The sequence below is a fragment of the Halomonas kalidii genome (assembly GCF_030010475.1).
GTDB lineage: Bacteria > Pseudomonadota > Gammaproteobacteria > Pseudomonadales > Halomonadaceae > Halomonas > Halomonas heilongjiangensis.
In genome coordinates this window covers 55898-112203 of record NZ_JASCQN010000054.1, presented here as the reverse complement: position 1 = coordinate 112203, position 56306 = coordinate 55898, and the positions used below count along the sequence as shown (strand labels likewise).

At 68.1% G+C, this 56306-nt stretch carries 53 protein-coding genes (2 of these 53 running past the window's edge); 31 read left to right on the top strand and 22 right to left on the bottom strand.

Features of this window, described 5'->3' with window-relative positions; all coding sequences use genetic code 11:
• The 18 genes from motA to QLQ85_RS20950 form a co-directional block, all read left to right on the top strand.
• On the top strand, nt 1-809 hold the 3' portion of the coding sequence (gene motA, locus QLQ85_RS21035; RefSeq protein ID WP_282740792.1) for a flagellar motor stator protein MotA. Its footprint begins 64 nt before the window's first position; only the last 809 of its 873 coding nucleotides appear in the window; its start codon lies off the left edge, out of view; it ends in the stop codon at nt 807-809.
• Entirely contained in the window at nt 806-1768 is a 963-nt protein-coding gene (gene motB / locus QLQ85_RS21030) for a flagellar motor protein MotB (RefSeq protein WP_282740791.1), read from the top strand. The genes motA and motB overlap by 4 nt, the downstream gene beginning before the upstream one ends.
• Nucleotides 1769-1803: 35 nt before the next feature.
• Nucleotides 1804-3870, top strand: a complete 2067-nt coding sequence (gene cheA / locus QLQ85_RS21025) for a chemotaxis protein CheA (RefSeq protein WP_282740790.1) — start codon at nt 1804-1806, stop codon at nt 3868-3870.
• The gene (locus QLQ85_RS21020) at nt 3867-4361 is read left to right on the top strand and encodes a chemotaxis protein CheW (RefSeq protein ID WP_282722632.1); all 495 of its coding nucleotides are present in this window, start codon (nt 3867-3869) and stop codon (nt 4359-4361) included. The genes cheA and QLQ85_RS21020 overlap by 4 nt, the downstream gene beginning before the upstream one ends.
• 148 nt (nt 4362-4509) lie before the next feature.
• Nucleotides 4510-6129, top strand: coding sequence for a methyl-accepting chemotaxis protein (locus QLQ85_RS21015; RefSeq protein WP_282740789.1), 1620 nt, complete (start codon nt 4510-4512; stop codon nt 6127-6129).
• A gap of 120 nt (nt 6130-6249) precedes the next feature.
• Nucleotides 6250-7620, top strand: coding sequence for a methyl-accepting chemotaxis protein (locus QLQ85_RS21010; RefSeq protein ID WP_407650429.1), 1371 nt, complete (start codon nt 6250-6252; stop codon nt 7618-7620).
• Nucleotides 7613-9802 carry a methyl-accepting chemotaxis protein gene (locus QLQ85_RS21005; RefSeq protein ID WP_282740788.1) on the top strand — a complete coding sequence of 730 codons (2190 nt, stop codon included), beginning with the start codon at nt 7613-7615 and terminating at the stop codon, nt 9800-9802. Before QLQ85_RS21010 ends, QLQ85_RS21005 begins: the two co-directional genes overlap by 8 nt.
• Nucleotides 9799-10677, top strand: a complete 879-nt coding sequence (locus QLQ85_RS21000) for a CheR family methyltransferase (protein ID WP_282740787.1) — start codon at nt 9799-9801, stop codon at nt 10675-10677. The genes QLQ85_RS21005 and QLQ85_RS21000 overlap by 4 nt, the downstream gene beginning before the upstream one ends.
• A 117-nt stretch (nt 10678-10794) precedes the next feature.
• Nucleotides 10795-11856 carry a protein-glutamate methylesterase/protein-glutamine glutaminase gene (locus QLQ85_RS20995; protein ID WP_282740786.1) on the top strand — a complete coding sequence of 354 codons (1062 nt, stop codon included), beginning with the start codon at nt 10795-10797 and terminating at the stop codon, nt 11854-11856.
• Nucleotides 11857-11967: 111 nt separating this feature from the next.
• Nucleotides 11968-13671, top strand: coding sequence for a methyl-accepting chemotaxis protein (locus QLQ85_RS20990; RefSeq protein ID WP_282740785.1), 1704 nt, complete (start codon nt 11968-11970; stop codon nt 13669-13671).
• Between the two features lie 76 nt (nt 13672-13747).
• Entirely contained in the window at nt 13748-14137 is a 390-nt protein-coding gene (gene cheY / locus QLQ85_RS20985) for a chemotaxis response regulator CheY (RefSeq protein WP_282722637.1), read from the top strand.
• 36 nt (nt 14138-14173) lie between these two features.
• Nucleotides 14174-14863 carry a protein phosphatase CheZ gene (cheZ, locus tag QLQ85_RS20980; protein WP_282740784.1) on the top strand — a complete coding sequence of 230 codons (690 nt, stop codon included), beginning with the start codon at nt 14174-14176 and terminating at the stop codon, nt 14861-14863.
• 125 nt (nt 14864-14988) lie between these two features.
• Complete coding sequence (gene flhB, locus QLQ85_RS20975) at nt 14989-16146, top strand: flagellar biosynthesis protein FlhB (RefSeq protein ID WP_282740783.1); 1158 nt, start codon at nt 14989-14991, stop codon at nt 16144-16146.
• Complete coding sequence (flhA, locus tag QLQ85_RS20970) at nt 16143-18224, top strand: flagellar biosynthesis protein FlhA (RefSeq protein ID WP_282740782.1); 2082 nt, start codon at nt 16143-16145, stop codon at nt 18222-18224. The genes flhB and flhA overlap by 4 nt, the downstream gene beginning before the upstream one ends.
• A gap of 22 nt (nt 18225-18246) precedes the next feature.
• Nucleotides 18247-20400 (top strand): flagellar biosynthesis protein FlhF, encoded by a 2154-nt coding sequence (gene flhF, locus QLQ85_RS20965; RefSeq protein WP_282740781.1) that lies wholly within the window; start codon nt 18247-18249, stop codon nt 20398-20400.
• Nucleotides 20400-20927 carry a hypothetical protein gene (locus tag QLQ85_RS20960; RefSeq protein ID WP_282740780.1) on the top strand — a complete coding sequence of 176 codons (528 nt, stop codon included), beginning with the start codon at nt 20400-20402 and terminating at the stop codon, nt 20925-20927. The genes flhF and QLQ85_RS20960 overlap by 1 nt, the downstream gene beginning before the upstream one ends.
• Nucleotides 20924-21334, top strand: a complete 411-nt coding sequence (locus QLQ85_RS20955) for a flagellar protein FlhE (RefSeq protein ID WP_282740779.1) — start codon at nt 20924-20926, stop codon at nt 21332-21334. Before QLQ85_RS20960 ends, QLQ85_RS20955 begins: the two co-directional genes overlap by 4 nt.
• A 57-nt stretch (nt 21335-21391) precedes the next feature.
• Nucleotides 21392-22093, top strand: a complete 702-nt coding sequence (locus tag QLQ85_RS20950; RefSeq protein ID WP_282740778.1) for an RNA polymerase sigma factor FliA — start codon at nt 21392-21394, stop codon at nt 22091-22093.
• Between the two features lie 11 nt (nt 22094-22104).
• On the opposite strand, the gene QLQ85_RS20945 is transcribed toward QLQ85_RS20950, so the two are convergent.
• Nucleotides 22105-23304, bottom strand: coding sequence for an EAL and HDOD domain-containing protein (locus QLQ85_RS20945; protein ID WP_282740777.1), 1200 nt, complete (start codon nt 23302-23304; stop codon nt 22105-22107).
• Nucleotides 23305-23485: 181 nt separating this feature from the next.
• Between QLQ85_RS20945 and QLQ85_RS20940 the strand changes: the two genes are divergently transcribed.
• Nucleotides 23486-24301 carry a motility protein A gene (locus QLQ85_RS20940; protein WP_282722646.1) on the top strand — a complete coding sequence of 272 codons (816 nt, stop codon included), beginning with the start codon at nt 23486-23488 and terminating at the stop codon, nt 24299-24301.
• Nucleotides 24294-24998: an OmpA/MotB family protein gene (locus QLQ85_RS20935; RefSeq protein WP_282740776.1), complete on the top strand. Its 705-nt coding sequence runs from the start codon at nt 24294-24296 to the stop codon at nt 24996-24998. Before QLQ85_RS20940 ends, QLQ85_RS20935 begins: the two co-directional genes overlap by 8 nt.
• Nucleotides 24999-25057: 59 nt before the next feature.
• Here the strand turns inward: QLQ85_RS20935 and QLQ85_RS20930 are convergent, their stop codons facing one another.
• The gene (locus tag QLQ85_RS20930; protein ID WP_282740775.1) at nt 25058-25423 is read right to left on the bottom strand and encodes a DUF6164 family protein; all 366 of its coding nucleotides are present in this window, start codon (nt 25421-25423) and stop codon (nt 25058-25060) included.
• A 37-nt stretch (nt 25424-25460) separates the two neighbouring features.
• Nucleotides 25461-26066: a histidine phosphatase family protein gene (locus QLQ85_RS20925; RefSeq protein WP_282740774.1), complete on the bottom strand. Its 606-nt coding sequence runs from the start codon at nt 26064-26066 to the stop codon at nt 25461-25463.
• 126 nt (nt 26067-26192) lie between these two features.
• Between QLQ85_RS20925 and phnD the strand changes: the two genes are divergently transcribed.
• The 5 genes from phnD (at nt 26193) to QLQ85_RS20900 (ending at nt 31751) form a co-directional block, all read left to right on the top strand.
• Nucleotides 26193-27206 (top strand): phosphate/phosphite/phosphonate ABC transporter substrate-binding protein, encoded by a 1014-nt coding sequence (phnD, locus tag QLQ85_RS20920; RefSeq protein WP_282740773.1) that lies wholly within the window; start codon nt 26193-26195, stop codon nt 27204-27206.
• Nucleotides 27207-27269: 63 nt separating this feature from the next.
• Entirely contained in the window at nt 27270-28088 is an 819-nt protein-coding gene (gene phnC, locus QLQ85_RS20915; protein ID WP_282740772.1) for a phosphonate ABC transporter ATP-binding protein, read from the top strand.
• The gene (gene phnE, locus QLQ85_RS20910; protein WP_282740771.1) at nt 28075-28887 is read left to right on the top strand and encodes a phosphonate ABC transporter, permease protein PhnE; all 813 of its coding nucleotides are present in this window, start codon (nt 28075-28077) and stop codon (nt 28885-28887) included. The genes phnC and phnE (QLQ85_RS20910) overlap by 14 nt, the downstream gene beginning before the upstream one ends.
• Complete coding sequence (phnE, locus tag QLQ85_RS20905) at nt 28881-29690, top strand: phosphonate ABC transporter, permease protein PhnE (protein WP_282740770.1); 810 nt, start codon at nt 28881-28883, stop codon at nt 29688-29690. The genes phnE (QLQ85_RS20910) and phnE (QLQ85_RS20905) overlap by 7 nt, the downstream gene beginning before the upstream one ends.
• A 258-nt stretch (nt 29691-29948) precedes the next feature.
• Nucleotides 29949-31751: a putative bifunctional diguanylate cyclase/phosphodiesterase gene (locus QLQ85_RS20900; RefSeq protein ID WP_282740769.1), complete on the top strand. Its 1803-nt coding sequence runs from the start codon at nt 29949-29951 to the stop codon at nt 31749-31751.
• Nucleotides 31752-31792: 41 nt separating this feature from the next.
• Here QLQ85_RS20900 and QLQ85_RS20895 read toward each other — a convergent pair whose 3' ends face one another.
• From QLQ85_RS20895 to QLQ85_RS20850, 10 genes are all read right to left on the bottom strand, one after another.
• A complete protein-coding gene (locus QLQ85_RS20895; RefSeq protein ID WP_282740768.1) occupies nt 31793-32374 on the bottom strand; it encodes a hypothetical protein in 582 nt (193 codons plus the stop codon).
• A 94-nt stretch (nt 32375-32468) separates the two neighbouring features.
• The gene (locus QLQ85_RS20890; protein ID WP_282740767.1) at nt 32469-33008 is read right to left on the bottom strand and encodes a nitrous oxide reductase accessory protein NosL; all 540 of its coding nucleotides are present in this window, start codon (nt 33006-33008) and stop codon (nt 32469-32471) included.
• Between the two features lie 32 nt (nt 33009-33040).
• The gene (locus QLQ85_RS20885) at nt 33041-33865 is read right to left on the bottom strand and encodes an ABC transporter permease (RefSeq protein WP_282740766.1); all 825 of its coding nucleotides are present in this window, start codon (nt 33863-33865) and stop codon (nt 33041-33043) included.
• Complete coding sequence (locus QLQ85_RS20880; RefSeq protein ID WP_282740765.1) at nt 33862-34809, bottom strand: ABC transporter ATP-binding protein; 948 nt, start codon at nt 34807-34809, stop codon at nt 33862-33864. The genes QLQ85_RS20885 and QLQ85_RS20880 overlap by 4 nt, the downstream gene beginning before the upstream one ends.
• Nucleotides 34806-36119: a nitrous oxide reductase family maturation protein NosD gene (locus QLQ85_RS20875; protein ID WP_282740764.1), complete on the bottom strand. Its 1314-nt coding sequence runs from the start codon at nt 36117-36119 to the stop codon at nt 34806-34808. Before QLQ85_RS20875 ends, QLQ85_RS20880 begins: the two co-directional genes overlap by 4 nt.
• A gap of 173 nt (nt 36120-36292) precedes the next feature.
• Nucleotides 36293-38170: a TAT-dependent nitrous-oxide reductase gene (gene nosZ / locus QLQ85_RS20870; RefSeq protein WP_282740763.1), complete on the bottom strand. Its 1878-nt coding sequence runs from the start codon at nt 38168-38170 to the stop codon at nt 36293-36295.
• Between the two features lie 3 nt (nt 38171-38173).
• Nucleotides 38174-40318, bottom strand: a complete 2145-nt coding sequence (gene nosR, locus QLQ85_RS20865; RefSeq protein WP_282740762.1) for a transcriptional regulator NosR — start codon at nt 40316-40318, stop codon at nt 38174-38176.
• A gap of 333 nt (nt 40319-40651) precedes the next feature.
• On the bottom strand, nt 40652-40963 hold the full coding sequence (locus tag QLQ85_RS20860; RefSeq protein WP_282740761.1) for a c-type cytochrome: 312 nt from the start codon (nt 40961-40963) through the stop codon (nt 40652-40654).
• 136 nt (nt 40964-41099) lie between these two features.
• On the bottom strand, nt 41100-41543 hold the full coding sequence (locus QLQ85_RS20855; protein ID WP_282722663.1) for an Rrf2 family transcriptional regulator: 444 nt from the start codon (nt 41541-41543) through the stop codon (nt 41100-41102).
• Nucleotides 41544-41602: 59 nt separating this feature from the next.
• Nucleotides 41603-42016, bottom strand: a complete 414-nt coding sequence (locus QLQ85_RS20850) for a YbaN family protein (RefSeq protein ID WP_282740760.1) — start codon at nt 42014-42016, stop codon at nt 41603-41605.
• 223 nt (nt 42017-42239) lie between these two features.
• On the opposite strand from QLQ85_RS20850, the gene hemN reads away from it, so the two are divergent.
• From hemN to QLQ85_RS20830, 4 genes are all read left to right on the top strand, one after another.
• The gene (gene hemN / locus QLQ85_RS20845; RefSeq protein ID WP_282740759.1) at nt 42240-43625 is read left to right on the top strand and encodes an oxygen-independent coproporphyrinogen III oxidase; all 1386 of its coding nucleotides are present in this window, start codon (nt 42240-42242) and stop codon (nt 43623-43625) included.
• Between the two features lie 247 nt (nt 43626-43872).
• Nucleotides 43873-44337 carry a ubiquinone anaerobic biosynthesis accessory factor UbiT gene (gene ubiT / locus QLQ85_RS20840; protein ID WP_282740758.1) on the top strand — a complete coding sequence of 155 codons (465 nt, stop codon included), beginning with the start codon at nt 43873-43875 and terminating at the stop codon, nt 44335-44337.
• Between the two features lie 34 nt (nt 44338-44371).
• A complete protein-coding gene (locus QLQ85_RS20835) occupies nt 44372-46483 on the top strand; it encodes an adenosylcobalamin-dependent ribonucleoside-diphosphate reductase (protein WP_282740757.1) in 2112 nt (703 codons plus the stop codon).
• A 51-nt stretch (nt 46484-46534) separates the two neighbouring features.
• On the top strand, nt 46535-47278 hold the full coding sequence (locus QLQ85_RS20830; RefSeq protein ID WP_282740756.1) for a ribonucleoside-diphosphate reductase: 744 nt from the start codon (nt 46535-46537) through the stop codon (nt 47276-47278).
• A gap of 21 nt (nt 47279-47299) precedes the next feature.
• Here QLQ85_RS20830 and QLQ85_RS20825 read toward each other — a convergent pair whose 3' ends face one another.
• Both QLQ85_RS20825 and QLQ85_RS20820 read right to left on the bottom strand, forming a co-directional pair.
• The gene (locus QLQ85_RS20825) at nt 47300-48055 is read right to left on the bottom strand and encodes a glutathione S-transferase family protein (protein WP_282740755.1); all 756 of its coding nucleotides are present in this window, start codon (nt 48053-48055) and stop codon (nt 47300-47302) included.
• Nucleotides 48056-48264: 209 nt separating this feature from the next.
• Complete coding sequence (locus QLQ85_RS20820; protein ID WP_282740754.1) at nt 48265-48555, bottom strand: DUF1330 domain-containing protein; 291 nt, start codon at nt 48553-48555, stop codon at nt 48265-48267.
• A 105-nt stretch (nt 48556-48660) separates the two neighbouring features.
• On the opposite strand from QLQ85_RS20820, the gene ribBA reads away from it, so the two are divergent.
• Complete coding sequence (gene ribBA / locus QLQ85_RS20815) at nt 48661-49761, top strand: bifunctional 3,4-dihydroxy-2-butanone-4-phosphate synthase/GTP cyclohydrolase II (protein WP_282740753.1); 1101 nt, start codon at nt 48661-48663, stop codon at nt 49759-49761.
• An 8-nt stretch (nt 49762-49769) separates the two neighbouring features.
• On the opposite strand, the gene QLQ85_RS20810 is transcribed toward ribBA, so the two are convergent.
• The 7 genes from QLQ85_RS20810 to QLQ85_RS20780 are packed head-to-tail and all read right to left on the bottom strand — an operon-like array spanning nt 49770 to nt 55014.
• Nucleotides 49770-50327 (bottom strand): NUDIX hydrolase, encoded by a 558-nt coding sequence (locus QLQ85_RS20810; protein WP_282740752.1) that lies wholly within the window; start codon nt 50325-50327, stop codon nt 49770-49772.
• Between the two features lie 9 nt (nt 50328-50336).
• Complete coding sequence (locus QLQ85_RS20805) at nt 50337-51074, bottom strand: GntR family transcriptional regulator (RefSeq protein ID WP_282740751.1); 738 nt, start codon at nt 51072-51074, stop codon at nt 50337-50339.
• Nucleotides 51075-51120: 46 nt separating this feature from the next.
• On the bottom strand, nt 51121-51513 hold the full coding sequence (gene pcaC / locus QLQ85_RS20800; RefSeq protein WP_282740750.1) for a 4-carboxymuconolactone decarboxylase: 393 nt from the start codon (nt 51511-51513) through the stop codon (nt 51121-51123).
• Between the two features lie 26 nt (nt 51514-51539).
• The gene (locus QLQ85_RS20795; RefSeq protein WP_282740749.1) at nt 51540-52046 is read right to left on the bottom strand and encodes a flavin reductase family protein; all 507 of its coding nucleotides are present in this window, start codon (nt 52044-52046) and stop codon (nt 51540-51542) included.
• Nucleotides 52047-52060: 14 nt separating this feature from the next.
• The gene (locus QLQ85_RS20790; RefSeq protein ID WP_282740748.1) at nt 52061-53539 is read right to left on the bottom strand and encodes an aldehyde dehydrogenase; all 1479 of its coding nucleotides are present in this window, start codon (nt 53537-53539) and stop codon (nt 52061-52063) included.
• Nucleotides 53536-54366 (bottom strand): alpha/beta fold hydrolase, encoded by an 831-nt coding sequence (locus QLQ85_RS20785; protein ID WP_282740747.1) that lies wholly within the window; start codon nt 54364-54366, stop codon nt 53536-53538. The genes QLQ85_RS20790 and QLQ85_RS20785 overlap by 4 nt, the downstream gene beginning before the upstream one ends.
• Nucleotides 54367-54411: 45 nt before the next feature.
• Complete coding sequence (locus QLQ85_RS20780; protein ID WP_282740746.1) at nt 54412-55014, bottom strand: amino acid synthesis family protein; 603 nt, start codon at nt 55012-55014, stop codon at nt 54412-54414.
• 429 nt (nt 55015-55443) lie between these two features.
• On the opposite strand from QLQ85_RS20780, the gene QLQ85_RS20775 reads away from it, so the two are divergent.
• On the top strand, nt 55444-56306 hold the 5' portion of the coding sequence (locus tag QLQ85_RS20775) for a BCCT family transporter (protein ID WP_282740744.1). It continues 658 nt past the right edge of the window; only the first 863 of its 1521 coding nucleotides appear in the window; its start codon is at nt 55444-55446; the stop codon falls past the right edge of the window.

The window sequence follows — 56306 nt, the reverse complement described above, 5'->3', positions numbered from 1 at the left end:
GCGGCAACCTGGGCCCTCTCTACCAGCCCACCGAGTTCCTGATGATCGGCGGGGCCGGCGTCGGCGCCTTCATCGCCGCCAACAACGGCAAGGCGATCAAGGCCTCCTTCCGTATCCTCCCGCGGCTGCGCCGCTCCAGGAAGTACGACAAGGCGCTCTACATGGAGCTGATGGCGCTGCAGTTCAAGCTGCTCTCGAAGGTGCGCCGCGAGGGGATGATGGGGATCGAGCGCGACATCGACACCCCCCAGGAGAGCGCGCTGTTCAACGAGCATCCCCAGGTGCTCGCCGATCCCATGATCATGAACTTCCTCACCGACTACCTGCGCCTGATGGTCAGCGGCAGCATGGACCCCATGGAGATCGACGAGCTGATGCTCCACGAGATCGAGGCCTTCGAGCAGGAGGCGCACATCCCCGCCGATGCCATCGCCAAGGTCGGCGACGCCATGCCCGCCTTCGGCATCGTGGCGGCGGTGATGGGGGTGGTGAAGGCACTCAGTACCGCCGATGCCGCTCCCGACGAGATGGGCGAGATGATCGCCCACGCCCTGGTCGGCACCTTCCTGGGCATCCTCCTGGGCTACGGCTTCATCAATCCGGTGGCGAGTCGCATCGAGCGCCAGGCCAAGGAGGCGGAGAAGATGCTGCAGTGCATCCGCGTGACCCTGCTGGCCAGCCTGCACGGCTATGCCCCGCAACTGGCGGTGGAGTTCGGTCGCAAGGCCCTGCATACCGCCGAGCGTCCCGGCTTCAGCGAACTCGAGGAGTACGTGCGCAACGCCAGGTCGGGTGCGGGTAGCGCATGAGTGCGGCGGGGGAACGGCGGCCGATCATCATCCGCCGCAAGAAGGTGATCCACCGTCACCATGGCGGCAGCTGGAAGATCGCCCTGGCCGACTTCATGACGGCGTTGATGGCGCTGTTCCTGGTGATGTGGATCCTCTCCGCGGCAAGCCCGGAGCAGCGCGAGGGGGTCGCCGACTATTTCAGCACCCCGCTGGTGGGGGCGATCACCACCGGCGGCCAGCAGGCCACCGGCAGCACCAGCCCGATTCCCGGCGGCGGGCCGGATCCGGCGCACACCGACGGCGAGCGGGCACGCATCGACATGCGCACCCAGACCCGCCCCAGCGACGAGCAGCGGCGCTTCTTCAGGGACCTGCAGCGGCGCATCGAGGCGGTGATCGAGGCCGACCCCGAGCTGCGCCAGCTGAGGCAGCAGCTGCGCTTCGACCTGACCCAGGAGGGGTTGCGGATCCAACTGCTGGATACCGAGCAGCGCCCGATGTTCGATCTCGGCAGCGACCGGGTGGCGCCCTACATGCGCGACCTGCTGCGCCTCATCGCCCCGCTGCTCAACGAGCTGCCCAACGACCTGAGCCTCAGCGGCCACACCGACAGCCTGGCCTATCTCAACGGTTACCGGGGCTACAGCAACTGGGAGCTCGCCAGCGGTCGGGCCAACGCCTCGCGCCGCGAGCTGGTGAGCGGGGGGCTGGAGCCGGACAAGCTGCTGCGGGTGTCGGGCCTCGCCGACCGGGTGCCGATGCCGGACACCGCTCCGGCCGACCCGATGAATCGGCGCATCGAGCTGCTGGTGCTCTTCCCACAGGTGAGCGAGCGGATCCGTTCGCCCAGCCTGCTGGACGGTCCCGGCATGCCGTCACTGCTGAGGCAGCGAGATACCGGCCCCGTCGACCCGGCGCCGGTGGAGCGGTTCACCGACAGCCTGCGCCAGGCCCTCGGTGGCGATCAGGGGCCCTGAGGCCCGTCAACACTACTCCAGGGTGGAAGACGCGGATGGATATCACCGATTTCTACGACACCTTCTTCGAGGAAGCCGAGGAGCTGCTCGCCGACATGGAGCGCTATCTCCTCGAGCTGGATGTCGAGGAGCCGGATGCCGAACAGCTCAATGCGATCTTCCGGGCCGCGCATTCGATCAAGGGCGGTGCCGGGACCTTCGGTTTCGACGTGCTGCAGAAGACGACCCACCTGTTCGAGAACCTGCTCGACCATGCCCGGCGCGGTGAGCTCGCCCTGCGCCGCGACATCGTCGACACCTTTCTGGAAACCAAGGACATGCTTCACGATCAGCTGGATGCCTATCGCAACGGCAACGAGCCGGATCAGGAGGCCTTCGAGCGCATCTGCACGACCCTGCAGCAGCTGGCGCTGGAGGAGATCGGCCAGGACCTCGACGGTGGCGGCCCTGCCGCGGCAGCGGCCGTCGCGACGCCGGCGCCCGAGCCGGCCCCGGAGACGCCACCCGCCGATCAGACACCGCCCGGCGGTGACGCCGGCCAGCTGGTGGTGGCCCTGCTGGGGGTGAGCGACGAGAACCGCCGGCTGCTGGTGGAAGAGCTCGCCCAGCTCGGCGAGGTGCGCGGTCAGTCCGGCGACCAGGCCCGCTACGAAGTGACACTCGAGACCACGGCCAGCGCCGACGACATCGAGGCGGTGATGTGCTTCATCATCGAGCCCGAGCAGATCGAGGTACGCGCGCCGGCCGCCACCGCCGATGCCCCTGCCGAGCCGCCCGTTGCGCCGGCCGCTGCCGAGCCGGTGGTGGCCGCGAAGGCGACGCCACCGGCCAAGCCCAGGCCCGCGGCCAAGGGGGCCGGGGAGTCGACCTCGATCCGTGTCGCGGTGGACAAGGTGGACCAGATCATCAACCTGGTGGGCGAGTTGATCATCACCCAGTCGATGCTCGACCAGACCGTCAGCGAACTCGACGGCGTGCCCAACGGCTCGCTGGTCAACGGCATGAACCTGCTGCAGCGCAACGCCCGGGACCTGCAGGAAGCGGTGATGTCGATCCGCATGATCCCCATGGATTTCGTGTTCAGTCGCTTTCCGCGCGTGGTGCGCGAGACCTCGGGCAAGCTCGGCAAGCAGATCGAACTGGTCACCGAGGGCGAGTCCACCGAGCTCGACAAGAGCCTCACCGAACGCATCATCGACCCCCTCACCCACCTGGTGCGCAACAGCCTCGACCATGGCATCGAACCGCCCGAGGCGCGCGAGGCGGCGGGCAAGCCGCGCACCGGCAAGCTGGTCCTGTCGGCCAAGCACCAGGGCGGCAACATCCTCATCGAGGTGATCGACGACGGTGCCGGCCTCGATCGCGACAGGCTGCTGGCCAAGGCCCGCGAGAACGGCCTGAACGTCTCGGACGCCATGAGCGACGACGAGGTGTGGCAGCTGATCTTCGCCCCCGGCTTCTCCACCGCCAGGGAGGTCACCGACGTCTCCGGCCGTGGCGTCGGCATGGACGTGGTCAAGCGCAACATCCAGGGCATGGGCGGGCATGTGCAGATCATGTCGACGCCGGGCGAGGGGACGACGATCCGCATCGTGCTGCCGCTGACCCTGGCGATCCTCGACGGCATGTCGATCAAGGTGGGCGGCGAGATGTTCATCCTGCCGCTGTCGGCGGTGCTCGAGTCGTTGCAGCCGGCCCGGGAGGATCTCTATGCCATGGCCGGCGACGACGTGGTGCTCAAGGTCCGCGACGAGTACCTGCCGGTGGTGGCGGTACACGAGGCCCTGGACGTGCCCGACGCCAGGACCGAGCTCACCGAGACCATCGCGGTGATCGTGCAGGGCGAGGGACGCCGCTATGCCCTGCTGGTGGACGACCTGGTCGGCCAGCAGCAGGTGGTGGTGAAGAACCTGGAAACCAACTATCGCAAGGTGCCGGGGGTGTCGGCGGCGACCATCCTCGGGGACGGCAGCGTGGCCCTGATCCTGGATATCACCGGCCTGCATCGCCTCAGCCGTAGCAAGAAGGAGGCGCGCCGGCCCGTGCGTGCCGCCCACTCTCTCGAAGCCTTATCCGACAACCCGCTGGAGACCTCATCATGAACCAGACGACCGACGCGGCCCTGACGGCGGCCGAAGCCCACCACCGGGAGTTCCTGGTGTTCTCGCTGGGCGAGGAGGAGTACGCCGTCGATATCCTCAAGGTGCAGGAGATCCGCGGTTACGAGAACGTCACGCGGATCGCCAACGCCCCCGACTTCATCAAGGGCGTCACCAACCTGCGCGGGGTGATCGTGCCGATCGTCGACCTGCGCATCAAGTTCCACCTCGACAGGGTCGAGTACGGCGGCCAGACGGTGGTGATCGTGGTCAACGTCGAGGACCGGATCGTCGGCATCGTGGTCGACGGCGTCTCCGACGTGATGACCCTGTCGCCCGACCAGATCAAGCCGGCACCGGAGTTCGGCGTGACCCTGTCGTCGGACTTCCTCAGCGGCCTGGGCAGCCTCGATGACCGCATGCTGGTGCTGGTGGACATCGACAAGCTGCTGACCAGCGACGAGATGGCGCTGGTCGAGCGCGTCAGCGAGTGAACGGCGCCTCCTTTCGGCCTCAAGCGCCGGCGACACGGGCCGATATCCAGCCACGAGTGCCGGTGCGGGGCAGGATGCACCGAGACCACCACACCACCAGATGAGGACGACCGAGGACGCCATGCGGGGACTGTCGACGACGAAAAGATTGTGGGGACTGTTGGGCATCATCTGGCTGGCCATGCTGCTGCTGGTCGGCTGGGGCGCCTGGGAAAACCGCCAGACCATGCTCAGCGAGCGCAAGGCAGCGCTCGGGGACACCATCGACATGGCGATGAACGCCATCGCCGGCCAGGCCGAGCGGGTCGCCGACGGCGAACTCGAGGAGGCCGAGGCCAGGGCCCTGGCGGCGGCCATGGTGCGCGACATGACCTATGACCAGGGCCGCGGCTATATCTATGTCTTCAACGAGGACTACGAGCTGCTGGCCCACCCGCGCCTGCCCGTGGGCACCTCCGTCGGTGACTTCCAGAACGAGGAGGGACGCTACCTGTTCCGGGAGTTCGTCGAGTCCGTGCACCACGACGACGGCTTCGTCGACTATCTCTGGGCCCACGAGGAGCAGGGCGGCCTGGCGGAGAAGTCCTCGTTCCACGCCTACTACGCCCCCTGGGGCTGGGTCGTGGGTACCGGGGTCTACATCGACGACATCGACGCCGCCTTCCTCGCCTCGCTGGTCGGCAACCTGCTCGCGCTGCTGGCGGTGGGTCTGCCGCTGACGGGGTTGATGGGCCTGACGATCCGCGACATCTCCCGGCGTCTCGGCGGCGACCCGCGCTATGCCGCGGAGGTGGTGAGCCATATCGCCGATGGCGACCTGACCCGTGACGTTCGCCTCGCCGCGGGCGACCGGCAGAGCCTGCTCTACGACATCGACCGCATGCGCACCTCGCTGGCCTCGACCATCGGCGAGATCCACCACGGCGCCGACGAGCTCAACCACGCCGTGGCCGAGCTCGGCGCGGGCAACGACGAGCTGGCCACCCGCACCGAGCAGCAGGCGGCGTCGCTGGCCGAGACCGCCTCGAGCATGGAGCAGCTGACCGCCACCGTGAAGCAGAACGCCGAGCACGGCGAGCAGGCCCGTGAACTGGCCGGCAGCACGGCGCAGAATGCCGAGCGGGGCCGCCAGGCCATGACCAGCGTGATCGACTCCATGTCGGCAATCAACGCGAGCGCCGGCCAGATGACCACCATCGTCGAGACCATCGACGCCATCGCCTTCCAGACCAACATCCTGGCGCTGAATGCGTCCGTCGAGGCCGCCAGGGCCGGCGAGCATGGCCGCGGCTTCGCCGTGGTCGCCGAGGAGGTGCGCAAGCTGGCCAGCCGCAGTGCCGAGGCCGCCCAGGAGATCAAGGGGTTGATCGAGACCTCGGACGGCCAGGTCGCCGAGGGCACCCGTCAGGTGGAGGCGACCGGCAAGATCATCGCCGGCATCGCCCGGGAGATCACCCAGCTCAGCACCCTGGTCGACGAGATCTCCGCCGCCTCCCGGGAGCAGAGCCACGGTATCGAGCAGGTCAACGAGGCGGTCTCCCAGATGGATCGCATGACCCAGCAGAACGCCGGCCTGGTCGAGGAGCACACCGTCGCCTCGCAGCGCCTGGCCGACCAGGGGCAGCGCCTGCGCGAGCACGTGGCGCGCTTCCGAGTCGCTGCCGGCCAGCGGGCGACAGCAGGCTCGGGTGAGGCCCGGCGCCCCGCCCTGGCGGCCCCCGAGACGCCCCGTGCGTCGGCGGCGAGCAAGGCACTGGCCGAGGCCTGAGGGCGCCCCGGCATGACGCTCCCTGGCGTCGGGGGAGGCGAGCCGGCCGCAGAGCCGGCCCCTCCCGAAACCCGCAGGGCGGCCGGCATCCGGCCGCGGCAGACATGAAAGGTAGGCAGCGTGAAACGATGGGTGAAGCGGGTCCTCGACAACATGACGGTGCGGCTCAGCTGGTTCCTGGTGCTGGGCACCTTCTTCGTCCTGATCCTGGTGCTCAGCAGCCTGGGTCTCTACGTGCTGGAGCAGGGCCGCCAGGCGGTCGCCGAGATGGCCCCCCATGCCGGCGAGGCCGGTGTGCTGGGTCAACGCGCCTTCGCCGAGGCGGTAGCGACCCTGCGGCTGGCCATCGTCGCCGTGCTGCTGCTCGCGGTGTTGACCACGGTGGCCGTGGTCTGGGGCGTCACCGCCAACGTGATTCGGCCACTCTCGCGGGTGGTATCGCACTTCGACACCATGGCCGGCGGCGACCTCTCGGTGCCGATCGAGCATCTCGGCGACAACGAGATCGGCCGGCTCTACGCCTCGGTGGAGAAGATGCAGCAGAGCCTGTCGCAGACCGTGGGCACGGTGCGCGGCAGCAGCGACACCATCTACCGCGGCTCGCAGCACATCGCCAACGGCAACAACGACCTCTCCGCACGCACCGAGCAGCAGGCCGCCTCCCTTGAGGAGGCCGCCTCGAGCATGGAAGAGTTTTCCTCGACGGTGAAGCAGAACGCCGACAACGCTCGCCACGCCAGCCAACTGGCCGGGGAGGCCTCGCGTACCGCTGGGGCGGGCGGTGAGGTGGTGGGTGAGGTGGTCGCCACCATGCACGAGATCAGCCAGAGCTCGCAGCAGATCACCGAGATCATCAAGGTGATCGACTCGATCGCCTTCCAGACCAATATCCTGGCGCTCAACGCCTCGGTCGAGGCGGCGCGTGCCGGCGAGCAGGGGCGCGGCTTCGCCGTGGTGGCCGGCGAGGTGCGCAACCTGGCCGGGCGCTCGGCCGATGCCGCCCGGGAGATCCGTGGCTTGATCGAGGCCTCGGCCGCCCGGGTCGACGCCGGTACCGCGCGGGCCGACAGGGCCGGCCAGACCATGGGCGAGATCGTCGCCGCGGTGCAGAAGGTCAGCGACATCATGGACGAGATCGCCTCCGCCTCCCAGGAGCAGAGCAGCGGCATCGACCAGGTCAACCTGGCCGTGACGCAGATGGACCGGGTGACCCAGCAGAACGCCGAGCTGGTGCAGCAGGCCGCCGCCGCGGCCCACCAGGTGGAGGCCGAGGCGGAGCGACTCAAGGGCGCCGTGGCCGGCTTCCGCCTGGCTGGGGGCGGTAGCGACAAGACCGGCGACCTGGCCCGCTGGATGCCGGCGCTGATGCCGTCACGGCAGGACGGGGCATGCCAGGAGTCCGCCGGGCGCCTCGGCCACGGTCATCCTAACGACAACCCATCGACAAGCGCGGTGCCGACAGTCGCCACCAGGGGAAACGACGATGCGTAACAACCAGCCTGTCACCCGGCAGGAGTATCAGCTCGAGGACGATCACTTCCTGATCTCCCGCACCGACCTCAAGGGGCGGATCACCTATGCCAACCCGGCCTTCGCCGAGGTCAGCGGCTTCCGCCACGACGAGTTGATCGGGGCGCCGCACAACCTGGTACGCCACCCGGACATGCCGCCGGAGGCCTTCGCCGACCTCTGGGAGACCCTCGCCGCCGGCGAGAGCTGGCGCGGACTGGTCAAGAACCGGCGCAAGGACGGCGACCACTACTGGGTCGACGCCAACGTCACCCCCATCGTCGAGGATGACCGGGTGGCGGGCTACGCCTCGGTGCGGATCAAGGCGACCCGCGAGGCAATCGAGCGGGCCGAGGTCGCCTACGCGCAGATGCGGGCCGGCAAGGGCAAGCACCTGCGCCTCGACCGTGGCCGCCTGCGCCGCCGCGGCCTGCGCGGCGCCCTGGCGCGTCTCAACCTCGGCTCCATGCGTGCGCGAATCACCTTGATGGTTGGCGTGGCGGCGCTGCTGCTGCTGGCCAGCGGCGGCATGGGGCTGTTCGGCCTCCAGGCCTCCGGCGAGCGCCTGGCGGAACTCAACCGTGACGGCCTCGAGGATGTGGTGCGGCTCCAGCAGATCGGTCAGCTGGTGGCCGAGGCGCCCCAGAGCCTCTCGGGCCAGGACCGCATGTCGGTGATGAACGTGCGCGAGGAGCGCGCCGCCGACCTGCAGCTGGCCGTCGAGCGGCTCGAGGCGATCTGGGCCGACTTCATGGCCCGCGAGGTCAACCATGCACCCGAGACCCGCGCCTTCGGCGAGGCACTGGATGCCTTCATGCAGGACGGCCTGCTGCCGATGGCCGCCTCGCTCACCGGCGAGCCCTTCGATGCGCTGATGGCGCTCAACAATCGGCTGGCGCCGCTGCTGGAGTCGTCGGGCGAGCTGGTGGGGTCGGTCAACGAGCTCATCGAGCGTGAGCGCCAGGCCGCCGAGGCGATGGCCGCCGCCGCCGAGGCCGCTCAGCGGCAGATGCTGCTGGCCCAGGCCGGGGTACTGGCCGTCGGCCTGCTGCTGCTGGTGCTGCTGGGCGTCATGACCCTCAGGGCGGTGATCAGGCCGCTGCGCGACGCCCTGGCCTTCACCCTGCAGATCGCCGCCGGCAACCTGGCGGCTCGGGTGCCGGCTCGTCGTCGCGACGAGGTCGGTGAACTGCTGGGTGGCCTGGATACCATGCGCAAGAGCCTGGGCAGCATCGTCGGCGACGTCCACGGCGGCATCGCGGTGGTGACCCCGGCGGCCCGCGACATCGCGGCGGGCAACGACGACCTCTCCTCGCGCACCGAGCAGCAGGCGGCGTCGCTGCAGCAGACCGCCTCGAGCATGGAGGAGATGACCACCACGGTGCAGCAGAACACTGACAACGCCCGCCAGGCCAGCGGCCTGGCCACCGAGAACGCCGGCCGGGTCCGCGAGACCGGCGAGCTGATGCACGAGGTGGTGGCGACCATGGGGCGCATCACCGAGAGCTCGCGCAAGATGGCGGAGATCATCGACGTCATCGACTCGATCGCCTTCCAGACCAATATCCTGGCGCTGAATGCCTCCGTCGAGGCGGCCCGGGCCGGCGAGCAGGGCCGCGGCTTCGCCGTGGTGGCCGGCGAGGTGCGCAACCTGGCCGGACGCTCGGCCTCCGCCGCCAAGGAGATCCGCACGCTCATCGACGGCTCCTCCCGGGAGATCGGCACCGGCGCCGAGGTGGTGAATCGGGCGGAGGGCGCCATCGCGGAGGTGGTGTCGGCGACCACCCGCGTCAACGACATCATGGGCGAAATCACCGCGGCCTCCGAGGAGCAGAGCGGCGGCATCGGCCAGATCAACCAGGCCATCGCCGAGATGGACCAGGTCACCCAGCAGAACGCCGCGCGGGTCCAGGCCAGCGCCCGGGCCTCGGCCGAGCTCGAGCACCAGGCGCAACGGCTGTCGATCGCCGTCGCGGCCTTCCGCCTGCGCGGGGCCGGCATGGAGACGGCGCCGAGCCTCGAGGAGCGACGCGCCCAAGCCGCCGGAGAGGGAGGCGAGGGTGCTGAGCGGTCGACGCGGGCCTTGCCGGCCTCCGCCCAGGCCGGCACGCGGCAGCCGGTGCGCCGCCAGGCCACCGACGTCGAGGAGTGGGAGGAGTTTTGATCGAACCACGGGAACCACTGGTCTGCATCACCGGCGGCTGGGCGTCCGCCAGCGGCCTGGAGCGGGACCTGGAACTGACCGATGCCGACTTCGCACGGATTCGCGAGCTGATCTACCGGCGCGCCGGCATCGTGCTCGCCGAGCACAAGCGCGAGATGGTCTACAGCCGGCTCGCCAAGCGCCTGCGCCATCACGGTCTGACCCGCTTCGGCGACTATCTGGCGCGGCTCGAGCGCCAGCCCGAGGCCCGCGAGTGGGAGGCCTTCACCAACGCCCTGACCACCAACCTCACGGCCTTCTTCCGCGAGGCGCACCACTTCCCGCTACTGGCCGAGCACCTGCGCGGCCGGACGGGACCGGTGCGGATCTGGAGCGCGGCGGCATCCACCGGTGAGGAGCCCTACTCCATCGCCATGACCCTGGCCGAGACCCTGGGCCCGCGGGCCCAGCCGGCCCGGGTGATCGGTACCGACATCGACACCGACGCCCTGGCCCGGGCGCGGGCCGGCGTCTATCCCCTCGAGCAGGTGCACAAGCTGGAGGAGGCGAGGGTCAAGCGCTTCTTCCAGAAGGGCACGGGGCGGCAGGCGGGGCTGGCCCGGGTACGGCCCGACATCCGGGCGATGGTGGAGTTCGAGTCGCTCAACCTGCTCGCCCCGGGCTGGGCCCTCAAGGGGCCCTTCGATGCGATCTTCTGCCGCAACGTGATGATCTACTTCGACAAGGAGACCCAGGCACGGATCCTCGAGCGCTTCGCCCCGCTGCTCAAGCCCGATGGCCTGCTGTTCGCCGGTCATTCCGAGAACTTCTCCTATATCACCAGGGCGTTCCGTCTCCGTGGGCAGACGGTCTACACGCTGGCCTCAAGGACGTGAACGACCGGGCACGGGCCGCCTAAAGTCCCGCGGCGACCCGCCGATACACGTAACAGAATCCAGAACTCGAGGCGGTGCCGTCCAGCGCCGTCGCGCCGAAGGGAGAGGAGGCCTGCCTTGAGTGCAGCCAGGATAAGGGTGCTCTGCGTCGATGACTCGGCACTGATTCGCGATCTGCTCAGCGAGATCATCAACAGCCAGCCCGACATGGAAGTGGTGGCCGTGGCACCGGACCCGATCGCCGCCAGGGACCTGATCAAGCGGCACGATCCCGATGTGCTGACCCTGGACGTGGAGATGCCGCGGATGGACGGCCTCGACTTCCTCGAGCGCCTGATGCGGCTGCGCCCGATGCCGGTACTGATGGTCTCCTCGCTGACCCAGGCCGGCTCCGAGGTGACCCTGCGGGCCCTGGAGCTGGGTGCCCTGGACTTCGTCGCCAAGCCCTCGCTGGGCATCCGCCACGGCATGCTGGAGTACGCCGAGGAGATCGCCGAGAAGATCCGCGCCGCCTCGCGCTCACGGCCGCGCCAGGCGACCCGCTGCGATGCCCCGCCACCGGTGCGGCTCGAGGCGCCGCTGGTCTCCAGCGAGAAGCTGGTCATCATCGGCGCCTCCACCGGCGGTACCGAGGCGATTCGTCGGGTGCTGGAGCCGCTGCCGGCCAACAGTCCGGCGCTCCTGATCACCCAGCACATGCCGGGGGGCTTCACCCGCTCCTTCGCCGAGCGGCTCGACCGGCTGTGCCAGATCAGCGTCAAGGAGGCCGAGGACGGCGAGCGGGTGCTTCCGGGCCACGCCTACATCGCCCCGGGGGATGCCCACCTGAAGCTGGCGCGCAGCGGTGCCAACTACGTGGCTCGGCTGGACGACGGGCCGCCGGTCAACCGGCACCGCCCCTCGGTCGACGTGCTCTTCCACTCGGCGGCGACCCAGGCCGGGCGCAACGCCATCGGCGTGCTGCTCACCGGCATGGGCAAGGATGGGGCGGCGGGGCTGGTCGAGATGCGCCAGGCCGGCGCTCCGACCCTCGCCCAGGACGAGGCCAGTTGCGTGGTCTTCGGCATGCCGCGGGAGGCCATCGCCCTGGGCGGGGCCGGCGAGGTGGTGGCGCTCGACGACATCGCGCCGCGGCTGATGGCGCTGGTGGCGGCCTCCGGCCGTGCCCAGCGGGTGTGAGGCCGCCGAGCGAGTGGCGGGGCCGCAGCCGTCACAGGGACGATCCGAAGGGGCAGGGAGCCGAGCAGAACCGATGACACTCATGATTTCCATAATGAAGGAAGCGCCGGCATGACACGATTACTGCGCACTATCAGCATCCATGCGGCGATGGTCGTCGTCCTGACCTGCTTCGTGGCGTTCATCGCGGTGATCGCTACCCTGGGGGTGGTGGCGGAGCGTAACGGCGACCGCGCGCTGACCTCCCTCAACCAGGTCAGCGTCGGCCAGCTCACCGAGATCAACCGCGCCGACGCCCTGCTCAACGAGGCTCGGGTCAGTCTCGAGGTCGCCTCCAACCTGATCATGATCGGCCGCATGGGCGAGGCCAACGAGGGGATCGCGGCGGCGGCGGATCAGATCGAGCGTGCCGAGCAGCACTTCGCGAGCTTTGCCGGCGTGCCCAAGTCCGAGCAGGGCCAGGCCCTGGCCGAGCCCCTCGGCGACGACTTCGATGCGGTGCTCTCCCTGGTCCACCAGCAGCACGAGATGCTCGACCAGCTCGACACCCCCGGATTCAACCGGCTGCGCGAGGCGCTCGCGGCGCCCTCGGCGGCACTGGCGGAGAGCATGACGGCCTTCGTCAGGCACGGGGTCGAGAACTCCGAGGCCATGGTGGCCGATTTCCACGACCAGGCCCAACGCTTCGAATGGATCGGGCTGGGGGTGCTGGTGCTGATCGGCCTGCTGGTGGCGTTGATCTACCTGGGGCTGCGCACCATCGTCATTCGTCCGCTCGACGAGGCGGTGGTGGCCCTGGAGGCCATCGCCAAGGCGGATCTCTCCTGCGAGGTCAAGGTCCTGGGCCGCAACGAGATCAGCAAGCTGTTCGCCGCCATGCGCGACATGCAGCAGAGCCTGACGCGGATCGTCAGCGACGTGCGCGGCAGCAGCGGTTCGATCCATGTCGGCAGTCGCGAGATCGCCAGCGGCAACGCCGACCTCTCCTCGCGCACCGAGCAGCAGGCCGCCTCCCTCGAGGAGACCGCGGCGAGCATGGAGCAGCTCACCGCGACCGTGAAGCAGAATGCCGACAACGCCCGCCAGGCCAGCGGCCTGGCGCTGGACGCCTCCTCCACCGCCGAGCGCGGCGGCGAAGTGGTGGAGCGCGTGGTCAAGACCATGCACGGCATCTCTACCAGCTCGCAGAAGATCGCCGACATCACCGGGGTGATCGACTCGATCGCCTTCCAGACCAATATCCTGGCGTTGAACGCCTCCGTGGAAGCGGCCCGGGCCGGCGAGCAGGGCCGCGGCTTCGCGGTGGTGGCCGGTGAGGTGCGCAACCTGGCCAGCCGCAGCGCCGATGCCGCCAGGGAGATCAAGGGGCTGATCGAGGGCTCGGTGGCCCAGGTGCAGGAGGGCTCGACGCTGGTCGAGCAGGCCGGCGCGACCATGGACGAGGTGGTCACCGCGGTACGCCGGGTCACCGACATCATGGACGAGATATCCGCCGCCTCCCAGGAGCAGAGCGACGGCATCGAGCAGGTCAGCCAGGCGGTGGGGCAGATGGACCAGGTGACCCAGCAGAACGCGGCGCTGGTGCAGCAGGCGTCCGCCGCCGCGGCCTCGCTGGAGGAGCAGGCGAGCCGCCTGGAGCAGGCCGTGGCGGTGTTCCGCCTGGCCGGAATGGCGAGCCAGCCCTCGCTGCCGCAGGCCGACCGCTCCCCCGCCACGCTGCCGCAGGCCAGCCAGCCGCCTGCCGGCCGGCAGGCGCCGGCCCCTCGTCCGGCACGCCGCGAGGCGGTCACCGAGGACGAGTGGGAAGAGTTCTGACGCGATAGCTACCGAACCCGACCGGCGGCCCGGCCGCCGGTCGTCCCGAATGCCGTGAACCGATAGAGGAATCCCGATGGCAGACAAGAACATGAGCATCCTGGTGGTGGACGACTTCCCGACCATGCGCCGCATCGTGCGCAGCCTGCTCAAGGAGCTCGGCTTCACCAACGTGGAGGAGGCCGAAGACGGCCAGGACGCCCTGGCCAAGCTCAAGGCCGGCGGCTTCGAGTTCGTGGTCTCCGACTGGAACATGCCCAACCTCGATGGCCTGGAGATGCTCAAGCAGATCCGCGCCGATGACGGCCTCAAGCACCTGCCGGTGCTGATGGTGACCGCCGAGGCCAAGAAGGAGAACATCATCGCCGCGGCCCAGGCCGGTGCCAGCGGCTATGTGGTCAAGCCCTTCACCGCCGCCACCCTGGAAGAGAAACTCAACAAGATCTTCGAAAAACTGGGCATGTGAGGCCGCCGGGGCGACCCGGGGCGAGGAGACCGAACCATGAGCACGAACGAGCAGCCCGAGATCGCCAAGGCGGCGGCCAGCGACGACCTGGTGCAGCGCATCGGGCACCTGACCCGCATGCTCCGCGAGAGCATGCGCGAGCTGGGGCTCGACAAGGAGATCGAGCGGGCCGCCGAGGCCATTCCCGATGCCCGGGACCGACTCAACTACGTGGGCGCGATGACCGAGCAGGCCGCCGAGCGGGCACTCAATGCCATCGACCGGGCCCAGCCGCTGCAGGACCGTCTCAGCGAGCGGGCCGAGGCTCTGGACCGGCGCTGGGCCGAGTGGTTCGCCGAGCCCAAGGAACTGGACGAGGCCCGGGAGCTGGTCACGGCGACCCGCTCGTACCTGGCCGAGGTGCCCGAGACGACCCAGGCGACCAGCAAGGAGCTGCTGGAGATCATGATGGCCCAGGACTTCCAGGACCTGACCGGCCAGGTAATCAAGAAGATGATGGACGTGATCCACGAGATCGAGAGCCAGCTGGTGCAGGTGCTGATCGACAGCGTGCCCGAGGGCGAGAAGCGCGACGACATGCAGCGCCGGGCCGACGGCCAGCGTCAGACCGGCGCCCGCCAGCGCGAGGAGGGCCTGCTCAATGGCCCCCAGGTCAAGCCGGAGGCCGCCGACGTGGTGAGCAGCCAGGATCAGGTTGACGACCTGCTCGACCAGTTGGGTTTCTGACCGACCCCTCCCCTGCCGTCGATAGTCGTGAACAGGACACGATTATCGGCGCTTTTTGGCGTATCGCCCCTTCCCCTTCCTCCCCACAATGGCCAGGGTCCGCACGACTGTCCCGATGAGTGGCCATGGCCGACGAGAGCAGCGATCAGGAAAAGACCGAAGAGGCCACGCCGCGACGCCTGGAGAAGGCCCGCGAGGAGGGCCAGGTCGCCCGTTCCCGCGAGTTGACCACCTTCATGCTGCTGCTCGGCGGCGTGGGGGGGCTGTGGGCCATGGGCGCGATGCTCTACGACCAGTTGGGCCTGGTGATGGAACAGGCCTTCCTGTTCGAGCGGCGCCATGCGCTGGAAACCACGCCGATGCTCAGCCACGCCCTGGACCTCGGGGAGCGCACCCTGCTGGCGATGCTGCCGCTGTTCCTGCTGCTGACCGTGGTGGCACTGGCGGCACCGGCGCTGCTCGGCGGTTGGCTGATCTCGGCCAAGTCAATGAAGCCGCAGCTCTCCAAGCTCAACCCGCTGAAGGGGCTCAAGCGCATCTTCGGTGTCCAGGCGCTGGTGGAGCTGGCCAAGGCGATCGCCAAGTCGCTGCTGGTGGGTGGCATCGCGATGGCCTTCCTGTGGAGCAACCGCGGCACCTTCATGAGCCTGATGGACCAGCCGATCCAGCAGGCCCTGGCCAGTGCCCTGGAGCTGGCGGCCCTGGCCTGCGGGCTGATGGTGCTGACCCTGCTGGTGGTGATCCTGATCGACGTGCCCTACCAGCTCTGGAGCCATGCCAGGAAGCTGCGCATGAGCAAGGAGGAGGTCAAGCGCGAGCACAAGGAGTCGGAGGGCGACCCCCACGTGAAGGCGCGGATTCGCCAGCAGCAGCAGGCCATTGCCCGGGGGCGGATGATGAGCCAGGTGCCCGAGGCGGACGTGATCATCACCAACCCGACCCACTACGCCGTGGCGCTGAAGTACGAGGAGACCGGCATGGCCGCCCCCCGGGTGGTGGCCAAGGGCGCCGACCAGGTCGCCGCGCGGATCCGCGAACTGGGCGAGGCGCACGCGGTGCCGCGGCTCGAGGCACCGCCGCTGGCCCGCGCGCTCTATCACCATGTGGACCTCGATGCCGAGGTTCCCGAAGCACTCTATACCGCCGTGGCGGAGGTCCTGGCCTGGGCCTTCCGGCTGCGGCGGGTATCACAGGAGGGGGGCGAGGTGCCACCGACACCCGAGGACCTGCCGGTCCCGGAATCCCTGGAGGTTCCGGGCCGCCACGGCGAGGCTGAGACATGAAGGCCTGGAGCGACTACCTGGGGCGCCGCGACTGGATGGGCGACGTGCGCATGAAGCTGCTGGCCGGGCCGCTGCTGATCCTGCTGGTCATGTCGATGCTGATCCTGCCGCTGCCGCCCTTCGCACTGGATCTGTTCTTCACCTTCAACATCGCGCTGGCGGTGATGGTGCTGCTGGTCAGCATGTTCACCCAGAAGCCGCTGGATTTCGCCGCCTTCCCGGCGGTGCTGCTGTTCACCACGCTGCTGCGGCTGTCGCTCAACGTGGCCTCGACCCGGGTCATCCTGATGGAAGGCCACCAGGGCGGCGATGCCGCCGGCAGGGTGATCGAGGCCTTCGGCCAGTTCCTGGTGGGTGGCAACTTCGCCGTGGGCCTGGTGGTGTTCCTGATCCTGATCGTCATCAACTTCATGGTCATCACCAAGGGCGCGGGGCGCATCGCCGAGGTGGGCGCGCGCTTCATGCTCGACGCCATGCCCGGCAAGCAGATGGCCATCGACGCCGACCTCAACGCCGGGCTGATCGGCGAGGACGACGCCCGGCAGCGCCGCGCCGAGGTCGCCCAGGAGGCCGACTTCTACGGCTCCATGGACGGTGCCAGCAAGTTCGTGCGCGGCGACGCCATGGCCGGCCTCGTCATCATGGTGGTCAACATCATCGGCGGGCTGCTGATCGGCATGCTGCAGCACGACATGGATTTCGGCAGCGCCGCGCGCACCTACACCCTGATGACCATCGGCGACGGCCTGGTGGCGCAGATCCCGGCGCTGGTGATCTCCACCGCCGCCGGCGTCACCGTCTCCCGGGTCAACACCGACCAGGACGTCGGCCAGCAGATGATCAGCCAGCTGTTCGTCAACCCCCAGGTGATGATCCTGGCGGCGGCGGTCATGGGGTTGCTGGGGCTGGTGCCGGGTATGCCCAACGTCGTGTTCCTGATCTTCACCGTGCTGCTCGGCGGCCTGGCCTGGTGGCTGATCCGCCAGAAGGAGCAGCGCCAGGTCCAGGAGGAGCTCTCCGCCGACCCCTTGCCGGCGCCGGAGGCCCCCGAGGCGAGCTGGGACGACGTCCAACTGGTCGATACCCTGGGCCTCGAGGTGGGGCACCGGCTGATCCCGCTGGTCGACCAGCGTCAGGAGGGCGAGCTGCTCGGCCGCATCAAGAGCGTGCGCAAGAAGTTCGCCCAGGAGGTGGGCTTCCTGCCGCCGGTGGTGCATATCCGCGACAACCTGGAGCTCGGCCCCAACAGCTATGTGATCACCCTCAAGGGCGCCGAGATCGGCCGTGCCGAGGCCCACCCCGGCAAGTGGCTGGCGATCGATCCGGGCCAGGTGTCGGGCGAGCTCCAGGGCACCCGGACCCGGGATCCGGCCTTCGGCCTGCCGGCGGTGTGGATCGACGCCGGTCAGCGCGAACACGCCCAGGTCTACGGCTACACCGTGGTCGACGCCAGCACCGTGGTGGCCACCCACCTCAACCACCTGCTGCATCAGCATGCCGCCGAGATGCTGGGGCGTGTGGAGGTGCAGAAACTGCTCGACAAGCTCGGCGAGGAGAACAAGTCGCTGGTCGAGGAGGTGGTGCCCAAGGCGATCTCGCTCACCGTGTTCCAGCGCATCCTGCAGAACCTGCTCGACGAGGAGGTCTCGATCCGCGACCTGCGCTCCATCCTCGACACCCTGGCCGAACACGCCGGCCAGCAGCAGGATGCCGGCGAGCTGACCGCCCTGGTGCGGATCGCCCTGGGCCGCAGCATCGTCCAGCAGTGGTTCCCCGGCGACGACGAGCTGAAGGTGATCGGGTTGGAGGCCCAGCTCGAGCAGGTGCTGATGCAGGCGATGAATGGCAGCGGTGCCCTGGAGCCGGGCCTGGCCGAGACCCTGATGAGCCAGGCCGAGCAGGCGCTGGCGCGCCAGGAGGCCAGCGGCGAGCCCCCGGTGCTGGTGGTACAGCACACCCTGCGCGCGGTGCTGGCGCGCTTCCTGCGCCGACGGCTGCGCCACCTGGTGGTGATGTCCCAGGCCGAGATTCCCGACGATCGGACCCTGCGGGTCACCCAACTGGTGGGCGGACGATGACGGACGCCAGGAGAACGAACCGATGAGTGTGATGCGATTCACCGGGGCCAACGGTCGCGAGGCGATGCGCCAGGTGCGCGCCGCCCTGGGCGATGATGCCCTGATCCTGGCCAACCGGCACACCGAGGCCGGGGTCGAGATTCTCGCCCAGGCCGATCAGGCCGCCCCGCCTCGCCGTGCGCCGGCGGTGGCACCCGTCCCGGAGCGACCGATCCCGTCCCCGGCGGTACCGGCCGGCGAGGGCGATGCCTTCCAGGCCATGAGCGCCCAGCTGCTCAAGGAGATGCAGGACATGCGGGCCCTGCTGTCCCGGGCCCGGGCGGCGCCGTCGCCAGCGGATGACTGCCGCCAGCGACTGGCCCGGTGGCTGGCCGAGGCCGGCTTCGGCGAGGCGATCGCCGAGGAGCTGCTCGCCGGCCTGCCCGAGGAGCTCGAGGCGGCCGACGACGAGTCCCGGCAGGCCTGGCTGGTGCGTCAGTTGGCGGCCCGCCTGGCGGTGCTCGACGACGAGCAGGCGTTGCTCGAGCAGGGCGGCATCCTGGCCCTGGTGGGGCCGACCGGAGTCGGCAAGACCACCACCACCGCCAAGCTGGCGGCCCGCTACGTGATGCGCCATGGCCCCGGTCAGGTGGCGCTGGTCACCACCGACGGCTTCCGTATCGGCGCCCACGAGCAGCTGCGCATCTATGCCGAGCTGCTGGACATACCCATGTATGCCCTGGATGCCGAGCAGCCGCTGGACGCACTGTTGTCGAGGCTGGCCGACAAGCGCTTCGTGATCATCGATACCGTGGGCATGAGCCAGCGCGACCGCGGCATCATCACCCAGGTGGCGCGACTGCAGGGCGGCCCGGTGCCGGTGCGCCTGGCGCTGTTGCTCAACGCCGCCAGCCAGCCGGAGACCCTGGAGGAGGTGATCACCAACTACCGTCAGGCGGCCCACGCGTCGGGGGCCTCGCTGGACGACTGCGTGATCAGCAAGCACGACGAGGCGGGGCGCACGGGGCCGCTGCTTGATGCCCTGATGCGCCACGGCCTGCGACTGCTGTTCGTGGCCCATGGCCAGCGGGTGCCCGAGGACCTGATGGTGGCCGACGCCGCCGACCTGGTCCACCAGGCGCTGGCGACCCGCCGCGCTACCCCGGCGCCGGTGCTGGTAGCGTCGAGCGGTGCTCGGGGGCTGCTCGGCGAGGGGCGGCGGGTGTCGGTGATACTCGACGAGCTGCGTCGCCGCCTCACCGGCTTCACCGCCCTGGAGGCCGCCTGGGCGCTCTCGACACTGCCGCCGAGTCTGCAGGGCGAGCGTCTCGACGCCCTGCTCGACCGGGCGCATGACGAGGCCGCCGGCATGCTCTGGATGCCCCGCGCCCGGGTGCGCGGCCACGACTGGTCGTCGCCCGACGTGCTGCTCGACGACCGGGGCGACTGGGCGGTCATGCCGCAGCTCCAGCATCGCCAGCCCGCCGGCCAGGTGGCGCGGTTCGACTGGGCCGAGCGGACGCTTGGTGCCGCCGTCCACCTGCTGCCGACGCTGCCCGACGGCGAGGCGCGGGAATGGCTGGCGGCCCGTGACGGCGCCTGGGTCGCGCAGGCCCGGGCCACCCAGCGGGTGGCCCACGCGGGCGAGCGTCGCTCGCTCCGGGACCTGGTGGCCCTGGCCACCCCCCAGGGCGGGCCGATCCGCCGATCGAAGGGGCGCGAGGTGTGCGTTCGCCTGGCGCGGCTGTCGCTGCGCGACGGCGACAGGAGCCCGTCCCCGCTGTGCGCCTGGTTCGGTGAGCTGGAGGATCGCGAGAGCGGCCGCCGGCTGGGACGGCGCTACTGGCTGGCGCCGGAGTGGCTGGGGGATGACGCCGTGTCCCTGCTGCTCGGCCAGCTCGACGCCGAGGCGCTGCCGCGGCTGACCCGCCGCGCGCTTCGGTGGCTCGAGGAGACCCAGCCGTCGGCGACGCCCGAGCTGAGGCTGTCGATCGCCGCCGGCCTGGCCACGGTGGCCGGCCAGCTGGAGCGCAGCGAGGCCCAGTGGGCCATGGACCTGCGTGCCGGGCTGCTGGGGCTGCTCGGCGGGCGCCGTCGGCGCAACGCCGAGGCGCTGCTGGAGGCGCTGCTCTACCTCGGCATGGCCCGTGATGCCATTCGCCAGTTGGGGGCGGCGGGCCGCGAGGGGCTCGGCTGATGGGGGCCGATCAAGCCGCCGGCCTGCGCCAGTGGGCGTCCGGTGCACCACCGAGCGGGGAGGGCTGTCCGCGGCATGTGGCCGAGATGCTGCGGGAGCTGGCCGTGGCCGGGCCGTCGGCGCCGGCCGTCTCGTGCGTGGCAGCGGCGGTCACCCTGATGGTGCTGGGGCTACCCGATGGCTCGCCTCGCCAGGCCCGGCGGGTCGGCGCCCTGCTGGACCACTGGGCCGGCCAGGGGCGGCGCTGGGTGGGCGACCCGTCTGCCTGGAAGGTGGTGCCGATCGAGGCGACGAGCGCGCATCTGCCGCTGCTGGCGTCGCAGCAGTCGCGCTGGGCGCTGTGGGTGGAGGGCGATGCCGAGGCCTTCCGCCGCGCCTGGCGCGTGCTGATGCGGCTCGCTGAGCGCCCCGGCCCGCGGCGCCTGCTGGCGATGCACCCACCCGGCATCTCCCGCCAAGGGTTGCTCGACAACCTGCAGCAGGCCGCCATGGCCTACCTGGGCATCGAGCTGGTGGTGCTGGCGTGAGTGGCACTCGGCTGAAGGCGGGCCTGCCCGCCGCGTTGTGGCTGGTCATGGTCGTGGTGGCCGCGCCGGTACTGGCCGCCGGCAGCTGGGTGGCCTCGGTGCCGGGGGTGCGGGTGGCGCTGGCCGAGCGCGAGGTGGCTTCCCGGCCGATGGTGCCGCCGGAGGCGGCGGCGGACGGGACGATCGACAGCGTCGGCTGGCGGTTCCGGCTGCCGCCCGGAGAGGCGGTGGGGGCCCGGCTCTGCCACGCCGGGGGGTGTGTCACGCTGGGGGCCGGGCAGGGCAGCAGCCGTGCCCTGGCGGGGCTGCCGGCGGATACGCCGCTGCACTTCCGCTTCGCCCTGGCACCGGGCCAGCGACGGGCGGTGGCGGTGCAGGGGCTGCAGGTGATCGTCAACTATCGCTAAGCACTATCGCCAAGAACTATCGCTGAGAGAAGGTCCTGACAGAGGCCGTCGAACGGGATGTATACAGCAAAAGGCAAGATCGACCAGAACGAGCTGTTGACGCAGTACCTGCCGCAGGTGCGGCGCCAGGCGCTGGCGCTGCAGGTCAGGCTGCCGGCGAGTGTCGAGCTGGATGACCTGATCCAGGCCGGCACCATGGGGCTGCTGGAGGCCATGGGGCGCTTCGACGCCGGCCAGGGGGCGAGCTTCGCCACCTTCGCCAGCCAGCGGATACGGGGTGCCATGCTCGACGAACTGCGCAGTCGCGACTGGTTGCCGCGCAGCGTGCGGCGCAACGCCCGGGCCGTGGACGAGGCGGTGCGCCGCCTGGAGCAGCGCATGGGGCGGTCGGCCGAGGAGCACGAGATCGCCGCCGAGCTGGAGATGGACCTGGCCGACTATCGCCAGCTCCTCAGCGATACCAACAATGGCCATCTGCTGCCCTTCGAGGAGCTGATGGCGGAGGGGGCGGAACCGGGCAGCGGCGAGTCGGCAATGGCCACGCCCTTCGCCGCCCTGGTCGACGGGGAGCAGCGTAGCCGGCTGGTGGCGGCGATCGAGGCGCTGCCCGAGCGCGAAAAGCTGCTGATGGCGCTCTACTACCAGGAGGAGCTCAACCTCAAGGAGATCGGTGCCGTGCTGGGGGTGACCGAGTCGCGGGTCTGCCAGCTCCACGGTCAGGCGGTGAGCCGGCTGCGGGCCCGGCTGCGCGACGACTGAGCGGAAGGGGGCTAGAGGCGGCTCATCAGCGCATCGGTCTGGTCCAGGGCATCGAGGTAGCACTGCTGCAGTTGGTCGGCGCTGGCCGTGGTGCCGCCGTCGGCGACCTGGCGCTCGTGCTCCTCGCAGAGCGTCAGCAGGGCGCCGAGGTGGCCCTCCCGGCCGCTCAGGGCCCGGGCCACGGCGGCAGTCAGCGGCAGCTCCTCGAGCAGGGCATCCTGGGCCTCGTCGAGCAGCGGCCCCATCATCGAGAAGAGCCCGGTGGTGAAGGCGTCCTCGGGGTCGATGTTGCTGAAGGGCGTGGCCAGGTTGCGGCACATGAAGGCGCGGATCAGCGCCATGCGCACCTTGAGTTTCGACGACGGCATCTCACTGGCCAGCGACAGCGTCATCACCAGCCGGCGCAGCTCGTTCAGCCCGATGACCTGCATGGCACGCTTGAGGTCGGTCTGCCGCGAGTCCTGGCCGAACAGGCTGGAGGTGGCACGGCGCAGGATCGCCACATGGAGGTGAGGCATCTGGATCAGCAGCTCGAAGAGGCGCTGCAGGTCGGCATCCTCGCGGTAGAGCTCGTTGACCAGGCGCAGCTGGGCGGCACGGTTGCCGTGGCGACCCCGGGGGCGGGCGGCGTAGAAGGTCGGCTCGGCCAGGTAGCGGCCGTCGAAGTAGTGGCAGTCGAGGTTGCGGAAGCGGTCGAGCCGCGCGGCGTCGCGGATGTCGTCGGCCAGCAGCCGGGCGCCGCGCTGGCGGTGGGCATCCAGTTGACCGGCGTCGAGTTCGTCGGGATGGCGCAAGCGGATCAGGTCGGCCAGCGGCGCGAACCCCTGGCCGTCGCCCCGCAGGCAGGAGGCGGATACCAGCAGCCGATAGCCCCGCTCGCGGAGCTGCGCGAGGGTCGTCATGAGCTCGGGCGTCGGCGGCAGGTCGCGCGGCAGGCCGATGATCACCTGTCGTGCCGGCGAGGGCAGCAGGTCGGTGCGTTCCAGCCACTCGGCGGGCAGGTCGATGACCAGCTCCCGGGTGCCGAGCCGCTTGCCCTCGTCGAGCTCGTAGATGGCGGTGGCCAGGGCCCGGGCGGTGGCGGCGACCGGGTCCTCGAGGGCCTCGCCGTGATGGCGATAGAGCAGCCGGTCGGCGACATGCCGATCGGCGGCATCGTGGATGGGCTGCAGCGCGATGGCGAAGGCGTCGGTTTCCCTCTGTGCTGACATGGTGTGACTCCCTGGATGCCTGCCGTTTGTCGTGATCGTGGCGGGGCCGGCCCGGTGGCTGGCAGGCGATGTAACAAAGAGTATCATTCTGTCAGGCGGCTTGTCCGCGATGTGACGTAAAGCTTGTCGCGTCGCGGCCGATATCCCCATCACGCCATTCTCTTCCGGCAAGGAGCCGTGCATGAACCCGTCGACGCTCATCGGTATCTTCGCCAGTAGCGTGCTGCTGGCCAGCGTCCTGCTCTTCACCGCCGAGTCCCCCCAGAGTTTCCTCAACCTGCCGGGGCTGGCCATCGTGCTGGCCGGCACCATGGCCGCCACCTTCATCAGCTACCCGCTCAAGGAGGTGGTGCGGGTGGTCCGGCTGGTGGGGCTGGTGTTTCGCCGCGAGAACACCTATACCCGCGACGACATCAAGGAGCTGGTGGACATGTCGCGGCTGTGGTTCAAGGGCGACGTGCGCGCCGTGGAGGAGGCCCTGGAGCACACCCGCAACCCCTTCCTGCGTACCGGCATCCAGCTGGTGATCGCCAATACCCGGGAGCAGGAGATCTTCGACCTGCTGCGCTGGCGCATCGCCCGGCTCAAGGCCCGCGAGCTGGCCGAGGCGCAGATCTTCCGCACCATGGCCACCTATGCCCCGGCGTTCGGCATGATCGGCACCCTGGTGGGGCTGGTGAACATGCTCGAGGTGATGGAGACCGGCGACCTGCACGTGATCGGCCCGCGCATGGCGGTGGCCCTGCTGACCACCTTCTACGGCATCCTGCTGGCCAATCTGGTGTTCAAGCCCATCGCGGTCAAGCTGGAACGGCGCACCGAGGAGCGGCTGATCGCCATGAACATGGTGCTCGAGGGCATCTCGCTGATCACCAAGCGTCGCCTGCCGTCGTTCATCGAGGAGACCCTCAACTCCTTCGTGGCCAACTACCATGACGAGATCCGCGAGCCCGGCAAGCCCCGGCCCGGCGGTGTCGAGGCCGGCCAGCATGCTTGACCGGCACGCCAGGGAGTCGTTGCTGCCCGACGCGCCGGCCGGCGACGATGGCGAAGGCTGGTTGATGAGCTACCTCGATGTGCTCACCCTGCTGATCACGCTGTTCGTGCTGCTGCTGTCGCTGGCCGGCAATGGCCTGAGGGTCATCGGCAGCGAGCACGGGGGCGAGGCGACGCGCCAGGTGTCGCCGCTGGCCGAGTCGGCCGCCCAGGCGGTGGCCGGCGGCCCGGGGGCGATGGCGGGGCCGACGGCACCGGGGCTCAAGCCGCGACAGGATGGCCTGCAGCCGCGTTTCCGGGGGCTCGAGATCGAGGGGGTCAGCGTCGCCGAGGGGGAGCGGGGCGTCACCCTGCGGATCGACGACAACCTGCTGTTCGCCAGCGGCCAGGCGGAGCTCACCACCGGCGGCCGCGAGATCCTGCGCGGCCTGGTCGCCACCCTGGCCGACTTCGATGGCCAGGTCTCGGTGGAGGGGCACACCGACGATATGCCCATCGCCACCGTCCGCTTTCCGTCGAACTGGGAGCTCTCCACCGGGCGCGCCATCGCCGTGCTGCGCTACCTTGCCGAGCAGGGCGTGCCGACGACCCGGCTGCGCGCGATCGGCTATGCCGACACCCGCCCCCTCGAGAGCAACGCGAGTGCCGAGGGGCGGGCCGCCAACCGACGGGTCGAGTTGCTGCTCACCCAGGGCTGAGACAGCAACGGCGAGGCCGCCGCATGAGCCCGCTCTGGCCGGGGCGAGGACAGGTCGGGTCAGTCGATCAGCCCCAGGAAGGGCAGGACGGAGAGGGCCAGGATGCCCAGCGCCGCGGCGGTGAGCAGCAGCACCCGGAAGGGGTGGTGGTGCAGGCGGCGCCACAGGGTGGGGGCCAGGCCGCGGGCGTCGAGCGCGTGCCGCTCGCGCCTGACCCGCTCGCCCAGCGCCTGTTGATAGTGGTCGATCACTTCGCGGGCCGCCTCCCGCTGAGCCTCGTCGCGCAGCCAGATCGCCGCGACGCCCAGTCCCCAGAAGCCGGCACGGGTCTCGTAGGTGTCGAAGCCGTGCTCGTCGAGCAGCCGGCGTACCTCCTCGGCCTCCTCGTCGGGGACCTGGTGCAGCCGAAACAGCAGTACCGTCACGATCGTCCTCCCGGCGGCGATGCAAGCTGGGTTGCCATTATGCCACGGGGGCGTCGCCCAGCGGGGTGATGCTCGCCGGCAGCAGCGGTGGTCGGTCGCGATGCCGCTGCAACGGCCGGTTCTCCAGGGCGGTGAGCAGGATCTGCAGAGGGTCGCCGTGGCTTACCACGAGGATTGTCTCGTCGGCGTAGGCCCGCTCCAGCTCCTCGATCACCGCCCGCATCCGCTCGGCCACCGCGATCACCGGCTCGACGCCATGGAGCCGGTGGCTCGGGTCCCGCTCGTCCAGCGTCCAGACCTCGAGGTAGCGGTCCGCGGAACGGGCCTCGAAGTCGCCGAAGTGGCGTTCGCGCAGGCGCGGTTCGGGGCGGGGCGAGAGGCCGAAATGCTTGGCCACCCGGGCCGCGGTCTGGGTGGTGCGCAGGAAGTCCGAGTGGTGGAGGCGGGTGGGCACCGGCCAGGCCCACCCGTCGACGAGCCGGGCGAGCTGTGCCTCGCCCTCGGCGGAGAGGCCGTAGTCGGTCAGGCCTGCGCGCGGGTCGCTGATGATGAGGTTCTGCTCGTTGGCCCGGCTATGCCCGTGGCGCATCAGCAGGTAGCGGTTGCGCCAGGCCCCGGGAACGTTGAGGAAATCGGTTGACATGCTATCGTCACAGCTCCTAGATTGAGAAAGTGATGTTCGGAATCGATCATATGATCAATATGTTGTTCGTTTTCGATCAATATTTCTCAGTTTTCATAATAAATACAAGCCAAAGCGAGACACGCCATGAATACGCTCCATGTCGCCGGGAAGCCCATCGTCTCCGGCAAATGCCTGACCGCGGCCCTGGCCAGTGCATCGCTGGCCCTGCTGGCCTTCTCCACCCCCACCTTCGCCGACTGCCCTCGAGGCGATCTCGACAGTCTCTACTGCGACGAGGATGGCGACATGGTCGCCGACCGGCCGGCGGACGAGTCGGAGTGGGCGAACCCCGATACCCTCATCTTCGCCTATACCCCGGTGGAAGACCCGGCCATCTACTCCGATATCTGGCAGCCGTTCATCGATCACCTCGAGGAGGTGACCGGACGGGACGTGCGCTTCTTCGCCGTGCAGTCCAACTCGGCCCAGGTCGAGGCGATGCGCAGCGGGCGCCTGCACATCGCCGGGTTCTCCACCGGGCCGACGCCCTTCGCGGTCAACCTGGCCGGTGCCGTGCCCTTCGCACTGATGGGCTCCGACGACGGCCAGTTCGGCTACACCCTGCAGCTCTACACCCATGTCGATTCGGGCATCGACAGCATGGAGGACCTCAAGGGCAAGCGGGTCGCCCACACCTCGCCGACCTCCAACTCCGGCAACCAGGCGCCTCGCGCCCTGTTCCCCGAAGAGGGGCTCGTGCCCGACGAGGACTACGAGGTGATCTACTCCGGCAGCCACGACCAGTCGATGCTCGGCGTGGTGGCCCGCGACTACGACGCCGCCCCGGTGGCCTCCGAGGTGGTCGAGCGCATGGCCGCCCGAGGCCTCTACGACGAGGAGGACGTCAAGATCCTCTACGAGTCCGACCGCTTCCCCACCACCTCCTACAACTATGCCCATAACCTGCATCCCGACCTGGTCGAGAAGATCGAGGAGGCCTTCTTCAGCTTCGAGTTCGCCGGCACCGAACTGGGCGAGGAGTTCGAGGGGGTCGAGAAGTTCATCCCGATCAACTATCAGGAGCACTGGCAGGTCATCCGCACCATCCAGGCCGCCAACGACGTGCGCTATACCCGCGAAGACCTGGAGCAGGAGTGAGCCGGGCGCCCCGGCCGACCGGCCGGGGCCGTTCTCCCTGATCGAGCATAGCGAGGTGGTTGGATGCTGGAGATCTCGAAGCTGGTCAAGCGCTACGGCCATGACGAGCCGGTACTCAAGGGGCTGGACCTGGTGGTGGAGGGCAACAGCGTTGTCTCCATCGTCGGCGCCTCGGGGGCCGGCAAGAGCACCATGCTGCGCTGTATCAATCGCCTGGTCGAGCCCACCTCGGGGTCGATCAAGCTCAATGGCCAGGAGCTGGTCGACCTGCGCGGCGGCGCCCTGCGCCGGGCACGGCGCAAGATCGGCATGGTCTTCCAGGGCTTCAACCTGATCGATCGCCTCACGGTGATGGAGAACGTGCTGGCCGGCCGGCTCGGCTATGTCAGCCTCTACCAGGCGGTCTCGCGGCGCTATCCCCAGGCCGATATCGAGCGTGCCTTCACGCTGATGGAGCGCGTCGGCATCGCCCACTACGCCAACAAGCGCGCCGATGAACTCTCCGGTGGCGAGCGACAGCGAGTCGGGGTGGTGCGGGCGCTGATGCAGGAGCCGGAGGTGCTGCTCGCCGACGAACCCACCGCTTCGCTGGACCCACGCACTTCCGAGCAGATCATGAAGCTGCTCCAGAGCCTGGCCAGCGAGCTGTCGCTGCCGGTGCTGATCAATATCCACAACGTGGCCCAGGCCAAGGCCTACACCGAGCGCATCGTCGGCCTGCGCCACGGCAAGATGATCTTCGACGGGACCCCCGCCGACTTCACCCGGGAGGCGCTGGACGCCATCTACGGCGGTATCGAGGCGCCGGACGACGATGCGGGCGAGGACACGAAGCAGCCCGTCCGGGCAGCCCGGAAAGAGGTGACCGATGACCCGCTCTGACGTCGCCGCGACGGGGCGCAGGACCTGGCGCAAGCCGCCCTTCATCGCGAACCCCTGGCTACGCTACGGTCTGTGGCTGGTGGTGGTGGCCTACCTGATCTGGGCCTTCGGCAGCCTGCCGTTCAACTGGGAGCGCATCGGTGAGGGCCTGCCACGGGCGGCGCGGATCTTCGGGGGCGGCTTCCCGCCCAACTTCGAGCGCGGCGGCCTGCTGCTCACCGGTTTCAAGGAGAGCTTCCAGATCGCCATCCTGGCGACGCTGCTCGGGGTCGCGCTGTCGATTCCCTTCGCGGTGATGGCGGCCCGGAACGTCGCGCCGATGCCGGTCTATCTCCTGGGGCGAGCGGTGATCATCGTCTCGCGCAGCTTCCATCCGGTGATCGTCGCCATCCTGTTCGTCGCCGCGGTGGGCTTCGGCCCGTTGGCCGGCATCCTGACCCTGACCCTCTACTCGATCGGCTTCGTCGGCAAGCTGCTCGCCGAGGAGATCGAGGAGATCGACTGGGGGCAGGTGGAGGCGATGAGGGCCACCGGAGCGGGGTACCTGGCGACGCTGTTCTACGCGGTCTTCCCGCAGATCCTGCCGCGCCAGGTGGGGCTCTCCATGTACCAGCTCGACAGCAACCTGCGTGCCTCGGCGGTGGTCGGCATCGTCGGTGCCGGGGGCATCGGCGGGACCCTGATGAACGCCTTCGGGCGCTACGACTACGACTTCGCGTTCGCCATCCTGCTGATCATCATCGCGGTGATCCTGGTCAGCGAGGGCATCAGCGGCTGGGTGAGGAAGAAGATATGGTAGATCATGCCGGCGCCCTGGCCGATCGCGTCTGGCGGCGCTACGACCGCAAGGAACGTCTGATCCGCTACGCCGTCCTGCTGGTGACGCTGATGGTGGTGTACTGGGCGGTGCACGACATCGACATCTTCTGGCCCTGGGTGTGGGATGCGCCGACCCAGATCTCGCGCCTGGGGGCGCGCATGTGGCCGCCGGACCCGAGTCGGCTGGGGCCGATCGTGGGCGCCATGATCGAGACGGTGCACATCGCGACGCTTGCGACCATGCTGACGATCTTCATCGCCCTGCCGGTGTCCTACATCGCCGCCCAGAACACCACGCCCAATCGCTTCTGCCTGTGGCTGGGGCGCTTCATCCTGGTCTCCAGCCGGTCGGTGAACACCATCATCTGGGCGCTGCTGTTCGTGGCGATCTTCGGCCCCGGGGTGCTGGCGGGGATACTCGCGATCATGTTCCGCTCGATCGGCTTCATCGGCAAGCTGATGGGCGAGGCGATCGAGGAGATCGACCGGCGCCCGGTGGAGGCCATGGAGGCCACCGGTGCCTCCAAGCTCAAGGTGATCGCCTATGCCGTCGTGCCCCAGGTGATGCCGGCCTTCTTCGCCATCGTCATCCTGCGCTGGGACATCAATATCCGGGAGTCCACGGTGCTGGGCCTGGTGGGGGCCGGTGGCATCGGGGTACTGCTGCAGGGCTCCATCGACACCTTCGCCTGGCCCACCGTGGCCACCATCCTGATCGCCATCATCGCGCTGGTGCTGATCGGCGAGGCGATCACCGGCCTGCTGCGCAGCAAGGTGATCTAGCATCCAGGACGCCGGCAGGTGATCCGTTCGAGCGGCGCTGGCCGGACGGCACGTCGCAACGGATGCGCGAGATCGCGTTCGCGCTAGGCGCTCGAGCTGGCATAATGGGTCTCCACCAAGGAGCGGTATCTTTCAAGGAAAGGGAGGTTCGAATTTCCGGCCGGGGGGCCGATACGCCGTGATGTTCGGGGCCACCGGGCCAGCAAGCAGCGCGGTCATGAAGCGGGAGCAGGGCCGGCAATGGTGACAGGAGACGGGGTGGTATCGAGGCAGGTTGCCCGGCGGAAGCGCTGGTCCCGCTGGCAAGCCATGGCCGAACGGCAGCGGGAAGTGGCCCGACGCCATGGCCAGGAGGCACAGCTGCGCATCGCCGCCATGGCCTTCGAGACCCACCTGGGCATGTTCGTCACCGATGCCGAGGGGCGGATCCTGCGGACCAACGCGACCTTCCGGCAGATCACCGGCTACGCCGCCGAGGAGATCGTCGGCCACAGCCCGCGCATCCTCAACTCCGGGCGCCATGACGACCACTTCTACCAGCGAATGTGGTGCGCCATCGGTGACAAGGGCAGCTGGCAGGGCGAGATCTGGAACCGGCGTCGCAGCGGCGAGATCTATCCCCAGTGGCTGACCATCAGCGCGGTGAAGGACGACGAAGGTCGGATCACCAACTACGTGGCCACCCTGAGCGACATCACCGAGCGCAAGGCCGCCGAGGAGGAGATCCATCAACTGGCCTTCTATGACCCCCTGACCGGCCTGCCCAATCGGCGCCTGCTGGTCGACCGGCTGGAGTCGGCACTGAAGGAGAGCCGGCGCAGCGGCGAGTACGGGGCGGTGATGTTCATCGACCTCGACAACTTCAAGACCATCAACGACAGCCTGGGCCATCACCGCGGCGACGAGCTGTTGCTGATCATCGCCGAGCGCCTCACCGCCATCACCCGCGAGACCGATACCATCGCCCGCCTGGGCGGCGACGAGTTCGTGGTGATGCTGCACGACCTGGGCCTGCAGGCCGACGAGGCCGCCATGGTGGCCGAGCGAGTGGGCGAGAAGCTGCTGGCGAGCCTGGTGGAGCCCTGCATGCTGGGCGAGATGCGCTGCCAGGTGAGCGGCAGCATCGGCATCACCCTGTTCACCGACGACCAGGCCACGGTGAACGATATCCTGCAGCAGGCCGACCTGGCCATGTATCAGGCCAAGGCGGCGGGGCGCCATGCGCTGTGCTTCTTCGACCCGGCGATGCAGGCCAGGGTGATGGAACGGGCCAGCCTGGAGGCCGACCTGCGGCAGGCTCTCGCCGACGGCCTGCTGCGGCTGTTCTACCAGGTTCAGGTCGATGAGGAGGGGCAGACCACCGGGGTCGAGGCGCTGCTGCGCTGGGAGCACCCCGAGCGGGGCCTGGTGTCTCCGGGGGTGTTCATTCCCGTCGCCGAGGAGAACGGCCTGATCGTGCCGATGGGGCTCTGGGTGCTGGAGACCGCCTGTCGGCAGCTCGCCGCGTGGGCCGCGCTGCCGGCCACCGAGCACCTGACCATGGCGGTGAACGTCAGCCGCGATCAGTTCCGGGCACCGGATTTCGTCGCCCGTCTCGAGCGGATCCTCGCCGTCACCGGGGCGCGGCCCGAGCGGCTCAAGCTGGAACTGACCGAGACCCTCTTCCTGGAAGACAGCGAAGACACCCGGGACAAGATGCAGCGCCTCAAGGGGTTGGGCATCGGCTTTGCCCTGGATGACTTCGGCACCGGCTACTCGTCGCTGGCCTACCTCAAGCGGCTGCCGCTGGACCAGTTGAAGATCGACCAGTCCTTCGTGCGCGACCTGCTCGATGACCCCACCGACGCCACCATCGTCACCACCATCATCACCCTGGCCCGCAGCCTGGAGCTCGAGGTGATCGCCGAGGGCGTCGAGAGCGAGGAGCATCGCCGCTGGTTGGCCGCGCAGGGGTGCCGGGCCTTCCAGGGCTACCTGTTCGGCCGCCCGGTGTCCGTCGAGGAGCTGTCGTTGACGGCGCGCCAGCTGCCGGTGGCTGACCTCGAGGCCCCTCGGCCCTAGTCCACGCTCGGGGGGAGCCGGCGCCGTCACGGCGGGCAGGGCTAGCCGTCGAGTCCCTTCGCGTCGGGGGAGGCAGCCTCGCAGCGGCGCAGCATCCGGGCGATCGCCGCCTCGGCGCCGTCGAGGTCGAAGGTCATGAACCAGGGGTCGTCCTCGGCCCGCATCAGGCGCAGGCGCAGGGTCTCGCCGGCGCGCATCTCCTCGAGCAGCAGCGGCTGCTCCTCCAGGAAGAAGTGCACGTAGAAGCCGCTGTCGCCGCGCAGGGTGACGAACTCGGCCCAGCCACCGTGGATAGTCTCGTGGTCGACCCGCAGGTCGACCGGCACCCGGTTGACCGTGCGGCTCTCGGCCTGGTGCTCGTCGAGCTCGACCCGCAGCTCCAGCCAGGGCAGGTCGCAGACCCCTGGCGTCACGTTGACGCTGAGCAGCGAATCGGCGTAGCTCTTTCCCTCCATGGCGCGGAAGTGGCGCTCCTCGCCCAGGGTCAGGGTCAACGAGTGCCAGGCACCATGGGCCTCGACGTCGCCGGTGTTGAAGGTGGTGGCCTGGACCGGGGCGGCCAGGCCCAGCGCGATCAGCAGGGGGAGAAGCAGGCGGGCGGGGCGGGTGACCGGCGATGACATCGGCAGAGCATCCTGGGTGGCGTGGAGACGAACCCCGGATGCTAGCAGAGCCCGCCGGGGCTGTCCCGACGGGAGTCGCGGCGTGGGGGCGGGCTCAATGGCGCCCGTGTCCCGACATTTCCGGCAGTGCACGGCCGCCGAGGTCGGCGAGCAGTGCCAGGTCGATGTCGTCGAAACCGAGCACCCGGCCGCCGTGGGTGTCACGAAACGCCTCGGCATGCCGGCGCTCGCGGAACGAGGCCAGGGTGTGCCCCATGCTGCCGCGGCGTTCGTGCTCGACCACGTACCATGCCTCGCCGGCCGGGATGAAGGCCTCGTCGTTCGGCGTGGCCCAGGGCGCGGCGGCCACGTCATGCACATAGGCGTGGGAGAGGCGGGACTCGTTCTCCGGCTGCAGCAGGAAGGCGAACAGCTCGGTGGTGGAACAGAACTTGCGCGGCACCGTGTCGCGGTCGAGGTAGGCCTGCCCCTTGGGCCCGGGGAACTCCTCGATCAGCATGCCGCAGACATGGCAGCTGTCACCGTCGGCGATCGGCTGGGCCGCCGCCAGGGGGTTGCCGTCGGGCTCGCTGCCGCAGCCGGTGAGCAGCAGTGACAGGACCAGCAGCGCCGCGGCGGGAAAGGGGCGGATCATGGGCAGACTCCTGTAAGAAACGAGGCCGGGGGTCAGGCCGTGTGGTGACGGAAGCGCAGGATGGCCAGCCCCAGGGGCGCGGCGATCCAGCCGACCAGCACCAGCAGCAGCCAGCCGACATGGAAGGCGTCGCCCTGGACGATGGCGGTGACCCCGGTATAGGCCTGGGTCGACTCGAAGCCAATCATGTTGATCAGCCGGAAGCCGTCGGTGGGATTGAGCAGCAGCAGCCAGGGCAGCCAGTCGCCGCCACTCGGCACGCCCACCAGCAGCGCCAGCAGCCCCAGGTCGAAGACCAGCACGAACAGGAACCACACGCCCAGCGCCAGGCCGGCGGCTCGCGCCTTCTCGGTGACCCAGACGCTGATCAGGTAGGCAAAGGCGATGAACACCCAGCCCAGCAGCACGCTGCTCGCGATCAGCAGGCCCAGGCTGGCGGCGAGCTCGCGGAGACCGACGCCCTCGGCGCCGATGGCGATCACCGCGCCGGCGACGGTGAACCCCAGTGTCGTGGCGGCGCCGAGGACCAGGCCGTGGCCGAGGAACTTGCCGAGCAGCAGCGCGGTGCGGCTCAGCGGGTAGGTGAGCAGCAGCAGCAGGGTGCCGGCCTCCTGCTCGCCGACCACGGCGTCATAGGCCAGCAGCAGGGCGATCAGCGGGATCAGGAACACCGCGAGCGTCGACAGGCTGACCACGGTGGTGGCGAGCGAGGTGAAGCCCATGCCACCGCTGGCGGCGGCGCCGAACCAGGCGATGCCCACCGCCAGCGCGGCCAGGATCAGCGCGATGGCCAGCACCCAGCGATTGCGCAGGCCATCCTGGAACTCCTTGCGGGCGACGATCAGGGTGGCGTTCATGGGGCACCTCGCGAAGCGTGGGATGACGGCGCCCTGGCAACGGGCGTGGAGAAGTGGGCGTAGAGATGCTCCAGGGTGGGCGGCTGGACGTCGATGTCCTCGACCCCCGCGGTATCGGCCAGGCGTCGCAGCGTGGCCATCTTGGCCTCCGGGTGCACGCCGAGCTCCAGGGTGCGGCCGTTGAGGTGGCGCGGGGTCACGCCCGCGTCGCCCCAGCCCCGGGACCAGTCGATCCCCGGCCAATGGCCATGGGCGCGGATGGTCAGCGGCAGCGCGGCCTCCCGACGCAGCTCGTCGAGGCTGCCCAGGGCCAGGCGCCGGCCGGCCCCGAGGATCAGCGCACGATCGATATAGGGTTCGACGCCGGGCAACACGTGGGAGGAGAGCAGCACCGTGCAGCCGCCCTCGCGCAGCTCGCGCACCGTCTCGTAGAAGTCGCGGGTGGCGGCGGGATCGAGCCCGGTGGTGGGCTCGTCGAGCAGCAGCAGGCGCGGTTCGCCGAGCAGCGCCTGGGCCAGGCCCAGGCGCTGGCGCATGCCCTTGGAATAGGTCCTGACCCGGCGGCACGCGGCCTCGCCGAGGCCGACCCGCTCGAGCAGGGCGTCGACCTGACGCCGGTCGACCCGCTTGAGCCGGGCGAAGTAGGTGAGCACCTCGCGGCCGGTCAGCTGCTCGTAGAAGCTGACGTTCTCGGGCAGGTAGCCCAGGCGGCGGCGCAGGGTCTCGGCGTGGGGGCCGTCGGGGGCACCGCCGAGCACCGCGAGGGTCCCGGCGCTGGGCGAGAGCAGCCCCAGGATCAGCTTCATGGTGGTGGTCTTGCCGGCACCGTTGTGGCCGAGCAGGGCCAGCACCTCGCCCTGCCGCACCCTGAGGTCGAGGGCGTCGAGGCGGGTCAGGGGGCCGTGGCGCAGGGTCAGGCCACGGCAGTCGATCACCGGGTTCATGGGCGGAGGCCTCCAAGGTCGGGGTCGTGCATCAGCGGCGAGCTGTCGCGCACGCCCTGGGCGCGGAAGATCGGGAACTGGCGCTGTACCCAGCGCAGCGCCACCACCGCGGGGCTGTGCAGCAGCAGGCGTGCCTCGGGGAAGCGCCACAGCAGGCGGTCCATGGCGTCGTTGGGTTCGAAGGCGGTGTCGCCGATGCCGTCGCCGGCCAGGTCCCAGCCCAGGTAATCGCTCCAGTAGTTGCCGCGGCCATCCGCCGACCACTCCTGGCGGCGGGTGGCCACGTACATCACCTGTTGGCGGTTGTCGACGAAGGCGTTGCCCACCAGCACGTTGTCCTCGGAGCCGGCGGTGAGGTGGATGCCGATATCGCTGTCGGTGAAGCGGTTGGCCTCGAGGTGATTGTACTGGGAGTTGTAGATGAAGATCGCCTTGCCTTCGCCGCCGCTGACCAGGCCCTGGCCCTCGGCATCGAGCGGCTGTCGAATCCCCTCGACGCGGTTGCCGCGCAGCGTCGAGCCGGTGATGTTGTTCATCAGGATGCCGTAGTTCTCGTCGTTCACCGAGCGGTTGTCGAGGACCGTGAGGCGCTTGGACTGCATCAGCGCGAAGCCGGTGCGGGTGTTGCGGGTGACATTGCCCTCCAGGCGATTGTCGAAGGCGTACATGTAGTGCACGCCGTAGCGGAGCTCCTCCAGGCGGTTGCCGCGCAGGGTGCTGTGGCGACTGGTGTCGATATAGATGCCGTCGCGGGTCCGGCGGATGTCGTTGCCGGCCACCAGGACATCCTCGACGTTGAACAGGTGGATGCCGTTGCCGCGATCCTGGGAGCGCAGCGAGGTATCGCCGCGAATGACGTTGTCGAGGACCCGCACCCCACGCACGGCGTCCAGCCGGATGCCGAAGCCGGGGCCCTGCAGGTCGTTGTCGCGGATCACGCTGTCGGCGGCACGGCGGTCGACGAAGATGCCCGCGTCCATGGCGGTGAGGTCGTCGCCCCAGCTCTCGATCCGCAGGCCTTCCAACAGGATCTCGGGGGCGGCCAGGATCACGGCGTGGCCGCTGCCGCCGCCGTCGATCACGGCGCCGCTCTCGGCTACGACGGTCAGGGAGCGGTCGATCGTCAGCGGTCCGGAATAGCGGCCCGCGGGCAGTATCAGGCGATCCCCGTCGCCGGCGCGCTCGACGAGCGGCTGCAGCGGTTCGCCGGGGCTGGCCTGCCAGTCGGCGGCCAGTAGCGCGCCCGGCGGCCACAGCAGCCAGGCGGCGAGAACCAGGGTCAGGACGCCGAGAATCGGTCGTCGGGTCATGCGTCTCTCCACGCAAGAAATACGGGGCTGTTCCGGGAACAGGCCTGCGAGGAGGCGCTGTAAACCCCTCCCTGGGCGCTACCGACGCCATCCCTGGCGTAGGACCTCCTCTTCAGCCTGTTCCCGGCGCTCCTCACGTTGGCAACCAGAAGGCTATCTGGTTCTGGTTGCTATCAGGCCTTCTCGACCAGCATGCGGCCGGTCATCTCCATGTGCATGGCGTGGCAGAACCAGTTGCAGTAGTACCAGTGCACCCCGGGCTTGTCGGCAATGAAGGTGACGCTGGCGGTCTGCTGGGGGGCGATCTCCATCTGGGCGCCATGGTTGACCATGCAGAAGCCGTGGGTCAGGTCCTCGACCTGGTCGAGGTTGGTGATCACCACGGTGACCTCGTCGCCCTGCTTGACCTTGAACTCGGTGAGTCCGAAGGTCGGTGCCACCGAGGTCATGTAGACCCGTACCTTGTTGCCGTCGCGAATGACCTTGCTGTCGCGCTCCAGGGTGATGCCGTCGGCCTCGGCCATGGCCACGGTCTCGGCGAAGTAGGGGTCGTCACGGGTCCACACCCGGCTCGGCGAGAGCTGGTCGGCGCGCACCAGGATGCAGTCGTGGGGTTCGGCGTAGGTGGGGCCGTCGTGGACCAGGCGCATCTCCTCGCCGGAGATGTCGATCAACTGGTCGTTCTCCGGGTGCAGCGGGCCCACCGGCAGGAAGCGGTCCTTGGAGAACTTGGAGAGCACCACCAGCCACTTGCCGTCGGCATCCCGGGACTCGGTGAGGCTGGCGTGGTTGTGACCGGGCTGATAGTGGACGTCGAGCTTCTGGCGCAGGTAGTTGACCTCCTCGCCGTTGTAGGCGCGGATGGCGTCCTCGATGTTCCACTTGGCCACCTGGCTGTCGATGAACAGGGTCGTATAGCCGTTGCCGCGGCCGTCGAAGGTGGTATGCAGCGGCCCCAGGCCCAGCTCCGGCTCGCCGACCACGGCATCGCGCGGTTCGATGGTGTCGTCGAACAGCTCGGGCAGCTTGTCGATGGCGATGATCGAGACCGTCGGTGACAGCTTGCCGTTGGCAATGAAGTACTTGCCGTCCGGCGTGGTGTTCAGGCCGTGGGGGTTCTTGGGTACCGGGATGTAGCGGGTCAGCCTGGAGCCCTTGCGGCCGTCGAGTACCGGCACCGGGGAGTCGCCCAGGGTCTCGTACTCGCCGGCGGATACGGCGGCCTCGATCGCCTCGACATCGAACACCACCACCCAGTCACGCTCGGCGCGCATGGTATCGGCGAGCGTCATGCCCTTCTCCGAGTTGTAGCAGGTCGCGGCGACGAAGCGACCGGTGTAGTCGGCGTCGGTGTTGTCCAGGTTGCCGTCGACGATCACCTGCCAGGCCACCTCCATGCTCTCGGCGTCCACGGCGTTGAACATGGTCCAGTAGTTCTCGGGGTTCTCCAGGTCGCGGCCGTCGTTGATCTGGGGAATCGGCAGTTCGGCGTTGCAGAACACGTACTTGGTGTGGGGAACCTTCTGCAGGCGCAGCCCGTGGATGGCCTGGACGTTGGGGATGGTGATGATCCTGTCCGTCTTCATGATGTCGAGACGGATGCGCGCCACCCGGGTATTGGCCTTGTCGTTGATGAACAGGTACTTGCCATCGTAGCGGCCGTCGGTCATCGAGATGTGCGGGTGGTGGGAATCACCGTTGAGGAAGCGTGCCGAGTCGCCCAGCACGCGCTTCGACTCGTTGCTGATGCCGTAGCCGGTGGCGCTGTCGGTATTGAAGACCGGGATGCGCATCAGCTCGCGCATCGAGGGCACGCCCAGCACGCGCACCTCGCCGGAGTGGCCGCCACTCCAGAAACCGTAGTACTCGTCGAGCTCGCCGGGGGCTATCGCGGCGTCGCCGGTGGCGGCGGCCCGGGCCGGCCGGCTGCCGATCAGGGCGCCCGCGCCGAAGCCGCCGGCCAGGCCGGCGCCGGCAACGCCGGTCACCGCGCTGTTGCGCAGGAAGTGGCGGCGGCCGAGGTTCTGGATCGTGTCCTTCTTGTCACTCATGGTTCATTCCTCGTTGTGAGTGGGAATGCGTTGCAGGCTGGCCTTGCTGCCACGGGCAGCAGCGGCCGGGAAGGTCTCAACGGCCGTGCCTGCCGATGACACCCGGGCCGCCTTCTCGAAGCGCTTGCGACGCTTGATCATGGGCGGGCACCGCCGGTCGTCGTGATAGGTCACCTGGCAGTCGAGACAGTAGTGGCACTCGTTGGCGTTGATGCGGCCGTCGGGGTGGATGGCCTTCACTTCGCACTCGTTGGCGCAGATCTGGCAGGGCGTGCCGCAGCTGCCGCGATGGCGCTTGAGCCAGTCGAACAGGCGCAGGCGGGCGGGGATCGCCAGGCCGGCCCCCAGCGGGCAGACATAGCGGCAGTAGAACTTGTGGTTGAAGGCCGAGACGGCGACCAGCGCCAGGGCGTAGAGCAAGAAGCCCCAGTCGCGCTGGAAGCGCAGGGTGATGGCGGTCTTGAACGGCTCCACCTCGGCATAGCGTTCGGCGGCGCCCAGCGAGTGCAGCGAGACGGCGAACAGTGCCAGCAGGATGATGTACTTGATCGCCCAGAGCCGCTCGTGGAGGCCGAAGGGCACTTCGATCTGCTTCACGCCGAGCTTGCGGGCGGCCTGGTTGACCAGGTCCTGCAGGGCGCCGAAGGGGCACAGCCAGCCGCAGAACACTCCGCGGCCCCACAGCAGCAGGCTGATCGCGACGAAGGACCAGAGGATGAACAGCAGCGGGTCGATCAGGAACGACTCCCAGCTGAAGCCGCTGATCAGCGAGTTGGTGAAGGTCAGGATATTGACCACCGAGAGCTGGGCCAGGGAGTACCAGCCGATGAAGACCAGCGTATAGACCAGAAAGCCGAGCCGCAGCGGGCGCAGGAGCCTTGGATGACGCGCCAGCACGTCCTGGAACAGCATGATCACCGTCAGCACCAGCAGGCCGGCGGCCAGCACGCCGATCTGGAAGGCCTTGTCGCGCCACACCTGCACCCATAGCGGCTCCTCCACCGGCGGCTCCGGGCGCTCGATATAGGCCTCGGGCACGCTGTAGTCCGCCGAGAAGCGGCTGAACTCGGTGTCCAGCGGGCCCGAGGCGCGGCGCACCAGCAGTTCCAGCTGCCAGGGCCGGCCGGGATCGAAGGCGGCGTCCTCGCGAACGATGAAGATGTCGCGCTCGGGCAGTGCGGGCATGCCGGCCAGCGGCAGGTTGCCCAGGCGGCTGTGGTCGCTGTCGTGGAAGCTGACGGTGGTGGTGCCCTGGGAGAGCTCGAGGCGGTCGAAGATGCCGCCGCGCACATAGCCCGAGCCCTTGAAGGAGTAGTCGCCGCGGGCCATCACGGCGATGGCGTGCTCGTCCTCGTCGAGCCCGGCCATGAGCTGCTCGTAGGCGGTGTCGCCGAGCAGGTTGCGGCCGGCCGTCGGCGGGTTCAGGTAGGTGTAGAACAGCTCGATGAAGGTCTTGTCGGCCGGCTCGGGCGTGCGCAGGTAGTCCTCGGCGGGCGTGCCGACGAAGGCCTCGTCGACCTCGCCATGGGTCAGGTGCAGGCGGCGGATCGTGCCGTCACCGATCAGGGTCGCCCAGTCGGCGGGCTCGAAGACTTCGGGCAGGACCCGTGCCGGCGGCGTGGCCGAGGGGTCGGCGATCAGCCCCTGCTCGGCGGCCACCCGGCGAGCGGTACGCATGATGGTCTCGCTGACCACGATGACCGTGACGGTGGCCCCGGAGATGGCGTCGAGGTTGTCGCCGACCTTGAGGCGGTCGTTGACATGGTGGGGCACGTGGGCAGCCGCGAAGTCTGTCAGCCGGTGTTCGGGGATGCCGACCAGCATGATCGGTTCCTGGTGGTCGAGGATGCTGGCCAGGCGGACCCTGCCCTCTAGGTCGATGCCCACCAGCAGATTCACGGGTTTGCCGGAATAGGCCGGGATCGGCGCGATATCCACCGTTTCGAAGACATAGCCGAGCAGCTCATCACCGGCATGAACGGCCGAGGTCGGGAGCCCGCCCTCGGCGGGTGTCAGGCGGGTCGCCTCGGGGAAGCCCGGGCTCACCTGGTCGAGCTCGATGGCCTGCGCGGTCGGCATGGCGGCGAGCAACAGCAAGCCGAGCAACCAGGTGAGAGCCAGGGAGGTGACGGTGCGCCGGGTGGACATGGGGTAGTCCTTGTTTTCGTAGCTGGGAACTGCGGTAGGGCAGCATCCCTTCAACAGGCATATGAAATGAATCTTTTTGAATTGGCTTCATCATGCCAGCTGGCTCCCGGGCCCGACTTGACATGGGTCATGTCGCAGCTGACTTGGATCAAGCCCGCGGGAGTAACCCCGATGGGGTAGGAGCGTCGAAGACGCGGTGGGATGGTGTGAGAGGAGGGAGCCTCAAGAGAGAAGAGCGACGAGGCGCCTTGCCGCGCATGGCGCCCCCTCTTGCCGCGCATGGCGCCCCCTCACATCGGCGGGTGTCCCCCCTGCCTGCTGGGTGGCTCGGTCTCAGAGCATCGGTTCGAGCATGAAGTCGACCGCGGCCTTGACCTCCTCGTCACTCAGGTTCATCTGTCCCCCCTTGGGCGGCATGGCCTGGAAGCCGTTGATGGCGTGGTCGTAGAGGGTCTCCATGCCCTGCTCCAGGCGAGGCGCCCAGGCCTCCTCGTCGTCCTTGATGGGCGCGCCGGCGGCGCCGGTCATGTGGCAGGCCATGCAGGCCTGGTTGTAGATCGCCTCGCCGTCGGGCTCCGCCTGGGCGATGGCGGTGAATGCCAGGGCGGCGATACCGGTGAGGGTGGTGGCGGCCAGTCGTTTCATAACCAATCTCCATGATGCATCTTTGTTGGCGTCAAGAAACCCGGAGTCCCGGGCCGAAGGGGCCCATGGTGCCAGTGGGCCGAGGATGGGATGCTGACGTGTGTCAGCATAAGCCACTTCGGCGCCCCGGACATGTTCAGCTCGCGGGCTCGATGCGCAGCAACTGGGCGAGTTGGGGACGCTGTGGCCCCAGCATATCGGCCAGGGTGTACTGGTCGAGCACGTCGAGGAAGGCCTTCAGGGCCTCGGCCAGTATCGGCTTGAGGCGACACGCCGGGGTGATCAGGCACTCGTTCTGGTCGCCGAAGCACTCGACCAGCAGCAGATCGTGCTCGGTGTCGCGTATCAGGGCGCCGAGGGAGATCTCTTCCGGCGCCTTCCTGAGCAGCAGGCCGCCGTTCTTGCCGCGGATGGCCGTGATGTAACCCTTGTGGGCGAGCTCCTGCACCACCTTCATCAGGTGGTTGTGAGAGACCTCGAATCGCTCGGCGATCTCCTGGATCGTGGAGCGTTCCTCGCCCTTGACGGCCAGGAAGATCAGCACGCGCAGCGAGTAGTCGGTAAAGCGGGTCAGGTGCATGGCGGGATTCGGCGCCTCGTGACTGGGTAATCGGACGATAACGATGGGTCAACGTCTGTTCAGTTTACCAGCTCCCTTTCCTCCATGGCGGGTGCGCGTGTGGCATCGGGTCGCAGCAGCAGGAAGGTGCCTACCCCGCAGAAGAGCGCCGCCGTCAGTGCCAGTATGGGGAGCGGTGCCCCGCCCCGCCACACCACCAGCCAGCTTGCCGCCAGCAGCCCCCAGGCCAGCCACTTGGCGCGGCGGGGCACGGCGCGCTGCTCTCGCCAGGCGTGCAGGGTCGGGCCCAGGTGGGGGTGCTCCCACAGCCAGCGTGCCAGGCGCGGCGATCCCTTGGGGGCGGCCCAGGCGGCCACCAGCAGAAACGGGGTGGTCGGCAGCAGCGGTACCACCAGGCCGGCGGCCCCCAGGCCGATGCAGCCACAGGCCAGGGTGCCCCAGGTGAGTCGCGAGATCATCGTGGTCGGCCGCATGGTGTCCTCCGGAAGGCATTATAAGATGCAATTTACATGAATGTTAGTTGGCGCTGCAACGCTGCTCGCCTCGGGCGCTCCCTCCTTTGACCTGGGTCAACTACCTCTTGAAGGGTACCGACGCTGCAGACGGCGGATGGCATACTTCCTTCATTCGGCGGGGCCCGCGAGCGCTGCCCCCCGTTCCTGCTCGAATACAGGCTTCAAGAGGCCGCTTCACGACATGCCACAGGATCTGCAATTCAACCGCCCCCTGGTGGAGAAGTACGACCGCCCGGGGCCGCGCTACACCTCCTACCCCACGGCGCCCCAGTTCCATGCGGCCTTCGCCGAGGACGACTACCGCGCGGCGGCGGAGCGCAGCAATCGGGCCGAGTCGCCCAAGCCGCTGTCGGTGTACGTGCACATCCCGTTCTGCAAGAGCCTCTGCTACTACTGCGCCTGCAACAAGATCATCACCCACAACACCGAGCGGGCCGCCGAGTACCTCGAGTGGCTGAAGCGGGAGATCCGGGGCCAGGCCGCGCTGTTCGATGCCGCGCGGCGCATGACCCAGCTGCACCTGGGCGGCGGCACCCCCACCTACCTGAGCAACGCCCAGCTGGGCGAGCTGATGGAGGCGCTGGATGCGGCCTTCCACTTCGCCCCGCCGAAGGCGCGCGAGTTCTCGCTGGAGGTGGACCCGCGCACCGTCACCCCCGAGCAGATCCATGAGCTGCGGTCGCTGGGCTTCAACCGCCTGAGCTTCGGCGTGCAGGACTTCGATGCCGACGTCCAGCAGGCCGTCAACCGCATCCAGAGCGAGGCGCAGGTGGTGGCGCTGGTGCAGGCGGCCCGCGAGGCCGGCTTCCAGTCGGTCAGCGTCGACCTGATCTACGGCCTGCCGCTGCAGACGGTGGCGAGCTTCGACGTCACCCTGGACAAGATCATCGCCCTGCGGCCCGACCGCATCGCCGCCTACAGCTACGCCCACCTGCCCGAGCTGTTCAAGGCCCAGCGGCTGATCCGCCCCGAGGACATGCCGCCCCCGGAGCGCAAGCTCGAGCTGCTGGAGCTGACCATCCGCCGGCTCTCCGCGGCCGGCTATGTCTATATCGGCATGGACCACTTCGCGCTGCCCGAGGACGAGCTCTCCCTGGCCCGCGAGAACGGTACCCTGCAGCGCAACTTCCAGGGCTACTCGACCCATGCCGACTGCGACATGATCGGCCTGGGGATCACCTCCATCGGCAAGGTCGGTGACAGCTACAGCCAGAATGTCAAGGAGACCGCCCAGTACCAGCACCGGCTGGAGGCCGGCCGGCTGCCGGTGATGCGCGGCTACCGGCTCAACGACGACGATCGCCTGCGCCGCGACGTGATCAATGCCCTGATGTGCCACGGCCGCATCGACTTCGCCGCGATCGAACGTGCCCACGGCATCGCCTTCCGCGACTACTTCGCCGACGCCCTCGTCGAACTCGCCGAGATGGAAGCCGACGGCCTGCTGGCGATCCGCGAGGGCGAGATCGAGGTGTTGCCGGCCGGGCGGCTGATGATGCGCAACGCCGCCATGGCCTTCGATGCCTACCTGAGCCGCAGCGAGGGGCGCTACTCGCGCACGGTCTGACCAGACGCCCCCCGCTTCCCTGGCAGCCTCCCGGGGCAACTGGGCGGCGGTAGACCGTCGCAGCGTTGACGGTCAAATGCAACGACATCTTGTGCTTGCTGTGGTCGAATGGTCTATATATGGTACTCAGCCGCCAGCGGGTGGTCGCACCGGCCGGGGCTTGACGCATGTCAGGGCGAACGTCTTTCATGAGGCCTAGGATGAGCGGTTCGGCGGCCCCGGCCGCATCGTCATCAGGAGAGTTGGTATGTCACTGCCACGCCCGCTCGCCCCGAGCCGGCTGATCCGTGCCCTCGATCCGCGAGTGCCCATTGCCGTCAAGCGTCGTCTGGTCGAACCGCTGCTCAACCGCACCTTCGCCGAGCCACTGGCCGAGGGCGAATTCGATGTCCTCGAGGGGCGCCGCATCACCCTGAGGGTCGAGGACCTGGGGGTGGTGCTGACCCTGGGGCTCGAGGCGGGGCACCTGGTGCTCTGCCGCGAGGCCGGCGAGGCGACCATCCGCGGTGGCTGGCGCGAGTTCCTGTGCCTGGCCACCCGCCGCGAGGACCCCGATGCCCTGTTCTTCCAGCGTCGCCTGTTGATCGAGGGCGACACCGAGCTCGGCCTGACGGTCAAGAACCTGCTCGACGGCCGCGAGGAGGGCCTGGCCCAGGGACGGCTCGGCGCATGGCTGATGCGACTCGAGCGGCTGGCGCGCCGCGATCACTGACCCCGTTATCCTAGACTTCTCTGGAGACCCCTGAATGAGCACTCCCGCCAAGGCCGTCAAGACATCCAACGAGGTACCGATGCAGGTTCCCTCCCGTGATATCTGGGATTCCAAGTACCGGCTCAAGGATCGCCACGGGCGTCCGGTGGACAAGGACGTGGCGGCCACCTGGGAGCGGGTGGCCCGCGCCCTGGCCGCGGTGGAGGGCGACCAGGCCGACGAGTGGCTGCCGAAGTTTCGCTGGGCGCTGGAGAACGGCGCGATTCCGGCCGGGCGGATCATGTCCAACGCCGGCGCCGACGACTACAAGCCGGCGGTGAGCCTGATCAACTGCACGGTGTCGCGCACCATCCGCGACTCCATGCACGACATCCTCGACTCGGTGGTGGACGCCGGCATGACCCTCAAGGCGGGTTGCGGCATCGGCTACGAGTTCTCCACCCTGCGCCACAAGGGCGCCTTCGTGTTCGGTGCCGGTGCCGGCACCAACGGCCCCCTGGCGTTCATGGATATCTACGACAAGATGTGCTTCACGGTGGCCTCGGCGGGCGGGCGCCGCGGTGCCCAGATGGGCACCTTCGACGTCGGCCACCCCGATGTCCGCCAGTTCATCGAGGCCAAGCGCGAGGCCGGCCGGCTGCGCCAGTTCAACCTCAGCCTGCTGATCACCGACGAGTTCATGGAGGCGGTCAGGAGCGACGCCGACTGGCCCCTGGCCTTCCCGCTGCACGCCGGCGAGCGGGAGGACGTGGGCCCCGACGAGCTCATCTACCGCGACTGGCCGGTGATCGAGGAGGGCTACACCGTCGACGCCGAGGGCCGCGTGGCCTGTCGCATCGTCGAGGTGATCCGCGCGCGCGAGCTGTGGGACACCATCATGCGCTCGACCTACGACTTCGCCGAGCCGGGCTTCATCCTGATCGACCAGGTCAACCGCATGAACAACAACTGGTTCTGCGAGGAGATCCGCGCCACCAACCCCTGCGGTGAACAACCCCTGCCGCCCGAGGGCGCCTGCCTGCTCGGTTCGGTCAACCTGACCCGCTTCGTCATCGAGCCCTTCGGCAAGAAGCCGCGCTTCGACTGGGAGCGCTACCGCAAGGTGGTGGCGATCTTCACCCGCATGCTCGACAACGTGGTGGAGATCAGCAGCCTGCCGCTGGCCGGCCAGCGCCGCGAGATCGAGGCCAAGCGCCGCCACGGCATGGGCTTCCTGGGCCTGGGGTCGACCCTGACCATGCTCAAGATCCCCTACGGCTCGCCGGAGTCGCTGGCCTTCACCGAGGAGGTGAGCCGTACCCTCGCCATCGAGGGCTGGAAACAGGCCCTCGAGCTCTCCCGCGAGAAGGGCATGGCGCCGATCCTGGCCGAGGAGTTCGAGATCACCCCCAAGATGCTGCGCAGCCGGCCGGAGCTGGCCAAGGACGGCTACGAGGTCGGCGACAAGGTGCCGGGTCGCCTGCTGCACGCCCGCTACAGCCGCTACATGCAGAAGGTCGCCGAGGTCGAGCCGGAGCTGGTCGCGGCGCTCTCCGAGCACGGCGCGCGCTTCACCCACCACTCGTCCATCGCGCCGACCGGCACCATCTCGCTGTCCCTGGGCAACAACGCCTCCAACGGCATCGAGCCGTCGTTCTCGCACCGCTACTTCCGCAACGTCATCCAGGCGGGCAAGAAGACCAAGGAGCAGGTCGAGGTGGTCTCCTTCGAGCTGGCCGCCTACCGCCACTTCATCGCCGCCGATGCGGTGGAGAGCGACCTGCCCGACTACTTCATCACCGCCGATGCGGTCTCCCCGAAGCAGCACGTGGCGGTGCAGGCGGCGGCCCAGGCCTGGGTCGACTCGGCGATCTCCAAGACGGTGAACGTGCCCACCGACTTCGCCTTCGACGACTTCAAGGGCCTCTACCTCGACGCCTACGACAGCCAGCTCAAGGGCTGCACCACCTTCCGCTTCAACCCCGAGGCCTTCCAGGGCGTGCTGGTGCGCGAGGACGACCTCAAGAACACCACCTACGTCTTCGAGCTCGAGAACGGCGAGACCCTGGAGCTCAGGGGCGACGAGAAGGTGATCTACGACGGCGAGGAGCACAATGCGGCGAACCTCTATGACGCGCTCAAGGAGGGGACCTATGGAAAATGGTAAGCGCCGGTTCCACGCGAGAGTCATGATGCCCAGAATTCAAGGAGCCCGCTGATGGCCGTCGAAATCACCTCGAAGATCGTTTCCTACAGTGTCAAGAAGGCGGTCGAGGAAGCCCCGCCGCTGCTCGACGAGAACCCGCTCACGGTGCGCATCCCGTCGCGTCCCGAGGGCACCCTGGAGGCCGTGTCGGAGAAGATCTCCTATGTCGGTGCCGAGGGCCGCAAGAAGGTCTACCTGCTGGTGTCGTTCATGCCCGTGGAGGGCGTGCTGGGCGGCAAGCGGGTGGTGATCGAGCGCCCGGTGGAGTTCTTCTTCCCCTCCGGCCAGCTCTCCAGCGAGCATCAGTGGATCACCGCCACCATGCGCAGCCTGTCGCTGGCCGCCCGCGGCGGCTACGTCACCCAGGCGGTGGCCGACCTGCGCAAGGTGGCCTGGGACAAGGGCCTGGTGCGTTGCGGCATGAATCGCTGGGGCAAGCCGATGTTCCACGACTCCGAGGTCGCGGCCATCGCCTGGTCGATCCAGCAGATCCTCTACCGCCGCGGCTTCCTCGACATCGACGGCAACCAGGTGCCGGTGGAGGACCTGGTCAGCCGCTACGCCCAGCGGCTGGCCAGCGGCCATGCCTGGCAGCCGCCGACCCCGGAGGCGATCGCCCACGCCGAGCGCGAGGCCCACGACAAGAGCGGCCATCCCACCGTGGTCGGCCACTGCCCCGAGTGCAACGGCGAGCTGATCATGATGGACGGCTGCCCCACCTGCTACGCCGGCTGCGGCTGGTCGAAGTGCGGCTAAGCGCCACGGCCTTCGCGTGGCTCAGTCGATCTGGTTCGGGGCGTGACCTACGAGCCGGCACGGGTCGCCGCGAGGATAGTCGGGGGTGAGGAACAGCCGCCCCTCGATGCCCTCGGCTGCCGCCGCACGGCGGATGGCCGGTCGGCCTTCCAGGCGCCTCAACAGTTGGACGAGATGCGGGTACTCGTCCCGGGCGATGCCCCCGAGGGGGGCGTCGAGGGGGTAGAGCTGCATCCAGCGAACCAGGCAGGCCAGGTAGGGGTCGAGCACGCTGGGGCCACTCGGCAGCAACCCCGCTCCCTGGCCATGGTCGGCAAGCTCTTCGAGCAGTTGCAGATGCTGCTGAATGCGGCGACTCAGCATCTCCCTGAGGTGCTGGATCTCCGCCTTGCCTTCGGCATAGCGCCAGGCGTAGAACCGCACCCGCAGATCGGCGTGCAGGGTGTTGGAAAGGAAGAATAGCCAGGCGAGGAAAGGCCCTCTGTGCGCCGGGTCCGTGATCGCCAGACTGGCGTGCCGCTCGCACAGGTGCAGCAGGATGGCCCCGGTCTCGAACAGCGGGACCCCGCCGGTCTCGTCCACCAGGACCGGTAGCAGCCCCTGGGGATTCAGGGTGCGAAAGGCCGGATCGTCGAGTCCGCCCCTGGCGCGGTCGATCCGCACGGCCCGGTAGCCCGCGCCGAGCTCTTCCAGCACCATGCGTATCACCAGGTTGGCGCTGTCCGGTGAATAGAACAGCCGGTAAGTCGGGGCCTGTCCTGTGCAGGGATGGGTCATGACGATACCTCCGACGCCTTTCCTCTCGATAGACCCAATAGCATAGGCGCGGTCCCGGCGCCCCGCCGGCGTGGCCCGCTTGCCGCTGGCGAGCTGGCCGCGACGGTATGTCCGGTCAGTGGCGCGGCTCGATATGCGCGACGTGGGGAGAGGATTTTCAGGGTGGGGCTTGGTCCAGCAGTCACCGTTGCCCAAGTATCTCGACCGGGCTATAAGCCTTCCACTATGACAATATCCACGTCGGCAGTGCCATTCCGCGCGATCTTGGCCCTCTGGTATTCCTCGGAGTGATAGCAGTCGAGCGCCTGCTCGTAACTGGGAAACTCGATGATCACGCTCCGCTGTGGGGTGTCGCGACCCTCCATGGCGGTACGTTGGCCCCCCCGGGCGAGAAACCTGGCGCCGAAGCGAGAGAAGGCTTCCGGGGCCAAGGCCTGGTAGTGGGCGTAGTCGTGGGGATGAATCACGGTGATGTTGGCGATCCAGTAGCCTTTGGGCATGACGTTCTCCGATGGGCAGTGACTGTTTGTATTATGGTATGCCAAAATGATGGCGAGTCCTATGCTCACCACCCATCGATACCTACCAAGTGGACCGGAACCGTTATGGCATTCGATCGAATCGAAGACATCATCGAGGATATCCGTCAGGGGCGCATGGTCATCCTGCTCGACGATGAGGATCGTGAGAATGAGGGAGATATCGTCATGGCCGCCGGCCACGTTACCCCTGACGCCATCAATTTCATGGCGACACATGCCCGCGGTCTGATCTGCCTGACGCTGAGTGGCGCGCGCTGCGACCAGCTGGGGCTGGCGCCCATGGTCGAGAACAACGGTTCCGGCTTTGCCACCGCCTTTACGGTCTCCATCGAGGCGCGCGAGGGCGTGACCACCGGCATCTCCGCGGCGGATCGGGCGACCACGGTGAAGGCGGCGGTGGCACCGAACGCCCAGCCTCGGGATCTGGTGCAGCCCGGCCATGTCTTTCCGTTGCGTGCCCATGATGGCGGAGTGCTGAGTCGCGCCGGCCACACCGAGGCCGGATGCGATCTGGCGCGTCTGGCCGGCCAGGAGCCGGCGGCGGTGATCGTCGAGATCATGAATGATGACGGCAGCATGGCGCGTCGTCCCGAACTGGAGGCCTTCGCTCGTCGACACGGATTGCGCATCGGTACCATCGCCGACCTGATCCAGTATCGCCTGGCCACCGAGAAGACGGTGGTTCCGACGGGTCAGGAACCCCTGCAGACCGTGCATGGTGAGTTCACCCTGCATACCTACGAAGATACCATCAGCGGTGAAGCACATCTGGCGCTGACCATGGGCGAGATGGATGCCGCCAGGCCGACGTTGGTGCGGGTGCATGTGATGGATCCGCTACGCGACCTGGTGGGGGCCGAGTATCAAGGTCCCAGGGCGTGGTCGTTATGGTCGTCCCTGGAAGCGGTAGCAGCGGAACGCCATGGCGTGGTGGTAATACTCGCCAGCCATGAATCGCCGCAGAGCCTGTTGTCGCGGGCCACCCGGCTCAACAAGCCGCCCAGTGACAGCCCGTCTCCCCGGCACTACTCCTCGACGGGTACCGGTTCGCAGATCCTCGCCGATCTCGGTGTGGGCAAGCTGAGGCTGATGGGGGCACCCTTGAACTACAAGGGCTTGGCGGGCTTTGACCTGGAGGTGGTGGAGATCGTCTCGCCGCCCTAGGAGCAGCGTTAGCGCATGAAGTGGATGGTGCCGCCTTCCATACTGCCGCTATAGATGCCGTAGGTGCCGCCGGCATGCTCGTCGATATAGCGCTCGAGGATCTGGCGGATGGCAGGATAGAAGATTTCGTCCCAGGGGATGTCTCCCGGATGGAACCACTTCACATCCAGTGTCTCGTGTCCCGGAGAGGCACGCCATTCCCGCAGCCGGGCTCGATAGATGATATAGAGCTCATTGGTCGGGGGAACGCTGAAGATCGAGTAGGGGGTGAGGATCTCGGCATCGATGCCCGTCTCTTCCATGACCTCGCGCTGCGCGGCTTCCTCGACGCTTTCCCCTCGCTCCATGAAGCCCGCAGGCAGGGTCCAGGTGCCCACGCGCGGCGGTATGCCACGCTGACACAGCAGCAAGCGCCCTTCGTGCTCGATGATGGCGCCGGCAATGACCTTGGGATTGTCGTAGTAGACATGGCCACAGGCACTGCAAGTGAGCCGTTCATGAGTATCGCCTTCGGGCACGCCGTGGTCGAGGGGATGATGGCCGCAACGACAGCAATAGAGATGCATGGAGCCTCGCTACCGGCTGGGGTCGACCCGCAGGGGCGGCGTGATCGGTTCCGGCGATTGGCCACTCTTGGCCGCCAGGGCCGCCAGGGCGACCTTGGCGGCTGCCTGGATGTGTCCTACGCACGCCTCATGGGCGGCGGCGGGGTCACGCGCCTTGATCGCTTCGACGATGCGTGCCATTTCGCGGAAGCTGTCGAGGGAGCGGGCTTTCTGGGAGACCGAGGTCGCCCGCAGGTAGTTGACGCGGGCCTGCAACTGGCTGAGGATCTGACCGGCGATACGGTTGCCGGCACCGTCGTAGAGCACGCCATAGAAGTCGCTGACGGCTTCGACGATCTCCTGGGTCTCGCCTTCGCGTAGCGCCTCCTTGAGTAGCTCCCAGGCCCGGTCCAGTTCGGCCATCTGGCGACGATTGGCCTTCTGGGTGAAAAGCTGAACCACCGTGCTTTCCAACATGCAGCGCAGCTCGTAGATATCCCGGGCGTCCTCCAGCGTGATCACGGCGACACGCGGCCCACGGGTACCCGCATGCTCCACCAGACCCTCGGCTTCGAGTTGGCGCAAGGCTTCGCGCACCGAGGTGCGGCTGACGCCCAGGCGTTCACACAGGTCGCGCTCCACCAGACGGTCGCCAGGCAGCAACTGGAAGGTCATGATGGCCTGACGCAGCTTGTCGACCACGATCTCGCGGAGGGTCGGTTGATTACGAGTGACCCGGAGGCTGTCATCCCGTAGCGCTCTTCGCATCGTTACATCTCCTGGTCCAGGGGGCCGCCCTTGTCATGCTCCCAGGCTATAGTTCACCCATTTCGCTCAGCACCTCACGGGCGTTACGGAAGGCGTCGATGGCCGCCGGCACCCCGCAGTAGACCGCGGTTTGCAGCAGAATCTCGCGGATTTCCTCGACGCTGAGACCGTTGTTGATCGCCCCGCGGATGTGCAGGCGCAGTTCGTGGGGGCGGTTCAGGGCGGTGATCATGGCCAAGTTTATCACGCTGCGATCGCGGTCACTGAGCCCCTGGCGTTGCCACACCTCGCCCCAGCAGTATTCGGTGACCAACTGCTGGAGTGGCCGGGTGAAGTCGTCGGCATTGCGGATCGACTGGTCGACGTACTCGGCGCCGAGCACACGGCGTCGCTTTTCCAGGCCTTTTTCGTAACGTTCCTGTGACCGTTCTTGTGACATAGGGGAAATGCCTCTTGGTATGTGGCTCAGGCTGTCGCCGCAGCCAAGCGGAGGGACTCCGGCAGCTTGTCCATCTTGCCTCGACAGTAAAGCAGGGGGTCGAGCTTGTCGTTACCGAGCCAGAGACTCTGTACCTCTCCCACGACGATGGCGTGATCGCCACCTGGGTAATCTTCCCACAGCCGACATTCCAGATAGGCCGTGGCGCCGTCGAGAATGGCGTTGCCATGCGCGGAGCGGTGCCAGGCGACCCCCTCGACCTTGTCGCGCCCCTTGCCGGCGAAGCGGTAGGCGATGGACTGCTGGTCGTGTCCGAGGATATGCACCGCGAAGCGGCCAGTACGCTTGATCACCGGATAGGAGTCCGAGCCGAGGCTGGGGCAGATCAGGACCAGAGGGGGATCCATGGATACCGCCGAGAAGGCGCTGGCCGTGAAGCCGACCACGCGGTCCTCCTCGTCGAGGGCCGTGACGATGGTGACCCCGGTCGGGAAGGCGCCGAGGACTTGCTTGTAGTGCTGGCTATCGATCATGGTGCGCTCCGCATTCAACGCATGACGAAGGGGTCGGGCATGGGGTGCGTGGACAAGTTGATCCACAGCGTCTTGAGTTCGGTGTAGTCGTGTACCGCATCGATACCGCCCTCGCGCCCGTAGCCGCTGGCGCCGAAGCCACCGATCGGTGCCATGGCGGAGACGGCGCGATAGGTATTGACCCACAGGATGCCGGCCTTGATATCGCGGCTGAGGCGATGGGCACGCCCGACGTCCCGGGTCCAGATACCGGCGGCCAAGCCGTATTGGCTGTCATTGGCCAGGCTCAGCGCCTCGGCCTCATCGTCGAAGGGAATCGCCGCGACCACTGGGCCGAAGACCTCCTCCTGCATGATCGGCATGTCATGTGCCGTGCAGGCCAGGATCGTCGGGGTGTAGTACCAACCGTTCGCGATGTCCGGGCGCGTGCCGCCGTAAAGCAGCTGCGCACCATCGGCTTGCGCCTGTGCGACCATGCGTTCCACGGTGTCCAGTTGTGCCTGGGTGGCCATGGGGCCCATTTCGGTCTCGGCATCCGAGGGGTCGCCGATGCGGATGGTGCGCGCCCGCTCGCGAAGGCGCTCGATGACGTCATCGTAGATGCTGCGCTGAATCAGCAGGCGCGACCCCGCCACGCAGCTCTGTCCGGAAGCGGCGAATATTCCGGCCACCACGCCATTGATGGCGCTGTCCAGGTCGGCATCCTCGAACAGGATGTTGGGGGATTTGCCACCCAGCTCCAGCGACAGCCTGGCGAAGTTCTCGGCACTGTTACGAACGACGTGACGGGCAGCGTCGGCACCGCCTGTGAAGGCGATCTTGCGTACCAGGGGATGGCTGGTGAGTGCCGCTCCCGTGGTCGGGCCGAAGCCGGTGACCAGGTTGACCACGCCGGGAGGGAAGCCGGCTTGTTCGACCAGGCGCATCAGCATGATCAGGCTCGCCGAGGCATGCTCCGAGGGCTTGATGACCACGGTGTTGCCGGCCGCCAGCGCCGGAGCGAGCTTGATGGCGGTCAGATACAGGGGACTGTTCCATGGCACGATGGCGGCCACCACGCCCAGTGGGACCCGCACGGTGGCACCGAACATGTCCGCCTTGTCCAGTGGCAGGGTTTCGCCAACGATCTTGTCCGCCAGGCCGGCGTTGTAATAGAAGAATTCGGGGAGATAGCCGACCTGACCGCGCGTTTCGCGAATCAACTTGCCGTTGTCGCGACTCTCCAGCTGGGCGAGTTCCTCTCCGTGCTCGGCGATCAAGTCGCCGAGCCGGTACAGCAGCTTACCGCGCGCGGTGGCGGTTAGGCCGGCCCAGGCGGGGGCCTCGAAGGCTCGTTGCGCGGCCCGTACGGCGACATCGACATCCTGGGCATCGGCGTCCGGCACGTGACACCATGCCTCGCCGGTCGCAGGGTCGTAGCTGTCGAAGGTGGCGCCGGAGAGGGCGGCCACCCACTCCCCGTCGATGTACATGCGTAGCGTATCCAGGCTCATCGGAGTGCCTCCTTGAACGGGGTGTGGGCAAAGGCCCTGGAGAGAAACCGCAGCAGCACGGTGTTGACGGCTTCATGATCCTCCACGGGTACCATATGGCGTTGACCGGGGAAGATATGCACCTCGGCATTGGGCAATCGTTCCGCCAGGGCCTGGGCCATGCGAGGCGTGGAGCCCGGATCCAGTTCGCCGGTGGCGACCAGGACCGGCACGCGAATCGCTCCCAGACGCTCGGCACCGAAGCGGTCCTCGCTACCGAACAGGGCATAGCTGCGGTAGTACCCTTGGGGATGGTTGCTGCTGACGATCTCGTGAATCGCGGCGATCCGCTCCGGATGGGCCCGATGGAAGGCCGGGCTGAACCAGCGCTGCAACGCCGAGCCGATATTGGCCGCGGGCCCCCGTTCGCGGGTCTGGGCCAGGCGTTGCCGAACCCCGCTCCGCTCGTTTTCGTCGCGATCGAAGACGCTGGACAGTATCACCATCGCCGCCAGGCGTTCCGGGTGGCGCAGGGCAAAAGCGCGCGCCACCAGCCCGCCCATCGAGAAGCCCACCACGGCAACCCGCTCGAGTCCCAGGTGGTCGAGCAGTGTCGCCAGTTGGTCCGCATAGTCATCCAGCCCGGCCTCTTCCCGGGGCAGGGCGCTGCCGCCATGGCCGAGCATGTCGTAGGCGATGACGTCATGGTGTTGCGCCAGTGCCTCGACTTGCGATTGCCACATGGTGGCGTCGAGGCCCACGCCATGGATGAGGACAACCGGCGTTCCCCGGCCCAACCGCCAGAAGCGGGTGCCGTCGGGCGTCTTGCGTGCCTGGGTGAGCTCCATGCTGCCTCCTCGCTGCTCAGTCGTTGACACCTGCCTCCTCGCTGCTCAGTCGTTGACACCTGCCTGCTCGGCCTCGGCGGCCAGTTCCTGCAGATCCTGATAGCGGTTACCGATACGCGGATGCAGGCGGCCGCCATCGGCGGCACCCAGCGCGACAACGATCTCGTCATGGCGGGGAGCGTCTTCGATGCGCATCTCCAGGGTGACGTAGTGCGAGCGGAAGCCCTCGTCGTGCTTGTGCATCATGGGGATCTGGATCGAACTCCCCGGCCCGCCACGCTTGTTGGTGAAGCTCAGGTAGCTCTTGGCGCCCACGGCATCGCGATAGTGATTGCCGAAGCGCAGGGTGTGAATGATGGCCGAGGCGTGTTCGATCTCGCCGTCGGTGCCGACCACCGCCGCCTTGCCATACGCCTCGATGGCGTCTCCATCGATCTCCTTCAGCACCAGCTCGACGAGCCGCTCGCCAAGCGCGGAGCAGCCGCTGCGGATCTCAGGGGCCAGATCCTCGATGAAACCGCGGCCATGCCAGGGGTTGGCGATCACCGCTGCCACGCCAAGCATGGTCACCGGGCGTTCTCCTCGCTTGCCCCCCTCGATGTAGGTCGTCTCGCGGTAGGTCGCGATCTTGCGGATCTCAAAGCCCATCGTTGCCTCCACTGGTCAGGCCCGTGCCGATGGTTTGGGTAGCCATCGGCTCCTGTATCTTGGCATACCATAATACCGAAAGAATAAATCAGCAACAGGTCTTCGATACCAAGGCACGGAAGAGTGGCGATGACGAAGAGGTTGATTGATGTATCATATTGTTTTTTAAATAAAAATATTATTCGGTGGCGTGAGGAATGGGAGGTCGGCTGGAATAAGTACTTGCGAACTGTATTATGGCATACCAGAATGCGTGACGAGTCATCGCCGCAAAGTGCATGGCTCGATACGCCACCAGGCTCGTGTGCCACTGCGGGCGCCGTTGCCACAACTAGCCACAACTACAAGACATCCAGGGAGAGACTCCCCATGCCAGACTCTCGACAGGCCACCCCAGGGCGCGGAGTGTTTGCCGGTGTGGACAGGACCATGGCGATCGCTTCGACAGCGATGGTGGTCGCCTTCGTCCTCTTCACCGTGCTGCAGCCGGCGCTGGCCAACAGCACTTATCAGGCCGTGAAGCAGTTCATCGAACAGGAGCTCGGCTGGTATTACATCCTGACGGTGAATGTGGTGCTGATCGTCACCATCGGCATCATCTTCAGCCCCTACGGCAAGTTACGCCTGGGGAGCGATGAGGAGCGTCCCGAATTCTCCAACTTCACCTGGTTCGCCATGCTGTTCAGCGCGGCGGTAGGCACCGGGCTGCTGTTCTGGAGCATCGCCGAGCCCTTGAGCCACCTGCAGGGCAACCCCTTCATTACCATGGCCGGTGATGAGCCCTACTCCATGGAGGCGGCACAGACCGCCCTGCGTATCACCATCTTCCACTGGGGACTGCATGGATGGGCGATCTATATCCTGGTCGGTGCCATCCTGGCCTATTTCGCCTATCGGAGAGGACTGCCGCTGACCATACGCTCGGCGTTCTACCCTTTGCTTGGCGAGCGCATCCATGGGCCGATCGGTCATTCCATCGACCTGCTGGCGATCTTCGCCACCCTGTTCGGTACCGCCACGACGCTGGGGCTCGGGGTGTCGCAAATGAATGCTGGGCTGAATGGTTTGTTCGGCATGGAAGTCAACAGCACCAACCAGGTCCTGCTGGTCCTGGGAATCACGGTGATGGCGACCCTCTCGGCGGTATCCGGGCTGAAGAAGGGCATTCGGCTGCTGAGTGAATGGAACATCTACCTCAGCATGATCCTGTTCGCCTTCTTTATCCTGGCCGGGCCGACCATCTTCCTGCTGGCCACCTTCACCAATAGCCTGGGTGATTATCTATCCAACGT

Bases quoted from the DNA above. Each gene is read 5' to 3' on its own strand.
- nosR (WP_282740762.1), bottom strand. From the start codon at position 40,318: ATGTCCACCCGGCGCACCGTCACCTCCCTGGCTCTCACCTGGTTGCTC.
- QLQ85_RS20960 (WP_282740780.1), top strand. From the start codon at position 20,400: ATGGGGGCCGATCAAGCCGCCGGCCTGCGCCAGTGGGCGTCCGGTGCA.
- ubiT (WP_282740758.1), top strand. From the start codon at position 43,873: ATGTCACTGCCACGCCCGCTCGCCCCGAGCCGGCTGATCCGTGCCCTC.
- flhF (WP_282740781.1), top strand. From the start codon at position 18,247: ATGAGTGTGATGCGATTCACCGGGGCCAACGGTCGCGAGGCGATGCGC.
- QLQ85_RS20830 (WP_282740756.1), top strand. From the start codon at position 46,535: ATGGCCGTCGAAATCACCTCGAAGATCGTTTCCTACAGTGTCAAGAAG.
- phnD (WP_282740773.1), top strand. From the start codon at position 26,193: ATGAATACGCTCCATGTCGCCGGGAAGCCCATCGTCTCCGGCAAATGC.
- QLQ85_RS20880 (WP_282740765.1), bottom strand. From the start codon at position 34,809: ATGAACCCGGTGATCGACTGCCGTGGCCTGACCCTGCGCCACGGCCCC.
- QLQ85_RS20820 (WP_282740754.1), bottom strand. From the start codon at position 48,555: ATGCCCAAAGGCTACTGGATCGCCAACATCACCGTGATTCATCCCCAC.
- flhA (WP_282740782.1), top strand. From the start codon at position 16,143: ATGAAGGCCTGGAGCGACTACCTGGGGCGCCGCGACTGGATGGGCGAC.
- flhB (WP_282740783.1), top strand. From the start codon at position 14,989: ATGGCCGACGAGAGCAGCGATCAGGAAAAGACCGAAGAGGCCACGCCG.
- phnE (WP_282740770.1), top strand. From the start codon at position 28,881: ATGGTAGATCATGCCGGCGCCCTGGCCGATCGCGTCTGGCGGCGCTAC.
- QLQ85_RS20860 (WP_282740761.1), bottom strand. From the start codon at position 40,963: ATGAAACGACTGGCCGCCACCACCCTCACCGGTATCGCCGCCCTGGCA.
- QLQ85_RS20890 (WP_282740767.1), bottom strand. From the start codon at position 33,008: ATGATCCGCCCCTTTCCCGCCGCGGCGCTGCTGGTCCTGTCACTGCTG.
- QLQ85_RS20945 (WP_282740777.1), bottom strand. From the start codon at position 23,304: ATGTCAGCACAGAGGGAAACCGACGCCTTCGCCATCGCGCTGCAGCCC.
- pcaC (WP_282740750.1), bottom strand. From the start codon at position 51,513: ATGTCACAAGAACGGTCACAGGAACGTTACGAAAAAGGCCTGGAAAAG.
- QLQ85_RS20885 (WP_282740766.1), bottom strand. From the start codon at position 33,865: ATGAACGCCACCCTGATCGTCGCCCGCAAGGAGTTCCAGGATGGCCTG.
- QLQ85_RS20990 (WP_282740785.1), top strand. From the start codon at position 11,968: ATGACACGATTACTGCGCACTATCAGCATCCATGCGGCGATGGTCGTC.
- phnC (WP_282740772.1), top strand. From the start codon at position 27,270: ATGCTGGAGATCTCGAAGCTGGTCAAGCGCTACGGCCATGACGAGCCG.
- QLQ85_RS20935 (WP_282740776.1), top strand. From the start codon at position 24,294: ATGCTTGACCGGCACGCCAGGGAGTCGTTGCTGCCCGACGCGCCGGCC.
- QLQ85_RS20835 (WP_282740757.1), top strand. From the start codon at position 44,372: ATGAGCACTCCCGCCAAGGCCGTCAAGACATCCAACGAGGTACCGATG.
- QLQ85_RS21020 (WP_282722632.1), top strand. From the start codon at position 3,867: ATGAACCAGACGACCGACGCGGCCCTGACGGCGGCCGAAGCCCACCAC.
- QLQ85_RS20950 (WP_282740778.1), top strand. From the start codon at position 21,392: ATGTATACAGCAAAAGGCAAGATCGACCAGAACGAGCTGTTGACGCAG.
- QLQ85_RS20785 (WP_282740747.1), bottom strand. From the start codon at position 54,366: ATGGAGCTCACCCAGGCACGCAAGACGCCCGACGGCACCCGCTTCTGG.
- ribBA (WP_282740753.1), top strand. From the start codon at position 48,661: ATGGCATTCGATCGAATCGAAGACATCATCGAGGATATCCGTCAGGGG.
- cheZ (WP_282740784.1), top strand. From the start codon at position 14,174: ATGAGCACGAACGAGCAGCCCGAGATCGCCAAGGCGGCGGCCAGCGAC.
- QLQ85_RS20805 (WP_282740751.1), bottom strand. From the start codon at position 51,074: ATGCGAAGAGCGCTACGGGATGACAGCCTCCGGGTCACTCGTAATCAA.
- QLQ85_RS20940 (WP_282722646.1), top strand. From the start codon at position 23,486: ATGAACCCGTCGACGCTCATCGGTATCTTCGCCAGTAGCGTGCTGCTG.
- nosZ (WP_282740763.1), bottom strand. From the start codon at position 38,170: ATGAGTGACAAGAAGGACACGATCCAGAACCTCGGCCGCCGCCACTTC.
- QLQ85_RS20855 (WP_282722663.1), bottom strand. From the start codon at position 41,543: ATGCACCTGACCCGCTTTACCGACTACTCGCTGCGCGTGCTGATCTTC.
- QLQ85_RS20875 (WP_282740764.1), bottom strand. From the start codon at position 36,119: ATGACCCGACGACCGATTCTCGGCGTCCTGACCCTGGTTCTCGCCGCC.
- QLQ85_RS20780 (WP_282740746.1), bottom strand. From the start codon at position 55,014: ATGGGCTTTGAGATCCGCAAGATCGCGACCTACCGCGAGACGACCTAC.
- motB (WP_282740791.1), top strand. From the start codon at position 806: ATGAGTGCGGCGGGGGAACGGCGGCCGATCATCATCCGCCGCAAGAAG.
- phnE (WP_282740771.1), top strand. From the start codon at position 28,075: ATGACCCGCTCTGACGTCGCCGCGACGGGGCGCAGGACCTGGCGCAAG.
- QLQ85_RS20825 (WP_282740755.1), bottom strand. From the start codon at position 48,055: ATGACCCATCCCTGCACAGGACAGGCCCCGACTTACCGGCTGTTCTAT.
- QLQ85_RS21005 (WP_282740788.1), top strand. From the start codon at position 7,613: ATGCGTAACAACCAGCCTGTCACCCGGCAGGAGTATCAGCTCGAGGAC.
- hemN (WP_282740759.1), top strand. From the start codon at position 42,240: ATGCCACAGGATCTGCAATTCAACCGCCCCCTGGTGGAGAAGTACGAC.
- QLQ85_RS20790 (WP_282740748.1), bottom strand. From the start codon at position 53,539: ATGAGCCTGGATACGCTACGCATGTACATCGACGGGGAGTGGGTGGCC.
- QLQ85_RS20810 (WP_282740752.1), bottom strand. From the start codon at position 50,327: ATGCATCTCTATTGCTGTCGTTGCGGCCATCATCCCCTCGACCACGGC.
- QLQ85_RS20795 (WP_282740749.1), bottom strand. From the start codon at position 52,046: ATGATCGATAGCCAGCACTACAAGCAAGTCCTCGGCGCCTTCCCGACC.
- QLQ85_RS20925 (WP_282740774.1), bottom strand. From the start codon at position 26,066: ATGTCAACCGATTTCCTCAACGTTCCCGGGGCCTGGCGCAACCGCTAC.
- QLQ85_RS20895 (WP_282740768.1), bottom strand. From the start codon at position 32,374: ATGTCATCGCCGGTCACCCGCCCCGCCCGCCTGCTTCTCCCCCTGCTG.
- QLQ85_RS20850 (WP_282740760.1), bottom strand. From the start codon at position 42,016: ATGCGGCCGACCACGATGATCTCGCGACTCACCTGGGGCACCCTGGCC.
- cheY (WP_282722637.1), top strand. From the start codon at position 13,748: ATGGCAGACAAGAACATGAGCATCCTGGTGGTGGACGACTTCCCGACC.
- cheA (WP_282740790.1), top strand. From the start codon at position 1,804: ATGGATATCACCGATTTCTACGACACCTTCTTCGAGGAAGCCGAGGAG.